A 57,671-nucleotide genomic window follows, 5' to 3' on the forward strand; every position below is an offset into this window, starting at 1 on the left:
CCCGTAGCGAACGGATGATAAGCCGGGTTGGACAGCTATTAGGGGAGGGTCCGCCTGTTTGCCATTTTCATTCCAAACTGATGCAAAAGGAGCCTAAAGTTGGCGGCGCCTGGGAATGGCACCAAGATTACGGTTATTGGTATAAAAATCAATTTATGTTCCCAGATCAACTGATGAGTGTAATGGTAGCTCTGACCGCGGCAAATGAGGAAAACGGATGCCTGCAAGTGATAAAAGGCTCGCATAAACTGGGCCGGGTAAACCACGGTTTTAGTGGCGAACAGGTAGGCGCGGATATGACTATGGTGAACAATGCTTTACAAACAATGGAACTCATCTATTGCGAAATTGAAGCAGGCGATGCACTGTTCTTTCATAGCAACCTGCTGCACCGGTCAGAGGCTAATTTGTCAGATCATCCCCGCTGGTCTATCATTAGCTGTTACTCGCTGCAAAGTAACCTGGCTTATAATGAAACATCAACCTCATGGAAAACACCGGTAGATATTGTGCCTGATGAAGCCATATTGAATTGGGATGCCGGTTCATTATCAAATAACGATTTCCTGGCTAAAGAAAATGATCCTGCATTAAAGGAAACGGGCTGGGAGAAGTAACCTCAGTTGCACTGATCTATACTTTCGTACCTGGTACCAATGTCATTAAGTTAAAAGAAAACCCCAGCGGGGTTAAAGCTTTGTAGAAAAACAGTTGAGTAGTAATACCGTGCCATCGGTACGGAACCTCGACATGTTGCGTACCGATGGCACGCTAAAATGTTTAAATATCATTTACTACAAAGCTTTAGCACCTAACGGCGCTTTTTATAAAACATATTACTTAATGATATTGACCTGTGGTGCTAAATAGAACTTATTACTATTCTGCTTGCATTTTACTTCGGTGGAGCGCTTAAATGAACGGAAAATCTATTTCTTCTTTTTTGATGACTTTGCGGTTTTGTTATATTCCAACGATCTGTCAATCCAGTAATCAAAATCTTTCTTGTTTGTGATGGCATCTGCTTCTACAAAAACATAACCGTGCATGGTTTTACCGCCATGTATCATGGGGCGGGCGCCGCTCTTTTCTAAAGCGGTTTCATATTCACCGGGCCCAACACGGCACATTATTTCATCTTGTTTTACACAAATGCACATCTTATCATCTACCATAAAACATACACCGCCGAACATTGATTTTTCGTCAACATTGGCAACATCAACCAATGCTTCGCGTATGCGGTTTAACAGAGTTTCATTGTAAGCCATTTTTTAAGTTGAAAGTTTTAAGTTAAAAGTTGAAAGCCATTCCTCCAAATTCACTAATTATACTTACTCTACCGTTATTTCATCCGCAAAGATGTACGATTGGCTGCCCTTGCTTTCATGCCAATCGGGCAGGGGGCCGTATTGTTTGGCCACTACCTTTATATAACGGGCACGGGCATTTAAAGGCGCTGTAAATTCCTGGGTCTGCATATTCAGGTCCTTCACGTCTACTTTACTCTCAACGGTTGCAGCCAATTTGTAATTCTTTCCATCGTCAGATAGCCAGTACTGCACATTTTTAGGGAACACTATCCATGACCGGGTATCCTGCAGTGTACCAATGCTAACCTGCTTTACGGGCTTTATTTGTCCCATATCAATAATTGCTTCCAGATCTTTATTCTGGTAACCCTGCCAGTTACCTAAACGCCAGTTTGCTGTGCCGTGAATACCATTTACCAGTGTTTCATCGCCCTGTGCAGCATAGTTAGGCAGGTATTTATTGGTTAATGATAACTTCAGGTCGCCACGGATCTTTATGAAATTACCCTCATCAACAAAGCTGCTTTTGCCGTTATTGATGGCAATGGCCTTCACCGTTGTATTGGCCGAAATTATTAAGGCTTTGCTGTAAAGCGCCGAATTTGCATCGGGTGTGCTGCCATCTAAAGTGTAATAGATCTTAGCCAAGCTGTCGGCACATTTAATGGTAAGGCTTATGGCTTGTTTAAACGTTTTTGAGGCAGATTCTATGTAAGGGTTAGGCACTATCAGTTCATCCGTGATCTTAGAGGTAGGTTTCTCCAAATCCTGTACAAATAGCTTGTTAGCCAGCCTGCCGGTAAATACCTCAAACTCGCCGCCTTTAATAATGGTCTCATAATCAAGGTAGAGTTTGTTATAGCTCTTTTTATCCAGATTCATACCCTGCAGGTACACATTAGAGCGACTAACTGTAGCGCCCGGATTACTCACCGTGAATCTTTTGCCATTTTCCAGGCTGATGATCATTGTTTCGAACTGCGGAATCCCTATCTGGAACTGCTGCTGCCCCGGTGCTATATTGTAAAAACCTAAACAACTCATTACATACCAGGCCGACATTTGCCCGCAGTCCTCATTGCCAGATAAGCCATCGGTTGCGGCGGTATATTGTTCGTTTATAATTTTATTAAGGTAGTACTGCGTTTTATCCGGCGAATCTGTAAAGTTGTACAAATAGGCAATGTGATGGCTTGGCTCGTTGCCATGGGCGTATTGCCCAACCAGGCCGGTAACATCATCCTGCTGGCGGCCGCTTAGTTTAGCTGTGGTGCTAAACAGTTCATCCAGTTTTATTTCAAAGCTCAGTTTGCCGCCCATCGCTTTTATCAGCCCTTCAATATCCTGCGGCACTAAAAAAGAATATTGCCATGCATTACCTTCGGTGTAGTTATTATTGATCTCGGTAGGCTCAAACGGTGTAAACCATGCACCGTTATCACGTGCCTGCATAAAACCGTTCTGGTTGTTATAAACGTTCTTCCAGTATTGGGCACGCTTAATGAATTCGGCATAATCCTGTGGTTTGCTAAGCATTTTGGCCATTTGGGCAATGCACCAGTCATCATACGCATACTCCAATGTTTTTGAAACCGACTCATGCTCCACATCGGCATTAACGGCGCCTGTTTTACGGTAATTATCTAAGCCAAACTGGTTACGGTTTACTGCCGCTTTCATGGCAACAAATGCTTTTTCGGCATCAAAGTCCCTTATCCCTTTAGCGTACGCATCAACAATAACCGGGATGGAGTGGTTCCCTATCATGCAAAAAGTTTCGTTTGATGCCAGCGGCCATATGGGTAACAGGCCGCCTTGCTCATACATTGCCATAAAGCTTTTAATGAAATCAAGCGTGCGCTTACGGTCAATAAGTGTAAGCAGCGGGTTCTCCGCACGAAAGGTATCCCATAAAGAGAAAACCGTGTAATAGTTAAACCCATTGGCGGTGTGTATCTGTTTATCCATACCGCGGTACTGGCCATCAACATCATTGTAAACATTGGGGGCAAGCATACAATGGTACAATGCCGAGTAAAATATGATCTGCTTGATCTTAGCATGATCGGGTATTGCTACCTTTTTTTGTGGTTTAGGACTGGGGTAACCAAACGGATTATAGCTATTATTCTCTGCCTGCTGTTGCGGAACCGGTGGTGCGCCGCCCTCAACCTGTATTTTGTTAAGTTCGGTGTTCCAGGCAAGCTTTGCTGCTTTGGCAACCTTTTTAAAATCAAAATCAGGGACTTCGGCATCAAGGTTCTTTAAAGCGCCTTCGGCACTTACTGATGAGATCCCAACCTTTGATACCACATCACCGGGGTTATCAAATTGCACGTACATTTTTACATTTTTACCCTGAACTTTATTTTGGCCTTGCTGCAGCTTATCATCTAATGCTATGCCATAGGTTTTAAACGGTTTAGAGAATTTGGCGTAAAAATAAACGTATTGGTCTGTAGCCCATGATTTTGACCTGCGGAAACCGCGGATCTCATGGTCATTAACCACCTCTATCCAGGAGTCAAGCACTTCATCACGATGCTGAAGGTCAATTATGATATTGGCCTGCGGGGTGCTTGGGTAATCATAATGGTGTACGCCCACTCGGGTAGTTGCCGTTAGCTCAACCCCGATGTTATATTTATCAAGCCTGGTTTTGTAATAACCCGGCGAGGCATCCTCGTTTTTCTTTTTAAAACCCGATCGGTAATCTTTATTGCTCAATTGTGGAGTGCCGGTAGTAGGCATAAAAAGCACGTCGCAATAATCGGCTATGCCGGTACCACTAAGGTGGGTATGTGAAAAACCGTAAGCAGTAGTATCGGTATAATGATAGCCTGATGAACCATCCCAGCCTTCTAGTCGTGTATCCGGACTAAGCTGAACCATCCCAAACGGTACCACCGCGCCGGGATAGGTGTGGCCATGGCCGCCTGTGCCAATAAACGGATCAACATATTGGGTGAGTTCTTTAATTTTAAGTGGTTTTTCTTTTTCCTTTTTTTGTGCCGATGCGCAAAAAGCAGATAACAAGGCAAACACTGCTACAGTGGTACGTAAAATCAATCTCATCTACAAAATCCGGTTAATAATTTTTACTAACGCAAAATACTAAGTTTAGTATGTAAATGAAAGTTTAATTAGGTGGAAAGATGATAATGCATGGTGTAGTGCCGCTCCGGCGATTGTCGGGATGCTTAGGTATGATTTGACAGTGCAGACGTGTTTGAATAATAACCGGATAAATTTAGCCGATCAACTCATCCTGACTTTTCAACACCTGGCAACCGTCAAATATAAATTATAGTCCCCGGCAGTTTAATTCTCGATAGTAAACACATCCGCATCCTTTAAGAAAGGCAGTGCACGGCGGGCTTTTTTAACCTCATCGCCAATAACAGAAAAGGTGTATACATCTTCCTCATCGCGTTTATAGTAAACCACATTGCCGTTAGGGTCAATACAGGTTGAATCGCCTGAGTGGTAAACTTCGTTACCATCATGCCCAACACGGTTAACGCCAATTACATAGCTTTGATTTTCAACAGCACGGGCGGGGATAAGGGTGCGCCAATGCAACGCGCGCTTTTCGGGCCAGTTGGCTACTATCATCAGCAGGTCGTAATCTTCGTCAACGTTACGCAGCCATACCGGGAAACGCAGGTCATAGCATATCATCGGGCAAATTTTCCAGCCGTTTAATTCCACTATCAGTTTTTTGGTGCCTGCAGTATAAGTTTGGTTTTCTTTACCCAAAGCAAACAGGTGCCGCTTATCATAATGCTCATGTGTACCATCGGGGCGTACCCAAAGCAGGCGGTTGTAATATTTGCCGCCTTCTTTAATAATAATACTGCCGGTTACTACACAATCAAACTTTTGCGCGGTTTTTTGCATCCATTGCATGGTTTTGCCATCCATAGTTTCACCCAGTGCTTCGGCATTCATGGTAAAGCCTGTATTAAACATTTCTGGCAAAATAATGAGGTTTGTTTTTTCGCGGATACCTGATAACCGTAAAGAAATATTTTGCAGGTTCTTATCTATATTTTCCCAAAATAAGTATCCCTGGTATATTGTAATTTTAAGATTATCCATAAGCGTGTAAGTAGTTCGGCAGCAATTAAGTTATACGTAAACGTTTTCTGTAAGGTTAAACCTTTATCAATCTATCAACGGCTTTATCAATAGTTTCTTGCCTTTTTGCAAAACAAAAACGCAAAATATGCCTGTCAATACCCGTACGATAAAACGCTGAAACAGGTATAGAAGCCACCCCGGCCTCCTTTGTTAAGCGGATGGCAAAGTCGGTGTCCTTTTCATCAGTAATGGTATCATAAGCAACCGATTGGAAGTATGAACCTGAACAGGACAGCAGCTTAAACCGTGTTTGTTCCAGGCCTTTACGAAAGTAATCGCGCTTTTCCTGGAAAAAATCAGGCAGGCTTAAATAGGTATTTTCATCCTTTAAATATTCGGCAATGGCATATTGCATGGGCGAGTTAACGCTGAATACCAAAAACTGGTGTATCTTCCTGAATTCCTGCATCAAATAAGCAGGGGCAAGGCAGTAACCCATTTTCCAGCCGGTGGCGTGGAATGTTTTGCCGAAAGAGGAAATGATAAAGCTACGTTGCTGCAATTCCGGATAGCGGGCCATGCTGTGATGCACCTGTCCGTCATATATCAGGTGCTCGTAAACTTCGTCGCTTAAAATTAAAATATCCTGGTTCTTTACCAGGGCGCTTAACTCGTCAATATCCTCTTTACTTAGTATGGTGGCGGTTGGGTTATGCGGCGAATTAAGGATGATCATTTTTGTTTTATTATTGATCAGCCTTTTAACCATATCCCACGCAATGCGGTAATCAGGTGGTTCTAATTCAAGGGATTTTACAACGCCGCCCATCAGTTTAATAGCAGGGGCATAACAGTCATACGCCGGCTCAAAAATTATTACCTCATCATTTGGATGGATAACCGCGCTAATTGCCGTGAATACAGCCTGCGTGCCACCGGCGGTAACAGTTATCTCGTTTTCGGGATCGTAAACAGCACCGTAAAGCTTTTCGGTTTTAATGGCAATTTGTTCGCGCAGGGCCATAAGACCGGCCATTGGGGCATATTGATTATGCCCGTTCTGCATGGCCTTATTCACCAGTTCAATCAGTTCAGGCGAAGTGGAATAATCCGGAAACCCCTGTGATAAATTTATCGCACCGGTTTCATTAGCCAACGCCGACATGGTGGTGAATATAGTAGTTCCGGTTTGTGGTAATTTAGAAATAACAGATATCATCAGGGCTAAATTAACCAAAAAAAGGCACACCACATTTGTATGTGGAAAAATGAGATAGAAATTGTGCAGCTTAATTAGCTTTACTCACCTGCCAAAAACACCGGCAATATTGGTGTAATAGTACTTAATAGTGAGCTTGGTATTTTTACCGATATAAGCCAGGTTCCTTAATTAAAGCCCTAAAAGTTTTTTCTTTTGGGCATCATATTCTGCCTGTGTAAGGGTGCCGGAATCTAAAAGTTTTTTAAGCTTTGCTATTTCATCGGCCACACTCGTTACTGTATTTGCTACAGGGGCTGCTGCCTGGCCTTTACAAGGTATTACTTCACAGGTTTGTATAGCATCATCAATTGCCAGGTTAAAGTTTACGGGGCCGTTGCCATCTACAACAAAGGTTACTTTTTGAACGCCATTTATTTGCGCCGATTTCATTTTTCTGATAACGGTTGCAGTGTTTGAAAAACTTTTATCAATATTTAATTGATCGCTACGCTGTTGTTTGTGGGCCAAAAATGCGCCAAAACCACCCATCTGCATATAGTTAAATGAGCCATTAGGTGCCGACCCCCTGCCTAATTTTACCGTATCACCAATTTTATAGGTTAAACCGTTAATTGCTTTATAAGAGGTGAGCTTTTGCGCGTAGCATTGAATTGATGCACTAAGAATAATTAATAGTAAAATATTTTTCATATAGCGGGGGCTTAGGTTTAATCAATAAATGTTAAATATAACAATTATGCCATATTTCTCTTTCGGTTTTTAAATTTTTTTGTGTGAGTTTCTGCTTTCAGCCCGATTAGCTAACTTAGTAAAATGAAATTTTTCAAGCTGATATCCGTCGCTTTAATTATCACCGCTGCTTTTTCCTGTACACCGTCTAAAAAATCAAATTTACCGGTTGTTGGTTTTGTTGATGCCTTTGAGGATGCTACCATAGCACAAGCTAAAACGGGTTTTGTTGATGCGTTAAAGAAAGAAGGCTTTAGCGAAGAGAAAAATAATATCAAAATAGAATATCGCAATGCGCAGGGCAGTATCCCAACGCTAACACAGATAGTGAATTACTTTGTATCAGAAAAGGTTGACCTGCTGGCTACTTCAACCACGCTATCAACAGTGGCTGCTATTCAAAAAACAAAAACTATCCCAATCTTTCAAATGGTATCGCCAACGCCCGAGCGGATGAAGGTGACAGATGCCGCGGGCAAAGCCCCAACAAACCTTTTTGGTACAATGGAAGAACTGAATTATATAGATACATCTTTTAGTATTATACCCAAGCTGCTAAAACCCAAAGCCGGTCAGTTAACTATAGGGATGATATTTAATCAATCTGAGCCACAGTCTGCAGATGCTTTAAACAGGATAAAAGGCCTGGCTGCAAAATTAAATGTAAAGATCATTGCCCTGCCGCTCAATTCATCTGCCGATGCGCAGCTGGTTACACAGGCCTTGTTAAATAAGAATATTGACGCGTTTTTCGCCAACCCGGATAACACCGTGTTTGCCGCTTTTGAGACCATTTTGAAAAGTTGTAACGAAAAAAACATTCCCATATTTACCAGCGAGGCAGGTTTAGTGCAGCGTGGTGCTGTAGCCGCCTTTGGCGCTGATATTTATCAGTGGGGATATCAATCGGGCTTGCAGGCTGCTCAATATTTAAAAACACATAAAACCAGCGGACTAAAGCTGGAGATGGTAAAAATAAGGAAGCGGGTGTACAATGCGGCGGCAGCCAAAAAGTATAACATTGCCATACCTGCAGATTTTGAAGCAGTAAAATAATGGATTTTTACCTAACCGCTTTAATACAAGGGCTTTGCTTCGCGGGTATCGCATTCGGGATCTATATCTCTATGAAGATCTTTAACATTCCTGATATTACTACCGATGGCAGCTACACCCTTGGCGGGGTAGTTACAGGCGCTATGCTTACCCATAATCAGCCCGGTTATATTATTTTGCCGGCAGTGCTAATTGCGGGTGCATTGGCCGGTGCCCTTACCGGGATCATCCACACTAAGCTAAAGATAAATGCACTGTTAGCAGGCATATTAGTGATGACGGCGCTATACTCTATCAACCTAACCATTTTGGGCCGGTCAAACATGCCATTGTTGAGTATGCCTAATTTGTTTACCATAATAAACCTGATAGATAACGTTAATCAAAACTCGCTTTTGATCTTATTGGTATTTGTAGTTGGGATAACGCTGATCATCGGCTACCTGCTTAAAACAGATTTTGGTATTGCTATGCGTGCCACAGGTAACAGCGAACCCATGATACGGGCTTTAGGCGTTAATACCGACCGGATGAAGATAATTGGCCTGGCTATAGCAAACGCTTTAACCGCTTTAAGTGGTTACCTTATTGCCCAGCAGCAGGGCTTTGCCGATATAAGCATGGGGATTGGTATTGTGATAGTAGGTTTAGGTTCTGTTATTATTGCCGAAACCATAATTAACTGGCTGCAGATAACATCGGTATGGCTAAGTTTAATTTTAGTACTTGCAGGCGCTATTATATTCCAGTTTGTATTGGCCCTTACGCTAAACATTGGGGTTGATGCCAACCTGCTGAAATTGGTAACAGCAGTGTTTGTTTTATTGATAGTGGGCCTTCCGCGCTTAACATCCCGTAAAGCATGATAGAGATAGCCAATATCAGCAAAACGTTCAACACCGGTAAGCCTAACCAGGTAAATGCTATCAGTAAGGTAAGCCTGAATATTAAAGCGGGAGAATTTGTAGTAATTATAGGTTCAAACGGATCTGGCAAAACAACACTTTTAAATTTAGTTGCCGGTAATATTTTGCCCGACAACGGTACCATTACTATTGATGGCAATAACGTAACCCGCTTACCCGAATACAAGCGCAGCAAATGGATAGCCCGTATTTTTCAAAATCCATTGTTAGGTACTGCCGCAGATCTGAGCATTGTTGACAACTTCCGGCTGGCGGCAATTCGTACACAGTATAAGGGGCTGTCCATCGGCAAAAACGAAAGCTTTAAAAAACTGGTAAAGGATAAGATTGCCACCCTGGGAATGGGGCTAGAAGACAAGATAGAGCAACCTATAGGTACTTTATCCGGCGGACAAAGGCAGGCACTTACATTACTCATGAGCGTAATGGATACCTGTAAAATATTGCTGCTTGATGAACCTACCGCCGCGCTCGACCCGCGATCGGCTGAGAATGTGATGCGAATAGCAGACAACTTGATTAAAGAATACAGCCTTACCGCCATACTGGTTACCCATAACCTTAAAGATGCCGGTAATTATGGGTCGCGTATTATACAAATGGGCGAAGGGGAAATATTAAAAGATGTTTCAGCGATAGAAAAGTCAAAATTAAAGCAAAATGATCTGTTCGACTGGTTTGGGTAAATAATGGCAAAATAATTGTGTAGCCATTGGTACTATGAAGAACAACACATTTCAAACTATATCAGACGCTTACCAGTTAGTAAGCGGCGCAAAAATCAAAGGAAAAAATTACGACGAAGTATTTGAACTGGGTGCATATGACGGCAACAAGCGTGGCTACACACTGTATGCTTTTGAGGATGGCGTTAAGTTTACAGATTTTAGCGTTATCATCTCCGAAAAGGAACTGATGAACAATTACCTGATAGAGAAAGTGAAGGCTGCGCAAAAAATGGCAGCATAATTAAGGTTTTGACAACCCCTTAAGAGCGTCAAAACCTTAATTTTATACTGAACTTATTGATTACCTAAGCGGGTTGAAAAATCAGAAATAACATTCTGGTATTTTCTTAATACACGGTCCCAGTCATGAAATTGCTCATCGGCTTTCACACTTGTAAGTGGCCCTCCCGAATATTCGCTTACCAACTTAACTTTATAAGTTAAGGGGTCGCTTTTAGAAAGCTTAATGATCAACCGCGTTCTGATCGTGTTTTGCTGAAAACTTTGAATGCTCCATGCTGTTCGTAAATAAGAGGTCTCTTTATCTGCAACCTCTATCGCATCAAAATAATCTGTTACAACTTGATTGGCACGTTTCCAAACTTCATTTACATCCTGCTTTTTACTCACTTCGATAGAAAAATCAATGTTGGCCTGGTCTGTTTTTATTGAAGCTTCTTCCGCATCGTCTTTTTTCATATCAAAAAACTGCTTTTTGGGAGGTTCTGTCATCCCTTTTTTGTTACAATACGTTTGCTCGTATTTTAAATAACCTGCTTTTTGTATTTTAACATTAACACATGAGTTTTTAGGGACTTTGATTTTTAAATTGCCTGTTCCTAAGCTTTGGCCATCAACAATAATTTTTGCATCGGGTTCAGATGCTGAGATCTCAACCGTTTGAGCTTTAATTGCAAATGGAGCAACTAACAGAATTGATGTAATAATTGTAATAAGTAATTTTATTTTCATATTAGGTTAGGTTGTTAGTATATTAATTATATATAAAATGTTTATGCATAGATACATATAAATAAAAATATAATATTATAATTAATTAATAATAGTATTAAATAATATAAAATATATTTTAATGTGCAATATATAGGCGTGCTGCTTTATGCCACAAAAGGATTGATGATATAATTATATGTGGGTGCCAAATGACTTCCTGGTTTTCAATATATTCGGATATGACTTTAATTTGTGAGCGTGAATAAGAAAATGCAGCATAACCTTCTTGCCATCTAAATATTGCCGGACACAAATTTTCTTTATTTATCCATTCTGATGATTCGCCTTTTACTATTCTCATCAAATCTCTGCCCTTGTTGGTGCCAGCACCAACAAGGGCGGGGCACCTGCCGCCCGTTGATCAGATTCTTCGATACCATCCAGTATTACAGGGCGTTACTTGTATGTATTTTGAAATCCTCTTTCTATTCCGTACTTTTACAGCAAATAATTACAACGATGCTATTTAATAACTCTATCTGTAACACTTATAAGCGGCCCATGGGCACGCTGCAGAAGAGCTTTGCATCAAGGATCCAACTCTTCTCCTAGCACACCTGTTAACACAGGGAACACAATTTATTTTTTATTGAACAAATACTGAGGCTAATGCCACGGGTTTACACATTTGAATTTTTATGGACACATATTATACTATTGAAGAGAAGTATTTACAGGCTGTTGACGAGCTGACTTACGGCGAAACACCAAAAGCACTGAATTTGCTTAATGAGTTGATCACAAACGACCCGCTGTACGCGCGTGCGCATTTCCAGATCGGCAAAATATACTATTACGATTTAAAGGACTATCAAACCGCAGGTTACCACTTTAAAACCTGTATGGAAATAGATCCGTTATTCTCAGATAACTATAGCCATTACCTGAGCCTGGTTGTATTTTTAAAAATGGATAAACAGGTTAAACACGTTGCAACAGCAGCGCTGGATACGCCGGGTGTTAACCCATCATCTATTTATGAATTGCTGGGCTTATATGCCGAGAAAAACAAAGATTGGAATAAAGCTTTGAAGGCATACCGCAATGCATACATGGAAGCAACCACAAAAGAACAACTCGAAAGCACCGAAGAAAGCATTGACCGCGTAAAACTTAAAATGCGGCAGGGTATTGTATATCAATACACGCTTACCGGTTAAACAAAAAAAGGCCTCCTGATGGAGGCCTTTCTGATTATCTGTCTTTTTTATTTCTTGTAACTGATCTTATAAACGGTACCTTTTGAATCGTCGGTAACATATAATGAACCATCAGGGCCTTGTGATAAACCGCACGGACGATGTTCTGCACGGCCGCTTGCAGTGTTTGCGGCAGAGCCGGAAAAGCCATCGGCAAATACTTCCCATTGGCCATCAGGCTTGCCATTTTTAAACGGCTGAAAAACTACAAAGTAACCTGCCTGTGGCTCAGGCGCACGGTTCCATGAACCATGGAAAGCAATAAAAGCACCATTTTTATATTTTGCCGGAAACTGATCGCCGGTATAAAATAACAAACCATTAGGGGCAAGGTGGCCCGGGAAAGCAACAATAGGATCAATGAATTTACTATCGCCTTCTTTTTTACCATCACCACCGTATTCTGGCGCTAAAATATTTTTCTTTTGCTCCTGGTCGTAATAAATATAAGGCCAGCCTGCATTATCGCCTTTATTTATAACGTACAAACATTCGGCTGGTAAAACAGCTTGTTGTTTGGTGGTGTACATTTCAGGAAAAAGGTCATGCAAGCCATCGCGGCCATGCTGCATTACATATAGCTTATTATCTTGCTTATTCCAATCTAAACCCATAACATTTCTTAAGCCTGTTGCATAGCGGATACCATCTTTATAAGTCTGGTTTAATTTATCGGCTTTAAACTGCCAGATACCCCCTGCCGAATCCAATATAGGGCAGCCCGGCTGGCCCAATGAACCTTTTTGGCGGTCTTTTACCTGGCATGAGTTAGAGTAAGCACCAATATTTACATATAGGTTACCTGCATCATCCAGTGTGAACGATTTGGCCTCGTGCTGACGGCGGTTAATTAAGCCGGTAACAATAGTTTCGGGCTTAGCGGGGTCAATCACTTCGTTATTAGCATTCAGCTTATAGCGGTATACATCTTCGTTTGATGAAGTGTACAGATAACCATTTTTTACTTTTATCCCCGAACCGCGATATGTGCCAAAGCTGGCTTTAATTTCGGCCTTGCCATCGGCTTCATGTAAAAGTAAAACGCTTTTGCCATTGTTAGGCCGTTCCAGCTTTACGTAGATCTCGCCTTGAGGGGTTATAGATATATGGCGTGCGCCCCCTAAATTTTCGGCAACTGCTGTTGCGGTAAAGCCGGTTGGCAGGGTTAAACCTGCAGACGTTTCAGTGGTTTGAGTGGCCGCGTGTTTATCAGCGGTTTTTTTGCCCGGGTCTGATGTGCAGGCATTAAATACAATTAAACCGGCAACTGCAAATGCAGGCAAGCCGAATGCAAATGATTTGGTGTTCTTCATGGGTGATGATTATTGGTATCCAAATTTAACCTTTTATGCCCTAAATACCCAAATATGTTTGGGGCTATTGGGTAACAAGGCTGTGTCATGGTGTAAATATTTTATGGATTAATTATTATAATATATTGCCGGTATTTGGAATATGGATATTTTTTAATATATAATTCCGACAAGTCTATGTTTTAAAGAATTATATTCCGATATGTTTAAGTGTTGTGATATTGTTGCTGATTGCGGTTAAACTATTGCCGCTGGCGGGTGTCATAGATGCATAAATTTTAAAGATTATGAAAAAGTCAGTTATACTATCAGCAATATTATTTAGTGGATTGGTTTATAATACCGCTAAAGCCCAGATATCAATTCATGTTGGTTTAAATATTCCAACCCGCCATGTATATGTACCCGCACCGCAACCGGTAGAAACTGTCTATGATGATGACTTTGATAACAGCGACGATTATTATTATTTACCTGAGGTTGAAGCTTATTATAGCATACCATTGAACCGTTATTTTTATTATAACGATAACAGATGGGTATCAGCAGCTTACCTGCCGGGCGCTTATCGTAACTACGACTGGCGTACTGCCCGCAGGTTTGAAGTAAGGGGCCGTCGCCCATATATGAACCATAATGTTTACCGTAACAAATGGGGTGGTAATGGCAATCGTGATTGGAACCGTGGCAACAATAACTACGCGGGCCGTAATAATGATTATAACAATCGTAATGATCGTAACAAAGGTAACTGGGGTGGTAACCAGCCATCAAGAAACAATGGCTACAATCAACCAAACCGCGATGATAACCATGGCAGAGGTAATTGGGGAGGTGGCCGCCCATCGCAACCAAACCGCAACGATAATAGCGGTAGGGGCAACTGGGGCGGTAACCAGCCATCAAGAAACAATGGTAACAATCAGCCAAACCGCGATGATAATCATGGTAGGGGCAGCTGGGGCGGTGGTAAATCACAGCCTTCACAACCAGGCCAAAACGGTGGGCAAAATCAGAACGGCCGTGGCAGGGATAGAGGCCAGTCACAACCGTCAAACAACAACGGTGGTGGCCGCGACAGGGATAATAATAGAGGCGGTGGCCAGGTTGCTCAAAACCAAAACCCAAGACAAAGCGGCTTTGCACGCCCAAGGTTATAAAAAAAGTTCCCCTAATATATATAATGGTAAAGCCCCCCGGGAAACCGGGGGGCTTTTACTTTTTAGTAGTTGCTTGCTGTGGTAAGCAGTGTGATACTTTCGCCGCTTAGTTTAATTCCGGCAGCTTTAATAAGCTCTTTTAATTGATGCACACTGGTAGCGCTGGCTATTGGAGCGGTAATTCCCGGCCTTGCCATAACCCATGCTAATGCAATGGTTGCCGGTGTAGCATTATATTCGCCGGCTACTTTATCAAGCGCGGCCAAAATTCTATAACCACGGCCATTAAGGTACTTTTTAATTCCTCCGCCACGGGGGCTTTTATTCAAATCGCTTTCAGAACGGTATTTACCTGTTAAAAAACCGCTGGCTAAAGAGTAGTAGGTAATAACACCCAGGTTATTTTCACGGGCCAACGATTCATATTGCTTTTCATAATTCTCCCTATCATATAAATTATATTCGGGTTGCAGGCATTCATAACGTGCAAAGCCGTTGTTCTTACTTACCTGTAAGGATTCGCGGACCCTGCCCGCACTAAAATTTGATGCACCAATCGCCCTTACTTTTCCCTGTTGTATGAGGTCGGTATAGGTTTCTAATGTTTCTGTTAAAGGAGTGTCCTTATCATCATCATGCGATTGGTAAAGATCTATATGATCGGTTTTCAACCGCGTTAATGAATCTTCAACGGCTTTTGTGAGGTAAGCTTTTGATAATCCCTTTTTATCTTCGCCCATTGGCTTACCAACTTTGGTGGCTAAAACTATTTTATCGCGTTTGCCGCTTTGCTTTAACCAGTTACCAATAATAGTTTCAGATTCACCACCTTTATTGCCTGGTACCCAGCGGGAATAAACATCGGCAGTATCAATGAAATTAAAACCATGATCTACAAAAGCGTCCAGTAAACCAAATGATGTTTTTTCATCAGCGGTCCAACCAAAAACATTACCACCGAAAACAAACGGTAGCACACTTATTCCTGATCTTCCTAATGCACGCTTTTCCATTCCCTTTAAATATTTGCAGCTATGTTAAATATTAAATATTTGTAGCTAATTGTATCTGCTCCGCCAGCTCATCAACCCAGCCAGACAGGTAAGGCTCGCTGCCCGTAATCCTTGTCCAATGGCCATTGGCATCCCTGCTTATGGTAAGTTGTAAACTTTCGTCGAGTGAGTTAAACTCATAAATCCCGTTATTAATTTCAGTTACTATTCCGTTAACAGGCGTATCCGAACCGGTAAGTACAGCATCAAATTGTTGTTTCATTATTATGGCGTTTTAAAAATAACAAATTGCGATGTATTTATGTTTGAGTGGACAGTGTTTTGACACTAAATTGATGGAGCGATTGTATGTCTTACATGCTTCGCTGCTGCAAGGAAAAATCACCGGTCTGTAGGCTGAGACCTTAAACTAACTTTTCATAATCCTCAATGGTGTCAATATCAACACCCCCTAATGGGAAGGGTACGGACCGCACATCATCAGCATGCTGCAAAATTAGCTTTTTAGCACCTTCCTGACCCTTCAGGGCAAGCAGGTAAGGGAAATATTTAGCTTTAAATAGTACCGGGGCGCCCAAAGTATCATTGTACGCGCTTGCAATAATACCACTTTCATTTTCTGCAGCGGCAGCTATCAATTGCTGTAAAATGGCTTTATCTGCATAGGGTTGGTCGCATAACATAAGCAGTGCAGATGTGATCTGGAGGTAATCGCTTTGTAATTTATCAGCTGCAAGCCTTATGGATGATGCCATGCCTTCTGTCCAGTCGCTGTTATATAAAATATCTACAGGTTGATCTTTGATAGAATGCTCAATAAATTCGCGGTTGGCGCCTAATATTACCAATACGGTTTCGCTAACGGCTAAAGCATTTTTTATAGCTAATTGCAAAAGCGTTTCGCCTTTATAATTTACATTTTGCTTTGGCGAACCAAACCGGCTTGATGAGCCTGCGGCAAGGATAACTATAGCTGTCATAATATTAAAAGTTATCTGTGGGCAGCATTTGCTGTGCTATCTGCTCGTTATTACGATTATGGATAACGGTTTTATCACGTAATGATGAACCGTTCCTGTTTTTTAATACCGCCTGAATCTCTGCAATAATAGACAGGGCAATTTCCTCTGAATTTTCAGAACCAACGTCTAATCCCGCGGGGCCGTAAATGCGGCTTAATTGATCGGCGGTAATATCAATCCCTTGTTCAAGCAATTCTTCCAGTATACGGCTCAATCGCTTTTTGGGACCCAGCGCCCCAATATAGGGGAGCTGCAATGGTAATAGCTGTTTTAAAATGGCCATATCATAATTGTAGTTATGGGTCATTAAAACAAAAGCAGTACGGTTGTCAAAATAAATTTTAGACAGCGCTGTATCCGGCTTGGCTGCTATTAATTTATTGGCGTTAGGGAACCTGTCTGCTGTTATATAATTTGCCCGGCCATCAATTACCGTTATCTGCCATCCTAACACCGATGCCAGGTTGGTAAGAGGTATAGCATCATTCCCGGCACCTACTAATACAAGCGAAACAGCAGGCTGCAGCAATTCAATAAAACAGGTGAATTTATCCTGATAGATATATGTTTTGGTAACCGAATTGCCGTTCTTTAAAACGAATTTGGCATCTGTAAGCAAAGCTTCTTCAATGGTAGCATCAGGGAAGCTGCCGGTTATTTGCTCTTCCTGGTTAAGTAAAACACAGGTGCCGGGTTGTGGGCCCAGCTTATTGTTTAATGAAAATATGGTAATGAGTACAACAGGTTCCCGTTTGCTTAAAAATTGCTTGAATAAAGCTATCGGGTTGTTTGCCGCATCAGCATATATAGGTTCTATTAATATATGGATAATACCGTTACAACCCAGCCCCACACCTAATTTGGCATCGTCATCGTCGGTGGTGTCATAGGTAACCAGCATTGGTTTTTGCTGCGCCATAACCAATCGCGCCTTACGCAGGGCATCACCTTCTAAGCACCCGCCGCTAATTGCGCCGGTAAGCTGCCCATCGTCGGTAACCAGCATCCGTGCGCCTGCACGCCTGTAAGATGAACCTTCTACGTGTACCACAGTGGCTAAAGCGGTTTGCTTGCCGGCCTTTTGCGCTTTATCAAACGCCTTTATTATGTCTTTTAATTCTTTCAACGTATAAAAAAGTTTTGATCACTAAATTAACAGCAACTAATACTTTAAGTTGTAGTAAGTAACTAATATATTCTTTTTATGCTATAAAAACGACAATTAATCAACATAGTTATTGCTAACTTTACATGCATGCCGTAAAACTTTGCTTTATGGCCATTTGTTAACAAATCAAATATCCGACAATTGCTTTTAGATAATCACGGCAGAAAGATCAATTACCTGCGCCTGGCCGTTACCGACCGGTGCAACCTTCGCTGCTTTTATTGCATGCCCGAAGAGGGACTGGACTGGCTGTCACGAAAGGAATTGATGACTTACGAGGAAATGCTGCAGGCTTGTTCATTACTGGTAAAAATGGGTATCGAAAAGATCCGCATAACCGGTGGCGAACCTTTTGTGCGGAAGGATATTATGAAGCTGCTTACAGCTTTATCAAAACTTGACGGATTAAAGGAGTTAAGCATTACTACAAACGGTGTTTTAACAGCTCCGCATGTTGCCGAATTAAAAGAAATAGGGGTACGGTCTGTAAACCTTAGCCTGGATACACTGGATGCCAACCGCTTTTTCGCTATTACCCGCCGTGATGAATTTGCTAATGTAATGGAAACCATGCATGAGCTTTTAAAGCACGATATAGAAGTAAAGATAAATACCGTGGTTATGGCCGGTAAAAACACGCAGGATATTATCCCGCTGGTTGAATTGACCAAAGAGCTGCCGGTGAGCGTCCGTTTTATTGAAGAAATGCCTTTTAATGGCGATGGGCACAGCTACAGCGGGATTGTTTGGGATTATGTGAAGATCTTTGATGAGATACGGCATACATTCCCGGATATTCAGAAAGTGCCTGATCCACTATACTCTACATCTTACAATTATCAAATCCCGGATCATAAAGGGAGCATAGGTATTATAGCAGCCTATTCGCGCACGTTTTGCGGTACCTGTAACCGGATCCGTATAACCCCGCAGGGCACATTAAAAAACTGTTTGTATGATGATGGGGTGCTTAACATAAAAGACCTGATGCGTGCCGGAGTAAATACCATTGAACTGGAAGAAACTTTAAGAGCAGCCTTTAACAGCCGTGAAAAAGATGGCTGGCAAGCAGAACAGAAACGGAAGGAAAATCCAAATTTTCATGAATCTATGGCCACCATTGGGGGCTAATAAAATTATAACATGACAACGGTAGAAGAAGCCGAAAAAATTATCCTTGCCCAGCTAAAAGACTATGGTACTGAAGCCGTGCCTTTTGAGTTGTCCCTGGGCCGGGTACTGGCCGAAGACATAAAAGCCGACCGTGATCTGCCGCCCTTTAACAGGGTAACTATGGATGGCATCGCGATAGCATACAAAGTTATTGAGCAAGGTATTACCACATTTAAAATAAAAGCCACCCAGGCCGCGGGTGATGAACCCGTATCTATTGATACTGCTGATGAATGTATTGAGATAATGACGGGTGCTGCATTATCGCCAACGATTGATACTATTATCCGTTATGAGGACCTGGAAATTATAAACGGAGAAGCAAAACTGATTGTTCCCGAGATAAAAAAAGGGCAGAACATCCACCTGAAAGGGAAGGATAAAACTAAAGGCGATATTGTAGCTGCTAAAGATCAGTTGGTGACACTGGCAATTATAAGTTTAGCTGCATCGGTAGGTAAGGCACAGCTATTGGTTAAAAAACTGCCAAGGGTGATGATCATCTCATCAGGAGATGAATTAGTAGATGTTGCCGATATACCGACGGATTATCAAATAAGGCGATCAAATAATTACACTATTAAAGCCGTTTTAACGCAACATAGCTTAAATGCGGATATGCTGCACATCCCGGATGATGTGGAAGTAACCCGTCAGCAAATCCAAAGCTGCCTGCAAAATTATGATGTGATATTGTTAAGCGGGGGAATCTCGATGGGTAAGTTTGACTATATCCCGCAGGCATTGGAAGACTCGCAGGTGCAAAAACTGTTTCACAAAGTGGAGCAGCGACCCGGTAAGCCCTTTTGGTTTGGCAGGCATAATAATGGTGTGTTGGTATTCGCCTTCCCCGGTAACCCCGTGGCAACGTTTATGTGCCTGCACAGATACTTTTTGTTGTGGTTAAATGCCACGCTTGGCTTACCCCCAAAACAGCCCGTTTATGCTATGCTGGATAAAGATTTTACGTTTATGCCACAGTTAAAGTATTTTTTGCAGGTAAAGCTTAACTTTAATGAAAAAGGCAGCTTAATGGCAACTCCAATAGAAGGAAATGGCTCGGGTGATTTTGCTAATTTAGCAGATACCGATGCCTTTATAGAACTGCCTGCCGAACGGAATGAGTTTAAACAAGGCGAGGCACATAAAGTAATCCAATTTTAAACCGGGATTTATAGGATTTGATAGATTAATGGATTTTGATTTGCAAGGTTATCAGGTCAATCAAAATCAATGTAATAAAAAATATAATCAGTGGAATCACAAAAATTAACTCATTTAGATAAACAGGATAACCCCACTATGGTTGATGTATCTGCCAAGCAGATCACACACCGTACGGCTACGGCGCGCAGTGTTGTAGTATTGCCAGATGAGGTTTTACAACTCCTGGTGGATGGTGAGTTACAGACAAAAAAAGGAGCGGTGTTTCAAACGGCTATTATTGCAGGTATTATGGCCGCTAAAAAAACCGGCGACCTGATTCCGCTTTGTCATCCGTTGGGGATGGATAATTGCAAGGTCACTATTGAATTATCTGCAGAAAATGAAGTGGTGATTGAATGTACCGCCAGTATAAGTGCTAAAACAGGGATAGAAATGGAGGCATTGGTAGGGGCATCAATAGCGGCGCTTACTGTATATGATATGTGCAAGGCCATGAGCCATGATATAGTTATAAAAGAAACAAAACTGATAGCTAAAACAGGAGGTAAACGTGACTTTAAACGAGCATAAAAAGCATACCGCCATTGCCCGCCCGGCAAATGGCAATTTTGGCCGTAACGAGTGGGCTATTTTAGGTGCGTCATGTACGGTCATTAAATTACTGGCAGATCAGGTAATTACTGGCTTGTCTCATCAATATAAATGCGCGTATGCAGATACCTCGCATAACGATGATATGATCCAACTACCGGGCAGGTTGGCTAACGGTGCGGTTTTAGAATATACAGATCAGTTAAATTACAGTCAGCTGAATTATGAGGCCCCGCTTGATCCGTTTAAGCAACGGGAATTGTTTTCGGCGATGGATCTGGTGTTGATAAACGGCAACCATCAGCAAGCAAAGGCGCAGGTGGCAATTATTGATACTAATAAGCGGGCATCACTGCAAAAGCGGATAGCCCAGTTAACCAATGTGCAGTTATTTTTATTGGCCGATAATGCCAGTGAACTATTTGATTTTGTAAAAGAAGCCATACCCAATTGGCAGGAAATCCCTGTATTACGGTTAAATAACGATACACTGCAAATTATTGAGTTTTTTAAAGATAAACTAAAGCAAACTAAACCCATTTTAAACGGATTAGTGCTGGCCGGTGGTAAAAGTGCCCGTATGGGTTTTGATAAAGGTACGGTAAACTGGTATGGTAAAGAGCAGCGTTATTACATGGCCGATCTGCTGAAAGAACATTGCGACCAGGTTTATATTTCCTGCCGGGATGTGGAGCAGCAGAAAGAGATTGCCCCCGAATACATAAGCCTGCCGGATACTTTTACAGGCTTAGGGCCTTATGGCGCTATCCTATCAGCGTTTCGTGAAAACCCGGATAGGGCATGGCTGGTTATTGCCTGCGACCTGCCTTTGGTAGATGCCGGTGTAATACAGCATTTGGTTGATAACCGTAACACGGCAACCATTGCAACTGCCTATCAAAGTCCGCAGAATGAATTCCCTGAACCACTGATAACAATTTATGAACCCAAAAGTTACCCTGTTATGCTTCAATTTTTAGCACAAGGGTATTCTTGTCCGCGTAAGGTGTTGATCAATAGTGATATTACTTCACTGCAATCGCCAAAAGACGATGCCTTAGCCAATGTGAACACACCCGACGAACTGGACAGGATCAAACGGATACTTCATACTAAAGTAGCTTCTACAAATGCATCCTGATTGGTTAAGATATAGCTGCCAGATTGCATTGCCCGGTTTTAGCGAAGCGGCACAACAGCAATTACAGCAAGCCAAAGTGTTAATAGTAGGTGCAGGCGGCTTAGGCTGCCCATCGGCTCAGTACCTTGCAGCAAGTGGGATTGGCACTTTAGGTATTGCCGATTTTGACACGGTATCTATCAGCAACCTGCACAGGCAGGTATTATATAACCCCGATGAGGTAGGCCTGTTAAAGGCTGAGGTAGCGTGTACCCGTTTACAAAAACAAAACCCCGGTATAAAGTTAGTGCCGCATACGATAAAGATCACATCGGCCAATGTGATGCAAATTATTGAGAGGTATGACATTATTGTTGATGGTACCGATAATTTCGAGACCCGTTATTTGCTAAATGATGCAGCTGTTTTAACCGGTAAGCCTGTTGTTTATGGCGCTATTTATCAGTATGAAGGGCAGGTAGCTGTGTGGAATGTGTTAAATACCGACGGCTCCCGTTCCCCAAACTACCGTGATCTTTTTCCGCAGGTTGATGCTACCCAGATCCCCAATTGCGCGGAGGGTGGAGTGATACCTACGCTGGCCGGTATTATTGGTTGTATGCAGGCTAACGAGGTGATTAAATACATAGCCAAAGCTGATGAATTGTTGGCTGGTAAGGTATTGGTATTTGATGCACAAACTATGCAGAGCCGTGTTATTAAGATAGGCAAAGTCACTAAAGTAAATATTACTACGATCCAACAATCCACAGATATACCAACAATTACAGCTGTTGATTTGCAAAAAGGGTTGGTAAATAATACTATAGAGTTGATTGATGTACGCACCGGGCAGGAGCGTGATGTGTACGACATTGGCGGCAAGCATATTCCGCTTGATGAATTAATGGAGCACCTTTATGAATTTCATGATGATAAAACCTACGTGTTTTATTGCGCGACAGGCAAAAGGAGTGGAGAAGCTGTCAAATTAGTTCAAAAGCAGCTGCCAGCAGCTACATTGTTCTCCTTGCAAGGCGGACTAAAGGACATGTAAACTATGTCGTTGCCACGTCGCTGCGCTCCAATGACATGGTTTATAATTGCTGCGGCTGGAGGCCTTATAATAGTCATCACTCGGCTGGAGCCGAGCGATTGTTAGATAAAATATTCTGTTAATTCTTAAATCCTGAAAATTCTGATTCAGACATCAAGGGTGCGCTGCTACCCAAACTTCGCCATCATCAAAGAATTCTTTTTTCCAGATAGGCACGCTTTGTTTTAGGGTATCAATGATATACCTGCATGCATCAAAAGCAGCGTCGCGATGCGCGGCAGATACGGCAATAACCACCGGTACTTCACCAACCTGCAGTGCCCCGGTACGGTGATGGATCAATACTTTTTGCACCGGCCACTTGTCTGATGCCTGCTGCGCTATCTTTTTCATCTCGTTGATAGCCATTTGGTTATAAGCTTCAAATTCAAGTTTTAATACGGTTTTACCTTTGGTAGCATTACGCACAGTGCCAATAAAAACATCTATCCCGCCAGATTCGGGCGACATGATCCAGTCAATACATGATTGAATGTTTAATGGTTCGGTATGTATCTCTATTTGAGTTTGCATTGGTAAACTATCTTTTAGGTGTTGATGAGAATGTAAAAATTAAATTCTGCGTCGATGAAGATATTATTCTGCAGCGGTGAAGACACCGCCGCTTGTGGATAATTTTGCGGCGGTGAAGACACCGTCGCTTAGGATTATGCCTCCCACCATTTCGGTGTCCCCACCGAAATTAATCCAACGTCCGCACCGAAATTAATCTAACGTCCCCACCGAAAATTAATACAATGTCCTCACCAAAATTAATACAATGTCCTCACCGAATTAATCTCTATCCGCCGCTTACCGGTGGGATTATTGCCACTTCGTCCCGTTCTGTTATAGCCCCGTTATCTTCGGCGTATTCGTTATTTACAGCCACCATGTAGCTGGCTAATTGTTTTAGCCTGGGGTATTTTGCTTCCAGCACGGTTTTTAAATCGGCTGTTGTAGCTTCTTTATCCAGTTGGATATTTACCGATATTGCCCCAAATATATCTTTTGCAATGCCGAATGCAAGTATGCTGATCTCCATAATTGATAATGTTGCAAATATGCAACAATCTTATTCATAACGTAAAAAATACCGTTTGCTTATTTATTATAAGCCTTTAGCAGATCATCAACCAAAATGCCATTTATGGTCATACCGGCAGTATTGCAATTGCTTAAAGTAACATTACTTAAATCGCAATTAATTATTTCACTGCCGTTTAGGTCGCAATTCTCAAATTTTAACGGACGTTGCCTGGCATTAGGGTCATAAAACGGATGCCCTTCGGGCGGCATGCCTATGTTGTGGATATAGGCTCCGCCTAACTGTGCGCCTTCTATTTCCAGGTTACTTAAATTTGCATCGCTTATCTTAACATTTGTTGCGGCAATATCTTTCATTTGCGTTCTGTTAAGGCATACCATAGTGAATTTAGAATCTTCCAGCATTGATTCACTTGCAATTATTTGCTTGTTGTCCTTCTTTATTTCAATGGTTTCCATTGTGTTTTAATTTGGTTAACCAAATTTCAGAAATATTAAACAATTGGCAAGGTGCAATCACGACAATTCAAATGGCTATTCGCGACAATCCTTCGACAAAGGATGACATGAATGTAAACGATTATTCGCCCCATGCAGTAATTACCAGGCTTCGGCCGCCGCCGTAATTACGGTGCTCACATAAATAAATACCTTGCCATGTCCCCAAAGCTAATCGTCCGTTACGGATAGGAATAGTAACCGAACTGCCCAGCATGGCGGCTTTAAGATGTGCAGGCATATCGTCAGGTCCTTCATCGTCATGGCGGTAATCAGGGTCGTTCTCGGGCACTGTTTTATTAAAATACATTTCAAAGTCCTGCCTTACGGTTGGGTCGGCATTTTCGTTAATAGACAATGATGCTGATGTATGCTGGATAAATACCTGGCAAATCCCGGTTTTAAATTCGCTTATCTGCGGCAGCGCGTTAATCACTTCAGTTGTAATAATATGAAAACCACGCCTTCGCTGGTTAAGTTCTATTGTTTGCTGATGTATTTTCATTATCTGTTTATAGTTATATCGACATGGAGGTATTTAAACCCGGAAAATTTTGTGCGCAGAGATGCCGCTTTAATTGTATGAGTGAACGTGGCTTTTTGGTTGCGCAGAAAGTATTATGCCTCTGCAGCCTGATTTACCGCGTCTAAAATATATTGCTGTAAAGTAGTTTTGCCGGTTAATGTAGTTACACCCGTAGTTTCATTCTTTAATTTACCTTCAACTACAGCTGTGGTCATATCTATAAAGTTGTTTATAGCATCTTCAGAAAAGCCCGCTCCCCGCAGGGCCGTTCCCCATTCATCGCGCGGTGTTTGTACTGCTGTAACCTCTTTGCCTAATGCCACGGCAAAAGCGCTGGCCACATCTTTTGAGCTGTAAAGAATAGGCCCCTTTAGTTCATAGATCTTACCGGCAGTACCTTCCATTGTAATTATATCGGCTGCATTTTTGCCTGTATCAAGCGGTGATATCATCGGTATAGCTAAATCAACAGGGAAAAAAGTGGGTAGGATGCCTTTTTGTTTAGCAACATCAAGGTACATCATCCAGTTACTGAAATAGTAAGCTGGTCTAATGAAAGTGGTTTTTACGTCCATTCCTTCAAAGGCATGCTCCAGCATATATGACATGAGCAGGTTGCCCGTACCTTCACTGTATTGCGCGCCCATTGATGATAAGCCAATTACCTTTTTTATGGGCGATGCTTCAACGGCTTTACGATAGTTTTCCAATATTTTTTTTGTGTCGCCTAACACATCCTTACTTTCGCCGCTTTCAGGTGTTAATACAAACAGGGTGGTGCCATCTTTAAAAGCTTCAGTTAATGCGGGCAGATCAAAGGCATCTGCAACGGCCACAGTTGCACCTTGTTTTTCAATATCAGCGGCTTTTTTGCTATCACGGATAACAACTTTTACGGGTTCGCCTTTTTCAATAAGATTAGCCACAACAGCCCCTCCAACTTGTCCGGATGCTCCAAGGATGATATTCATAAGCTTGTTTTACTATTTACAGCAAAAACTAAACCATTTCTTTGGTCAATGTATTGAGTAACAGAATGATGATGCAACTAATAAGATAAATTAGCTATTGACGGTTTTGCGTAGCCGTATCTCTTCTGTTTTATCAGATATTTCTCTAACAATACCATCCAGTTCATTGGCTGATATCAGGATATTATCCAACAGGTTACGCTTATCCATATCGGCATTTTTGTAATGCTTAAACAACTCTATCAGGCCCATTATCCTGGCCAGCGGCGCCCTTACTACGTGTGACTGGATCCAGGCAATATCCTGTAAGCATTTGTTTTGTTTTTCAATGGCATCAATATGATCCTGTCTCTCGGTAACGTCATTTGCCAACACCAGCCTTGTGTTTCTGCCATTAAAATGGATATAATTACTCTGTACCTCAACCTTAATAATTTGTCCGTTCTTTTTTTTGTGATCAAATACGCCGAAATTATTAAACCCTTTTAATTTACGGGCCAGCTCAATTGCAATATCAACTTTAGAACTTTCTCCTTCCGGCCTTATATCCTTAATGGTCATGCTTAAAAACTCCTGCTCGGTATAGCCGTAATGCTTAATGGCGGCGTTATTTACACTTAAAAACTCCAGGCTATCAACATCATATACCCACATTGGCAGCGGGCTCAAATGAAACAGGTTGCTATATTTTTTCTCAGATTCCTCCAATACCTGTAAGTGGGCTTCCCGTTCCTGGTGCAGTTCTTTTAGTTTGGTTTCGGCTAATTTAGTTTCGGTTATATCTAAACACGCGCCTATCATTTTTACAGCATTACCTTTTTCATCTGTTTGCAGCCGTCCCCATGATCGCAGATACCTTATTTCACCATTAGGGCGAATGATCCTTTCTTCAAATACAATATCTTTTTTCTCAATCAGTACTTTTTGGATATGATCATAAACTACTGCCCGGTCATCCGGATGCAGCAATTCCTGGTAACCCTCAAAAGTTGCTTTAAAGGTAGATGGGCTTAGGCCATAAATAGTATAAAGCGAATCAGACCAGCTTACTATATTATGCTGAATATCCCAGCGCCAGTTACCAAAATTGGCTAATTCTTGTCCCTGTGCCATTAACATGGAGTTTTCATGTATAATGTCTGAACTTTGCCGGTTCTCTAAAATAACTTTTAATATAGCCGCAGCGCGTTCTATAACTTTAAGCTCTTCATCCTGCGGTAACTTTTCTTCGTGGTAATAAACACCTAATACCGCTATTAACTCCCCCTCCGCATTTAAAATAGGGTATGACCAGCAGGCATGTAAGCCATGCAGTAGTGCAAGTTGCTTATAATCAGCCCATCTTTTGTCTGTAGCAATATCGCTCACAATAACCTGTTCCTTTAAAAACGCGGCGGTTCCGCATGAGCCTGCATTTTCACCGATAGGTACATTTTCAACAGATTTTAAATAGGTTTCTGGTAACGATGGTGACGCCCAGTTTTGCAGGTACATATTTTTTACCTGCATAATGGAACATTGTATCTGCGGATACAGCTCTTCAATCCCTTGTAGGTACGCGAGTAAAATATTTTTAGTCGGCTCGTCTTTTTGAGCGTTTAAAGCCAGTATTGTTTTCTCTAAATGGTCAAGGCCTGCTAATCGCTGGGCTAAGGTAATATCTACCATAATTCCGCGCAGCCATCTTGGTTTACCCTTTTCAGATATTACTGATACCAAATCTTTTATCCAAACTAAACTACCGTCGGCTTTTATCATACGGTAATCAAAAGTATGGTTGCGGTTTTGCTGCGTTTCAAGGTGACAGTAATTTATGGCATGTTCACGGTCATTCGGATGGATATGGTCTTCCCAAAAAATAGGTGTATTTAACCACTCTTCCGGCGTGTATCCCAATATGTTTTTTACATGATCGCTCACAAAGGTAAACTGCATGTTTTGCATATCAACTTCCCAAACAATACCCTCAACAGTTTGCACCAGTGATTGAAATTGGTTGCGGGATGCTATCAGGTCAATTTCAGTGGTTTCAAAAGCGGTAACATCTGTTATAGAACGGATAATGCACTCAACCTCGTTATCATCATTCAGCACCGGGGTATTTAAGACTTTAAAATATTTCACCTCATAACCGGGCATGCCGGGTACAGGCAGCTCATACCGTTGGGTTGGTGTTTGATAGGGCAATAGTTCACTGATGACCTTTTGTAAGGATGGTACGCCATGCGAAGCAATTTCAGGAAATACTTCAAAATATCCCCTGCCTTTAAGTTCTTCGTTAGTACGGTTGGCAAGTTCCAGGTAAGCCTTATTGGCTTGCACCACTGTAAACTTTGGCGCATCAGCCAGAAGCACCACACTTGGCGTTGGCAGGGCCTCAAAAATTTTGTATAAGCATTTATTGCTAATCATGCCTGTATCAAGGTAGTATATTAATATCGGTTATGTCGCCTCACACTTCACTTATAAAGATATACTTATTAAAATGATTTTGATTGTGTTTTTAACAAATAAGTAGTATTAAAAAGAGAAAAGAACCTTACAATTAAAATGTATAACCACGGTTTAATTATTAATAAGTGCTGTTGTTTAATTAATTACAGAAATAATTTGCGTTACGATGTAATTTTTTACGGATATTGATATCTAATAAATAGAATCATAAACCACACTAACATGACAACTAAAGAAACTTTTTCACTGCATGGCGAAAACCTGCTGAAAACTATAAAAGAACTCATTGCCGAAGGCAATGTAACCCGTGTTACAATAAATGATAAAACAGGTAAAGAGCTGATATCGTTTCCATTAACCATTGGTGTAGTGGCTGCTGTTTTTGCACCGGTATTTGCTGCTGTTGGCGCATTGGCCGCATTTGTTGGCGAATGCACTGTTACTGTTGAGCGCGAAGTAAAAGCAACCGGAGAGGAATAATATTACGGTAATAGCGTATAACGGTAAAACAAGATAAACCATAGCTTGTTTTACTGTTATAAACTTTACACACTATGGTTATCTTAAAAGTTAACTCAGGCACAGATGCTGAACGCGAAGTAGAAATAGTTACCGAAAGGGGACTATGGGAAAGTGGTATCTATAAAATATTCAACGCGCGTTTTTTAACTAAATCTGCCCGTGAGCCTGTTGAGCCCGGAGATAAAAACGACCCTAACTTTTTAGGTGAGATAAATGTAAATAAAGAAAACGCCCGCTGGGAATACCGTGGTAAACTGCTATTGCCCGATGAGCAAAAAGAAGTAGCAGAATTTATCCTGGATTACCAGGCACCAGATTCTGTTTATTAAATTTGGGCCGTTTACTATATCTGCTTTATTATTTTGCGTAAGCACAAGTGTGGCCGGGCATCCTGTCTTGTCAACCTTGCAGCATTGCCGCTTAACTGTGCAGAAACAAACATCAATGCTTTTATTTTTTTAAATAACTCTTAATTAACCCGGTTTTAACTGGTGCTTATTATGCTATAATTTTTTAGTTTTGTCCTGAATATTATGAATAAAAAAATTCTGATTACCGGTTCTTCCGGCTTAATTGGTTCTGAAGTATGTAAGCACTTTTCGGCATTAGGCTGGCAAATACACGGAGCAGACAATAATCAGCGGGCAGTTTTTTTTGGGCCACAGGGCGATACCCGATGGAACCAGGCCCGCCTGCAGGAAACAATACCTTCTTATACCCATCATGAAGTTGATATAAGGGATAGGGAAAATATCATTAAGTTGATAGCCGGGATCAGGCCTGATGCTATTGTACATACTGCTGCACAACCCAGCCATGACAGGGCCGCTGCTATTCCGTTTGATGATTTTGATACCAATGCAGTTGGTACATTTAATTTACTGGAAGCCACCCGCAGATACAGCACGGCCATTCCGTTTGTACATCTTTCAACCAATAAGGTATATGGCGATGCACCAAATGAAATTAAAATGGTTGAGTTGGATAAAAGATTTGATTATGACGATGATAACTATGAAAATGGCATAGCCGAATCTTTTAGAATAGACCAAACCAAACACTCACTATTTGGATCATCAAAAGTATCTGCAGATATTTCTGTACAGGAGTATGGCAGATATTTTAATATGCCAACCGCTTGTTTAAGGGGAGGGTGTTTAACAGGCCCTAACCATACAGGGGTTGAATTGCATGGCTTTTTAAGCTATCTTATTAAATGTAACCTCGAAGAAAAAGAGTATACTATTTTTGGCTACAAGGGTAAACAGGTTAGGGATAATATACATTCTTACGATGTAGCGCGTTTTATTGAGGAATTTATAGCTGCCCCGCGCGTAGCCGAAGTGTATAATATAGGGGGCGGTAAAAATAACTCCTGCTCTATTTTAGAAGCGTTTGACATGATATCTGCTATAAGTGGCAAGCCAATGAAATATAAATATGATGAAACTAACAGAATTGGTGATCATATATGCTATTATAGCGATTTGCGTAAAATGAAGGAACATTATCCTGATTGGGACATAACAAAATCACTACAGGAGACTGTAGAAGAAATATATCAAAGCTGGGTTAACAGAATTAAATAAGCATTAAATTATAAGCCAACCCGCGCTACTTTCTTAAACCAACCAGTAAAAACCCTGCGACTAAGCCGGCTGCAAGGCCCGCTGCAATATATTTGCGGTGTGCTTTTGGTTTCCCGGGGATTCCCCAGCCGCCGTTAGTGCTCATGCCATAATCTACCGTGTTAAACAAATTGCCGCTGGTTGGTACAATTGTTTTTGCAGTTTTAAAGTATTTGCGAATTACAGTTCCTGTGATCTTAGTGGTCAGTTCAGGGAACAAGGCATGCGATAACTTAAGCAGGAGCGAAGCGCTGCCTACGTAAGTGTTTGATTTTGGGTTGCCGGCAATTTGTACCATAGCCTGGGCAAGGCGTTTAGGGTCATAAACAGGCGGGGATGGTATTAATACCTTGCCGGTATAGTTGCCTGCATGCTGTATCCCTGGTGTATCTAAAAAAGCAGGGAATAAATCGCATACATAAATTTCAGGCCAGGGAGTAAGCTCGGCCTTAAGCGCTTCAGAGAAGCCTCTTAACCCAAATTTACTTGCTGTATACCCAGCGCCATATGGCACCGGCAAAAAGCCGCCTATTGATATATTGTTGATAATAATACCTGCTTGCTGTGCTTTAAAAAACGGCAGTACGGCATGGGTGCCATTCATGTAACCTAACAGGTTGGTTTCTATTACCCTTGTATGCACTTCCATTGGCGTACTTTCAAAGCTGCCCGCGGCAAGCACCCCTGCGTTGTTTATCCAAATATCTATCCTGTTTTTCCAGATGTTAGCTTCATTGGCCAGGTTTATCATGGCTTTAGGGTCTGTTACATCCGTGATAACGGTTAGTACCTGCGCGCCCAGTTCGCGGCATTCGGCGGCTACTTCTTCCAGTACGCTTTCGTTTCTTGCCGCCAATACCAGGTTAGTTCCGTAAGGTGCAAATTCAAAAGCTGCCGAGCGCCCTGCACCGCTTGATGCCCCTGTAATTACTATGGTTTTATCTTTTAGCCTTATCTCTTTCATCGCCACATTTTTATTAATTAACCTTATTTATCCGTAACTGTTTTTAAAGGCGCAAAAACGTATATAACGCTAAAAAGTATCGGCTTTATATTAAAATAAATGCTTTTTGAAGTGATGTGCCACATTTCCATAATTTAAAAACTGGGAAATTTCATTTAATTTTCATTTTTCGGGCAAACATTTTAACTAAGGAGCTGTTTATTTAACTATAACAACTAAATATGAAACGGTTTAACGAAAACGAAACAGTGATCTATACAGATCAAAATGGGCGGCTAATTGATACTTTTGTTGTGTTTGAAACAGACATAACCACTGGCCTTACTCACATTAACCATATGGATTTAGTAGTGCATGCTGATCAATTGCAATTGCATCCAAATTCAATTGAAAAATACAACTTACCTATGAATGATGCTTTTAGCTTTGAGATCTTCAAAAAACTAAAAGAAAAATATGGTGAAAAGGATATACCATCGGTAAGCCGCGAACTCCAAAAAGGAAAAAATCATTTACACGTGTTGGCCAGGGCATCTTAAAGAGTGGAGTATTAATTCAAATACTCCCATGCGCTTTGGTAACCGCCAACCTGTTCCGCATAGCCAACCATATCGGCGTAAAAGAGCAAGCGGGTAATGGTTGAACTATCACCTATTATTACTAATTTTTTACGCGCCCTTGTCATGGCCACATTCATGCGGCGGATGTCTGACAGAAAACCTATTTCTCCTTCAGAATTACTCCTGGTCATACTTATATAAACCACATCCCGTTCCTGTCCCTGGAAACTATCAATGGTGTTAACAGATATTTTATCTGCATGCTCCTTTAAGTCAGATTCCTCAAACAGCTCTTTCAATATCCTTATTTGCCCCTTATATGGCGATATTATAGCTACCGAAGGGAAAGCTTCCGTGGATGCTTTTAAACCTTCTGCCAATTGCGCAAAATGTTTAAAGAGAAATACCGCTTCCTCCGGGTTGGTTGAGCTGGTGCCATCCGGTTTTTCATCAAACCCGCAACCGGCGGTATCTACAAAGCTCATAGGTGTATCCGCTGCAAAAAGTAAACGATTGGCCACAGCCCCATTGGCTTTTAACCTGTTGCCATAAAACTCTTTTGATGAGAAACCCATAATAGCCTCATTCATGCGATACTGCTCTTCCAGCAATGTTACTGCTTGCGGATGCAGGGCGGCACATTTTTCTAACAGTGTGGTGTTTAAACCATTTTGTGCTGCTTTAACAGATTTTATGGTTGGCGGCAATTGTAAATGATCACCTGCCATAATTACTTTTTCGGCTTTTAATATGGGGATCCAGCAGGCTGGTTCAAGCGCTTGTCCGGCCTCGTCAATTACAACCGTATTAAATTTTACATCGCGGATAGTATAATGATTGGAGCCAACCAGCGTAGCCGTAACTATCTGCGCTTTTGCCACCAGGTCATCTATAATGAATTGCTCTATTTTAGCCACATCTTTCATAATGCGATGCGCCTCATCAAAAAGTGCTTTGCGCTGGTCGCGTTCTGCCTTGCCGAAGCTGCGCTTGTATTGGTGCGCCATGTTCTTGTAACCCGCCGACTGCTTTTTTAGCTGCTTCACATCCTTCATATAACTATGGGCGGTCATTTTACTATCCAGCGTTAAGGCGGTTAGCTTTTCAGATACACGGGCAGGGTTACCAATGCGTAATACGTTCAATCCTTCGGCTGCCAATTTTTCACTTAACAGATCAACCGCTGTGTTGCTTGGCGCAACAACCAATATCTGCTTGCCATTTTGCTTGATAAGGCCTTTAATAGCTTGCACTATCGTTGTAGTTTTACCCGTTCCCGGCGGCCCATGAACAATAGCCAGCTCATTAGCTGCCAATATTTGCCGCGCAGCAAACTGTTGCGATTCATTCAGCCCGTTTAAAATAATAGGCTCGGCCGGTTCAAAAAATGTTGGTTCGGTTTCACCGGTTAAAATTCTTATTAACCTGCCATCAGGTTTATCACGTAATGCTGATGCTTTTTTTAGCGCATCCTGCATCTCGTCGTAGCTGTTGTTGTCAAATAAAAGTTCAATGCCCAGTTTGCCGTCGCGGGCCCAGTCGGGTAGTTCTTCGGTGAACAGGGTTATCTTGAGGCGGTCGCCGCCCTGGTAGGCTATGGTGCCCTCCACACGGTCTGTGCCCGCATTGTGGTTAGAGAAAAGTACTGCAGGCACACCAAAACGAAACTGGTGAGAAAGGTCTTTATGAGTGGTACGTTCAACCTCAACGGTTAAATAATCGCCTCTGCTGGGTTCGCTTCCACGGATAGCTATTGGGTACCAGGTTATTCCCGCTGCCCTGCGGTCGGCAACCGATGTGCTTTGAGTTAGTTTTAAATAAGCGTTGCGGTCTTCATCGCGTTCGGTCTTCAGCAGTTCCAGCAGATTCTTGAAATAATCCATTGCCGCAAAGGTAATAAAGTAGGAGGGATAAGGCGACCGGAGAGTATGAAAAGCTTCGGTGTCCTATGAAAAGCTTCGGTGGGGACACTGAAGCCCGGGTTGGGTTAATTGAAGCTTGGTTTGCTGCGGTGAGGACACCGCAGCCTGGAATTATCTCAGCCTGGGCTTTATTTAAGCCTATACCCCCTGCTGCGGTGTCCTCACCGCAGCCTTTAAGCTTGGACGTTGTTTAGGTGATAAGAACGAAGCCCGGGTTGGGTTAATTGAAGCTTGGTTTGCTGCGGTGAGGACACCGCAGCCTGGGTTACCGCAGCCTGGAATTATCTCAGCCTTGGCTTTATTTAAGCCTATACCCGCGCTGCGGTGTCCTCACCGCAGCCTTTAGGCCCGCACCCCCGCTTAGATGCCCCACCGAAAGCTTTAGACCTTAATTTAAAAATCATGATATTTGAGTATTATTCCTATTCATGAAGAAGTTATTCCTGTTTATTTTTATCTGCATCAGCCTAAATGTAACTGCTCAGTCGAAAAAAGCCAACTTTAAAGTACTGGCGTTGTACGAGAACGGAGGGCATCATATTGAATATTCTAAACGTGCCAAAATATGGCTGGATAAGTTGGCAGCGCAGAAAGGTTTTACTGTCGACTACATCCAAAATACCGATAAAATAAACGAGGCATTTTTAAGCCAATACCAGCTTTTTATTCAGCTGGATTATGCGCCGTATGCATGGACAAAAGAGGCGGTATCGGCCTTTCAAAATTATATTGAACAGGGTAAGGGGGGATGGATTGGTTTTCATCATGCTACACTTTTGGGCGAGTTTGATGGGTACCCAAAATGGGAGTGGTTTTCGCAGTTTATGGGCGGCATTACTTATAAAAATTACATTGCCACATTTGTACAGGGCAAAGTAAATGTTGCCGATAAACAGCACCCGGTAATGCAGGGCGTGCCCGCATCATTTATAGTAAAGCAGGAGGAATGGTACACTTACGATAAAAGCCCGAGGCCAAACGTACATGTATTGGCCAGTGTTGATGAAAAAACGTATGAGCCCAATACCGATATTAAAATGGGCGACCACCCGGTTGTGTGGACTAACCAGCATGTTAAAGCCCGCAACGTTTATATTTTTATGGGGCATTCACCAAACCTGTTTGATAACCCGGCTTATACACGGCTATTTAGCAATGCGATATTTTGGGCGGCAAGGAAGTGATGACAAGTTTTTTGGCGGGTCACCCTTCGACATGCTCTATGACCGGCTTTAAACAAAAAAGCCGCCCCCTGATTTAACAGGAGACGGCTTTGGTGGGGTGGTGCTAACCACTAATCACAAACTCACAAAGAATTAGTTCCAACCCCCGCCTAAGGACCTGTACAGATCAGACACGGCACTTAACTGCGCGCGTTTGATAGAAACAAGTTCCAGTTCGCTTTGTAATACATTGCTTTGCGCTGTTATTACTTCTAAATAATTGGCCAGGCCATTCCTGAATAACAGGTTGGCATTGCCGGTAGCCTGTTGCAGGGTGCTTACACGATTAGCTGCTATAGCTTGCTGATCTTTCAGCTTATCAATTCTTACTAACGCGTCAGACACTTCGCCAACGGCATTTAAAACCGATTGCCTAAACTGCAAAACGTTTTTCTCACGCTCAACCTGGGCAACTTTATAAGTTGTGCTCAACCGTTTACGATCAAGCAATGGTTGTATAACACTACCCGATACCACACCAAATAAAGATGCAGGGATATTAAACCAGTTGCTTGCTCTAAAAGAGTTTACGCCTCCGCTTGCCGAGATCCTTAACGCCGGGTACATATCTGCCTTGCTTATGCCTACTTTACTGTTGGCAATAACTAAAGCCAGTTCGGCGGTCTTTACATCGGGCCTGCGGCTTACTATAGCTGATGGCATACCTGCCGAAAGATTTTCAGGTACGGTTAACTGATCAAGGGTTGCGCTGCGTTCAATTTTATCTGGCAATTGGCCGGCTAAAATACGCAGTGCGTTTTCCTGTATGGTAATGTTCTGCTCAAATTGCGGCACTAACTGTGCTGCTGCTAAACGCTGTGCCTCGGCTTGTTGCACAGCCAGTGAAGTAACCTGGCCGGCTGTATATTGCAGGCGGATTATCCTCAGGGTACTATCGTTCAGTTTTACGTTCTTTTGGGCTATCTGCAATTGTGCATCCAGCATCAGCAGGTTATAATAACCTTGTGATACGCCGGCCACAATATTGGTTTGGATAAGCTTTTTAGCTTCGTTAGTTTGCAGGTAAGTTGCTAAAGCGCTTTTGCTTTGATTGCGGATCTTACCCCAAATATCAGCTTCCCATGATAAGGACAGATTAGCGTTATAGTCCTCTATATGCTTACTACCGATGAACTGGTTAAGGCTTAAACCGTTCAGGCTATTGTCTGAAGGGCGGTTGGTGTTAGCCGTAACATTGCCGGTCACAGTTGGTACATAGTTCCATTTTACTTGTTTAAAAAGTAACTGTGCCGACTCGATATTTTTCACAGCTATCTGCATATCGTAGTTTTTTTCGATAGCGCTGTCAATCAGCTTTTGCAGGGTGGCTTCGGTAAAAAAGCTTTTCCATTTAATATCAGCAATACTTGTAGTATCGCTTGTTGCCGCTGCATTCCTGAAAGCCACAGGCAAGGCAGGTTTGGGTGTTTCAATATCTTTTGAAACTTTACAAGCGCTTAATGCCAGTAGCAGCATAAATGCGAATGTGTTTATATATTTTTTCATTGTTTTGTCTTTGTTATATGTTGTTTAACTAATCGGTGATTTACTCACCCCGGTTACGCTCCGCTGGCCGACCCTCTCTGCTTCGCAAAGAGGGTGAAGAGCCAGTTTTTGAACCCTCTTTCCGCAAAGCGGAGAGAGGGTGGTCGGGCGAAGCAACGACCGGGTGAGTTAATACTTTTAGTTTACTTCTATTTGTTCAACGGGTTTAGCATCCGGGTTGTAATTTTTATCAAGGTGCCTTGAAAGCGGCACGCCTGTAATTTTTTCCTGCAGATGCTGGAAGATCACAAAAAGAACCGGGATGATCAATAAACCCAATATTACACCAGACACCATACCACCTGCAGCACCAATACTAATAGAGTGGTTACCCTGCGCAGACGGGCCTGTGGCAATACTCATTGGGAATAAACCAAATACGAAGGCCAGCGATGTCATCACAATAGGGCGTATCCTTAATCTTGCCGCCTCAACGGCTGCGTCAACCAGGGTTAGTCCTGCCCTTCGTTTCTGTACCGCAAACTCTACGATAAGGATGGCGTTTTTAGCCAGCAAACCGATGAGCATAATAAGCGCTACCTGCACATAGATGTTGTTTTCGATGCCGGTTATGCCCAATACGGCAAACACACCAAATATACCTGTAGGAATTGAAAGGATAACCGCCAATGGCAGGATGTAACTCTCGTACTGTGCCGCTAACAGGAAGTACACAAACACTAAACATAACAGGAACACAACGGTAGACTGACCGCCTGACGAGATCTCCTCGCGGGTTTGACCAGAGAACTCGTATGCAAAACCTTGTGGCAGCTCTTCTTTTGCTGTTTCTTGTATAGCCTTGATAGCATCACCTGAGCTGTAACCCGGTTTCGGGATGGCATTCACCTCGATAGAGTTGAACAGGTTATAACGTGACGCCGTTTCTGAACCATACACACGGGTCAGTTTAACCAGCGTGTTGATAGGAACGGTTTCGCCTGCTCTGTTTTTTACAAACACGCGGTCAATGGTTGTTGGGTCGGTACGGTCGGCAATATCAGCCTGTACCACCACCCGGTAATATTTACCGAAGCGGTTAAAGTCCGAAGCCTGTGCGGTACCAAAATAAGCCTGCATGGTCGATAAGATATCCTTAACATTCACACCAAGCTGATTGGCCTTCTCGTCGTCAATTTCCAATTGTAATTGTGGGTAGTCGGCTTTGTATGATGTAAAGGCATAAGCAACTGCCGGTTTCTGCATCAGTTTGGCAATAAAGTTATTGGCAATGCCGCTAAACTTATCCAGTTTGCCATTAGTTCTATCCTGCAGCATCACATTCAGCGCTTCCACGTTACTAAATCCCGGAACGGTTGGGAAACTGAATACGAAGAATGTACCACCCGGTACGGCACCTAATTTCCCCCTTACGATGTTTTGGATCTCATCAATGTTTTTAACCTTGCCGCGCTCGTCAGTAGGCTTTAACAATAGGAAGATAACCCCCGCAGACGGACTGCTTGACTGCGTTAAGAAGTTGAAACCGGATAATGCAGTAACGAATCTGGCTGATGGTAAAGTTTTCAACTGATCTTCGGCTTGTTTGAAGATCTTATTAGTACCGCTTAACGAAGTTCCGGATGGCGTTGAAACCGCTATGGCCACAAAGCCCTGGTCTTCGGTAGGGATAAATCCGGTTTTTGTCCTATTCACCATAAACACGGTAACAGCAATTAATACTGCAAGGCCGGCCATGCTCACCCATTTATTTTTGATAAGCACTTTTATACCGCCAACATACCTGTTAGTGATGTAGTTAAAGCTACCGTTAAAACCGGCATAAAACTTATCTACAAAGCCTTTTTTAGGCGCAACATGGCCATCAGCCGTATGCTTGTTCTTTAAAAACAGTGCAGCCAGCGCCGGGCTTAATGTTAAGGCATTAACAGCCGATATGATGATAGCTATAGCCATGGTCAATGCAAACTGCTTGTAAAATATGCCCGTAGAACCTGTCATGAAGCTTACAGGTAAAAATACGGCAGCCATAACCAGGGTAATAGATATAATAGCACCGGTTATCTCGTGCATTGCTTCGGTTGTTGCCTTTTTAGGGGTGAGGCTTGGGTCGTGCTCCATTTTGGCGTGTACCGCCTCGACGACCACAATGGCATCATCCACCACAATACCGATGGCGAGCACCAGTGCAAACAGGGTTAACAAATTGATGGAGAACCCCAACACACTCATGAAGAAGAACGTACCAATGATAGCCACCGGAACCGCTATGGCCGGGATCAATGTCGACCTGAAATCCTGCAAGAATATAAATACAACGATGAATACCAGCACGAAAGCCTCTATCAGCGTATGCTCAACCTGGGTTATAGACTCATCCAGGTCTGTTTTGGTACGATAGAACTGATTGTATTTGATGCCGACAGGGAAATCTTTTGATGCTTTTAACATCAATTTGTCAATAGCTATCTGGATCTCGTTAGCATTTGATCCTGACAGTTGTATAATACCGATAATAACACCGTCCTTACCGTTAAGGTTGCTGTAGCTGTTGTAAGAATAAGCACCCAGCTCAACACGGGCTACATCTTTTAAATGCAGTACAGAGCCGTCGGCATTAGAACGGATGGCAATATTCTGATATTCCTCAGGTTTGGTTAACTTACCTTTATATTTAATTACGTATTCAAATGACTGATCGCTGCGCTCGCCAAAACGGCCCGGAGCTGCTTCAATATTTTTGTCCTGTATGGCAGCCATCACCTCAGCAGGTGTAATTTTATAAGTAGCCATTTGCGCCGGATTTAACCAAACGCGCATTGAATAATCTTTAACACCACCAAATACACTGGCAGAACCTACACCAGGGATACGTTTGATCTCTGGTATGATGTTGATCTGCGCATAGTTAGCCACAAATGTCTGATCGTATTTTTTAGGGTCTTCTGTATAAATCGCCATCGCACCTATAAAGCTGTTTTGCTGCTTGGTGGTGGTGATACCATATTGCACAACCTCGGCGGGCAACTGGCTTGTAGCTTGCGAAACGCGGTTTTGCACGTTCACAGCAGCCTGGTCAGGATCGGTGCCTTGTTTAAAATAAACAGTAATACCAAGTGTACCATCGTTACTGGCGGTTGAGGTCATGTAGGTCATGTTCTCTACCCCGTTAATTGCTTCTTCTAAAGAAGGTGTTACCGAACGCAATATGGTTTCGGCATTGGCACCCGGGTAAACAGCAGATACCAATACTGCCGGTGGGGCAATATTAGGGAAGCGTTCCAGGGGCAGTTTGGTAAGGCCCAACACACCCACTATCACCAATAGGATGGAGATAACAGTTGAGAGTACCGGCCTTTCTATAAATTTCTTAAACATGATGTTTTATTTTTTGATGTGAGTTATCCAGGCTCCACTATTTTACAGCGGGGCAGGGAGTGTTTTCATTAAAGCCCTCTCCTTTAGGAGAGGGGTGATTGAGTTTTTTAGTTTTTAGCTACGGCGGCAGCTTTATCAACCGCTTTTTGCGGAGATATAACGGCACCTTCCTGCAGGCGGTCCATACCGCTTAGTACAATTTGGTCGCCGACTTTTACACCATCTTTAACCAGGTAGTTCTCGCCGCTTGTACCAACGATAGTAATAGGTAATTTTTTAACCTTGTTGCTATCGGCAAGAGCGTAAACAAATACCTTGTCCTGCATTTCAACAGTGGCTGATTGCGGGATAATTAAAGCATTGGTGTGTTGCAGGCTTAAGCGTACTTTACCCGTGTTACCAGAACGTAGCAAACCATTAGGGTTTGAAAAGCTTGCCCTTATAGTGATAGCGCCGGTATTTTTATCAAACTGACCGTCAATTACATCTATTTTACCTTGTTTGGCATACTCGCTGCCATCGGCTAACAATAAAGCTACAGATGGTAAGTGTTTAAGCTTATCCTTTAAGGTTTCGCCCGGGTATTGTTCTTTAAAGCTTACGAAGTCTTTTTCACCTAATGAAAAGTAAACGTGTACATCGTGCACATCAGATAGTTGGGTTAATGCCTCAACATCCTGCGGTGATACTAAACTTCCTTGTTTTTTAAGTAAACGGCCAATGTAACCGCTAACAGGAGCTTTAATAAGGGTATAACCTACATTGATCTGCGCGGTAGATACATTTGCTTTTGCCGATTCTATATTGGCTTTAGCAACCTGGTATGAAGCTTTCGCTGTTTTTAACTGATAGTCTGATACTACTTTGTTGGCTACAAGCGGGGTTAATTTATCAACTTCAAGTTGTGCGTTGCCTAAAGCAGCTTCGGCAGCGTGTAAGCTGGCTAAAGCGTTGTTTAAAGCAGCGCGGTAAGGTTGTTCGTTTATTTTAAATATAGGCTGGCCTGCATTTACAAAAGCGCCTTCGTCTACAAAAACTTTGTCTAAAGCACCGCTAACCTGCGGGCGAACTTCTACGTTAACTGTTCCTTCAATACTTGCAGGATATTCCTGGTAAGTAGTTTGTGTACCTGACGTTACAGCGGCCACCGGTAATGCTGGTGGGGGAGGTGCCTGTGGTGTTTGCGGCTTTGGTGAGCAGCTGAATAATGATATGGCGATAATCGCTATTAAGATGATTTTCATGATAATTAATTTTGAGTTTGTTGTTGTGATTGCAGCTCTTATGCTGTTTAGATATATTGTTGAGTTGGTAGTTTTCATTAATAGTATTCTTTATGGGTATTAAATATTTAAAGATTGATATTAAAGTGTATTGCCTGAGGCTTGCTAAATGTTACAACATTTAATGTTGTTAACATATTTAACACTGTTAAGTTGCGGAGTGTGGGGTTGTGTTTTCATGGTATATAGAATTATTTGTGAGTATTAGTTATTTATTTGGGGTTATAGACCGGATGATACCGGTAATAGCATCTCTTAATACCTGGCGATTGATCTCGTCTGATGAGCCACGGCTTAATATATTTATTGATATAAGACCATGCACTACCGACCAAAAAGTATAGTACTTGGTGCAGATCACATCCGAGTCCATATCTTTAATTTGCATCAATTCACCTATTGAGGTGCTAAAGTGTTTCCAGGGTATTGAAGCTTCTTCAAGGTTATTGACCATGTCGCAGCAACAGCTGGTAGATACACCAAACATAACCTGATATAATTCCTTATTAGCGAAAGCAAAGTTCCAGTAAGCAAGCCACATTGCCTCCAGCTGATCAGCCGGTGAGGTATATTTGCTTTTAGCTTCCTGCAGATCTTTTGATAGTATCAAAAAGCCTTTGCGGGTTAACTCTAATAAGATTGCCTCTTTATTGGCAAAGTATTCATATATAATAGGGGCTGTGTATTCAATAACATCAGCTATTTTACGCATACTTAAGGCCTGCCATCCTTCTTCCTTAACAATTTGCAGAGCAGCCTCAAGGATATTTATCCTGGTCTCCTCTTTCAATCGTAATATCCTGTCTTTACTGGCCATTTTATTTAGTGCTATTAGATTATTTAACAGTGTTAAGCAAATATACATTACAATGCGAAGCACCGTTTCATCTGATTGTCATTTACTCAATTAATTTCTTTATCCGTTGCCGAATCGGCACTGCAGTTATAAGTTTCATGAAATTTTACAAGCTTTAGCATTACATCTATTGCTATTTCATAATTTTTGGAGCCAACTTCTTTTCTGTATTGGGTTTCCAGCTCGGTAACCTGCCTTTTTAAGTAGTTATAAAACTTAGTGCCTTCTTCGGTTAGGTGCAGCATAACTACACGTGCATCATCTGGGCTTTTTTCGCTTTTAACCATGTTGAGGGCTTCCAGTTCTTTAACTATTTTGCTGGTGGCCTGCTTGGTAACGCTAAGCTTTGCAGCAAGGGCGTTATTTGAAATGCCTGTAGTACCAATACTCATAAACAGGGGCAGGTGCGCGCTGTTAAAACCAGGATGATGTACAACACACAGCTTTTTGCTGCTCCACTCATCAATAAAGCGCTTTAACAGGTAAACCAACTTTGGGGCTACTCTTTTTGGATCTTCTGATACTGGACGAATCTCTGCCATGATACTATACTAACAAATAAAGGTCAACTTGGTTTACGAATATAACCATTAAAAGTCAAACTTAACTAACGTTCTGATACCCCATTCAGGTGCACCCGGATGATCCAGGTAAGTAAAACGTTTAACCAAATCAACACGTAATAATTTAAATATGTTACCAACGCCTACACTACCCTCCATATAAGGTTTTGAACCTAATGAATAAGTTGCGCCACTTGTGCCATTGGCACCCGGGAAACGCAGTAATGATGGGTCATTAGCAGGGTTGTTTTCGCTTCTTACACCGCCCCATAAAGCTTTAAAATCAATAATCTCGCGCAGCTTTAATTTTTTAAGTAACGGAACGCGGTTAAATAAAAAGCCGTTAAAGTTGTGGTCAATTGTTACACTGGCATAGTGGTCACTCACAAACTCCTGAAAGTTCATTAAGTTATATGACTGTAGCTGAAACGCATAAGTTTGGTTGGCGTGGTGAATATCCAATAAAGGGAAAGGCACTTTGCCAAACAGGTATCCGCCTTCTGTGCTTACATCGGTAAAACCTAATTGCGACAGGTAAAAGCGTTTGGTAATGTTAGCGGTTATGTTCTGGTAGTTATAGTCGCCGCCTAATAAGCCTTTAACACCCTGCTGATAGTTTAAGGTAAAAATAGGGTACTTATCAGGTATTGGTGTGCGGTATAATTTACCCTGGTAAAATTTTTCATGCGGGGCCCAGCGTATTTGTGCTGATAGCTCTGTAGTATGAATCTGGTTAACATCGTTTATAGCACCGCTTGGCAACAGGTTCTGGAACTGTAATGCGCCTGCCGGGCTCTGGTTCCATTTTTTAAAGCCTAACGAGTATGATAAGTGGTTAGTAAACTCATGCACATAATCCAAACGGAAGATGTCATTATATAACCAGATGTCGTTATTACCACGTTTAAATGATAACAGGAAGTTGCTTTCCTGAACAAACTGCAGTTCCTGGCCCGGTATTTTGGTATCGTGCTGGAAACTTGCCCTTACATAGTTTTGCGGGAACGAATAAATAGATTTATTGTTAAGCGAGTAAGTGCTGCTTAAAAAATATTTGAATTTTTCATCCTTGGTACCATAGGCGCCATAGGTTTCAAAATAATACCGTTTGCTCAGTGCCGGAGTTGAACGGCCACCAATACGCGGGCGGAAACCTTCTACCGGGTTAAAGCTGTAAAATGTATTTGCAGGGCCAACCTCAAATTTGCCATAATTTTTATACCCGGCTAAAACCAGTGTGGCAATATCCATTGTCTTTTTAAACGATGGGATGGTTTGCAGGCTATCGATATTTTTGTAGATACTGGCTGCTTCCGCGTCTAAAGTATCCGGGCGGCTTTGTGTCCAGTAACGGTCGTCTTTTGTAGCAGAGTTTGATGCAAACACCTGTGCGGGGCCATCATAAGTTTCTTTACCGCGTGGTTTGTTTATCTCAAAGTTATTGATGGTAACCAGGCGTTCGCCATAAACACCGCCGCCTTTGTTCTTATTAATACCAAATTCAATCTTCAGGTCGCTTTGGCTCAGGTGATATTTGCCGTCGTTGTTTTTTTCATAAGAAAGGGTAGCCTGCATCTGCCTTACAAAATTAAGGTTGATGTTTTTGTTAACCGTAAGCTCTGCATTTTGAACAGCATAGTTGCCATCCATAGTAATGTAAATGCGGCCTTCAAACAATAAACCGTTTGTATTGCGTGGCGTAAAGCTCAGCTCAATTAAGTTTGGCTGCTGATCTTTCAGTGTATCGGTAATAAAGAACTTATAAAAATCAGGAGAGTGATCAGCAATAGGGCTAAGCAACTGGTTACTTAATAACGATACATTGTTATCATAGATATTAATATCCTGATACATGCGGTTAAAGTAAGCGGTAAGGCCCTGGTTATCTACAAAGTTTTCATCGTATTTAACCTGTTTGTTAGCCTCAATTACCTGTTTTTTAGCATAAGGCGCTTTGCGGTAATAATTGTCAGACAGTTTTTCTTCTAAATACAAAGGCAATAAGGTTTTACCACCTATAGCGGTTGAATCCTGCTCACGAAATAAAAACTTGTAGTTTTTGAATATGCGTTTGTTTTTAAACTTGTCTGATAAGTTGCTCAACGAGAATATCATGCGCTCGTACTGTTTGTACTCGGCATAGCTGTAATTCTCTAATTGGTTTTGTTTTTTATGAGCAATAACCTGGTGTATCAATTCAACAGCAGGGTTATTTTTGTTAGAATATTTTTTCTTTTTGGCCGATTTTACAACTACCTCGTTAAGGGAATGGTTATCCTCTACCAGGTTAACGTTAATGGTTTGATCTTTTCCCGGCTCAATATCACGAATAACAGTTTTGTAACCAATGAAAGTTACTTTTATCTGTTTGTAGTTACCATTGTTTGTTAAGCTGTATTCGCCCTTAGTATTGGTACTCATGCCTATAGTAGTACCCGCAAATGATACGGTTACAAATGGCATTACTTCTTTTCTTTTTGCATCGGTAACAACACCCTTAATTACGGGGCTTTGTGCAAATGCAGCAAGTGAAAAGGGCAGTAGCAGTATTAATATGATGCTTTTTTTATAAAGCGTATGGAGTAGGGTTTTCATTATGTAATTGTGAGATTTAGAAACAAGGTTGATTGAGTTGGTGACAAGGTGTAACCATTGACTGCTTTTTAGTTAATGGTTTTACAAATTGCTGTATTGCTTTTGCTGATGATGATGCAAAGCTGCGAACGCTTAGTGTTAAAAATTCCATGTCAATATTAGGGCCTAAAAAATTTTGTTTTAAGCCTTCTCCCACAACATCAACAATTGTTTTAAACAGGCGGGGCTGGGTAGTTGCGGTTGATGTAACCGGCATCCCTGCCTTATCTGCAAAAGGGTTTTGAGTGATGGTAAATTGTGAAATATTATCATCAGCCACTCCTGTTGAGAATGCGGTTGAATTTTGCTGAGATAAGTATATTGTTTCCATGTCTTTTTTAAATAACACTGCAAATGTAAACCGAGTTGACGATATTAGTCAACTAAATTTACTATTTAACTTATTTATGACATAAAAATGAAACTACTGATAGTTGAAAAGATTGCCATGACAATTGAGGCCCTAAAACCGCTTGTTTATAGCTGATTTGCGATAAAATTGCAAAGTGTAATAAATACACTGAAAAGCAAATTTTTTGATAAAAAAATTAACTTGAACGGAATTTTTAAAACAAGTATTTAATTTTTTTTTGTTGCCAAAATGTTTTATACCGGGGTTGAATAGCGGTCATTTTTACCGGCTTTATCTGAAAATATGAATAGGACTATTGGGGCAAAAGTCCAAAAGCAAAATTTTATTACGCCATGTGTTAAATTGCCGGGGTAATGATTTGCTAAGGTATGTTTGAACAGAATTGTTAGTTCTTGTTGTTTTCAACAAGTGTGCGAATATCTAAAGGCATGGCGGCTTATTGGTGACAACACCAACAAGGGCGAAGTGTGCGAATATCTAAAGGCATGGCGGCTTGCTGGTGACAACACCAACAAGGGCGCGAAAGGTGTTCGGAAGATTTGATTTACGCCAAGACTCCTTCCTTGGGGAAGGGTGCGGCTGCCTGTGAAGTGGCGGGTAGGGGTTATTTACGCCAATATCTATCTCACAAACCCCTCCCTGCACCCTCCCGTTGGGAGGGAATCGCACAATCCGCCGCTTCTTTTTAATCTTCAGAACACCTATATTGTTGTCACCAACAAGCCGTAGGACTCCCTCGCCGGTTCAAATGCCGACACTTATGCCAATTATTCTCCAGGACGCCTGAAGGGGCGGCAGATCAATAAAAAACTCTATTAAACCATCAAATTCTGAAGTTGAGTGATATGTATGGATACCAGCCTTCGTTGGAGTGGCCGGCCAGCACTTGTAAAATGGTTAGGCTGGCTGGCGAAAAATAGAATCCACCGCCTACTCCCTGGTGCCAGGTGCTGGAGGTTTCGCCATCGGCCCAAACACGGCCGGCATCATAAAACCCGCTTAAACCCAATTGGCCCGGAATAATATAACTTGCAATATTAAACAGTTTTACCCTGCCTTGCAGGTTGTTATATACCATATGCTTACCCGCGAAACGGTTTTGCAGGTAGCCCAGCAAATTGCCTTGCCCGCCTAAAAACATTGATTGATAGAATGCTTGTTTACCTATGGTTATACCACCGCCCACACGATCTGATAATACAATGGTGCCGCTTGAATTAAGTTTCTGGTAAAAGGTAAACTCCGGCCTTAGCTGCATAAATGATTTAGAGTAGCCATTTAAACCGTTATAACCCTCTAAACTAACGTTTATATAATAACCGCCTACAGGCAGTAATTGCCCTTTGCGCTGGTTGCTATTAAAGTTAACCACAAAACCCAGGTGGGCTTTATCTTTATCAACCGTTAGGCTATCATATGAACCAATTTGCGAGGTGTTGTTAATGAACCGGCCAACGTTATCTTTCAGGTCAAGGTGATAGAACTGTAATGACGGGCCCGCGCTTATGGTGCTGCTTGTGCCGGTATGCCAGCGCAGGGCCGGGTCAAACTCATAGGTATCAAACCGGGTACGATAAAACCTGCGATAGTTGGATTGCTGCTTGTTGATAGGTGTTTCGTCTCCTAAACCAAAAAAGTTGAGCGTATTATCAGGCGCCTGTATAAAAACCTGCAACAGGAAATCGGCCTTGCCTATGGCTTGTATCCACTCACCATTATACTTTATGCGGAATGCATCAGTGCCAAAAGAATGGGTTACAAGCACCTGTTGTGTGCTGGAGTATGGCAGCTTACGGAAACCGTCCTTTTTGGTATATTTAAAACCCAGTCCCAATAAAAAGCCGTCATCCGCATTAATAGCAGCGGTTGCCAGTGGCATCCATATGTTGTATGGGTTGGTTTGTACAAAGCGTGTGTTTAAGGTATCAGCAGAAATATGCGTGTTCAGCTTGTCTGTTTTCCCTTCAAATTTGGTATCCTTTGTATCGTAAACCCGCACCTTGTTCTTTGAATCAACAACATTATAAACGTTGCTTCCGTCGCCGCCAATTACCCTTAATTTAATAGGGGAAGCGGGAGTGTTAATTACGATATGGTCATCTCCGCCGGAGGAGTATAATCTTATTTCTTTAGTGATATCGGGGTTATAGGTCATGGAGAACACGGTGTCTCCGGGCTTTTCATTTTTATACTTATTTACTAAAACATGCATGCCGCCGTTTGGCGCATCTGATAGGGTTATATACTCATCTTTATCAGTAGTACGTATATCTGTCAGCCTGTAAATAAAACGATAAAAATCGCCCATAACTTTGGGGATCTGATTGCGGCGCTGTTTTAATTTATTCAGCAGCTCGGTATGCCGGGTTGCATAAACTTCTTTAGGTAACTGGCGCAGGCCTTCTTCTAATACCGCATCGGTTTCGGCGGCTACAAATTCATTGGCAATTTTCATCCATTGGTCATAGCTCATCTGCGCATCAGGCAGGGCATTAACAAAACGGGTTTTAGCCAGCCAATACTTAGCATCAGGGATATCTGCCCTAAAATCGCCCAGTAAGGGGTTTATAAAAGGCAGGGCGGCAATGTCAGGAAATATGCCTTCTTCCAAATGGAAGGCCTGGTCGCGGTCACGTGGTACGGCGGTGTACAACTTGTTATCTTTACCCAGTTTTTTTTCGGCCCAGCGCCATTGGTCCTCGTGGCGGTCCCAGTCGCCAATCAGCAAGTCCAGCATCCGGGCACGTAAAAAAGCCTTCCCATCAAACCGGTTATCGTAACTTTTTACAACACTGCCTAATACTTTAAAGGTATTATCAGATTCGCCTATGGGTTCGCGTTCTTCCAGCAGGCATACAGTGCCTGCAAATATTTTTCTGTATTCGCCCAGCGCTTCATCATCAGCAACCACCCCAATTACCGGGTGGGCGTGGGGTACGCCAGCGGCATCTGCCAAAGGCGGCACAACCAATGCCGAATAGGGGTGCTGGCCGCTTAGTGCATCATTGATCCAATCAACCGCGAAGGTGCCCTGCAGGTTCTCGGGCAATAACTTATCAGGTGTTTTTTCAACGCTGCGCAGTACCCATTCCTTGCCGCTTTTATCGGCCAGGCGCAGTGATTTTGATTGCATACCACCGCCTTCCTTTACAGGGATTAGGCCGCCGTAAAGCGCGGATATTTTTATGATAGGCAACTTAACCGCCGTGGCCCATTCCTTACGATAGTTTTCGCCAAAGAGCCAGCGGTGGATCCCGCTAACATTATTATATGATGGGTGTACTTTAATTATAGTACTATCAGGCAGGTTGGCTTTAACAAAAGGTTTCTCCTGTGCAAAAGCCGACAGACCCGCACAAACAACTAATAAGGTGGTAGGTAGATTTTTAAGCATTGTATAAGGGGTTTAACAAATTTCCGTTTTAAAAACCATTTGGTGGCTTAATGCGATACACAAACAGCGCACAAATTGCAATTATTATGACATTATTATAAGTGTAAAGATAAATGTTTAGTTGCTAAATGCCTGATAGTTTAAAAATCAATTGTTTGTTAAGGGATTTTTATAAATTACAGCGGTAAAGCGCATATCCCCAGCTTACTCCAATATTTGCCATATAAATTATTAATATTATGAAAGGATTTTTCTGCACGTTATTATTGTTAACTGTTTGTACTTATATACCTGCAAGGGCGCAGCAAAACGGCAAACTGCCACAACTGCTTTTAAGGCTTGATGATATAGGGATGAACCATTCTGTTAATATGGCTGCCGAACAAGTGGCAAAAACGGGGATACCTTTTTCGGCTTCGGTACAGTTTGCAACGCCATGGTACCAGGAAGCGGTTGAAATATTGAAAAAATATCCGCAGGTGAGCGTAGGTGTGCATTTAACCCTCACATCAGAGTGGAAAAATTACCGATGGGGGCCGGTAACCGGCCGTAGCGCTGTACCCAGTTTAGTAGATAGTGTTGGTTATTTTCGCCAGTCTACCGGTGCTTTTGCCAAAGGCGGATATAAGATGGAGGAAGTAGAAACAGAACTCTCGGCACAGATAGAGCGGGCTTTAAGATCCGGGTTAAAAATCACTTACATTGATCCGCATATGGGCGTGGCCTTATCAACCCCGGCAATGCGCGCCCTTACAGAAAAGCTTGCCCGCAAATATAAACTCGCCATATCCACATTAAGTGAGGTTACCTACTATGGCGAAACTTATATGGAAATGTGGGGTGAACCCGTTGCTACCAAAAAATCGGCGTTTTTAGCATATGTAAGCAATAAGCTAAGTACAACCCGGCCAAACATGGTAGTGATACATGTTGCGCAAATGGGGCCCGAAATGGATGCCCTGTTTGATATGAACAGCAGCATGATGAACACCAAAGAAGGCAAACCGTTAACCAGCCTGCACCGCCAAACCGAACTGAACATGCTGCTATCGCCGGAGTTTAAGGCTTTGGTGGGGAAAAAGTTCCGGCTGATCAATTATGATCAATTACTGGCAGGGAAAGATATAAGTATTTTAAAGGCGTCTGATAATAAATAAGGTAGGGCAGAACGTCTGCCTGAAACCTCCCCGGAGGTTGATCCACCAGGTTATGCCGGATTTATTCCGGCATTTTTTATGCTGTAAGGTTAATATCTGTGTCATTTTATTACATAAATACCTGCCATTTTCTCATAATGCCGCCAATTTTTGATCTTTTTTCGTATCATTTCATATTTTTTTTCATTTGAAATAGTTTGAATTATATAACTTTGAATTATGGCAACTGTAGAAACACTTGAAGAATTTTATAAGCAAAAGCTAAACTGGCTACCAGATAACCTTGGGCAGGACATTGGTCATTTCAACGTTTTCAGGCTGGAGGATTGTTATCAGCCTAATGCTACTCCGGTAAAATATAGCCGCCGTGATTTTTATAAGATCAGCCTTACCCATGGTAAGAATATAGTTCATTATGCCGATAAAAGTTTAGAGACCGATGGCCCTACGCTTATATTTTATAACCCAAATGTGCCGTATACTGTTCAGCATCAAGATGATAATCACCAGGGGTTCTTCTGTATCTATAAGGAATCGTTTTTTACAGATATGCTTAGGAATAATATTCATAACCTGCCTATGTTTGCACCGGGTGGCAAGCCATCATACATATTAACCGGCGAACAGGATGTATATGTAAGCCAGGTTTTTGAAAAAATGCTGGGTGAGATCAACTCCGAGTACAGGTTTAAGTATGACCTGCTGCGCAACTACGTTACCGAACTGATCCACTATGCTTTAAAGATCCAGCCATCAGAAATACTATACCAGCACCCCGATGCCAATTCGCGCATCACCTCTATATTTACCGAATTGCTGGAGCGCCAGTTCCCTATAGAAACGCCCGCGCAACGGTTCAGCCTCCGCTCGGCTAAAGACTTTGCCGATCAGTTATCGGTACACGTAAACCACCTGAACAGGGCTATACGCCAAACCACCGGTAAAACTACCACTACTCATATTTTTGAAAGATTAACCAGCGAAGCTAAGGCCCTCCTCAGGCATACCAACTGGAACGTTGCCGAAATTAGCTACAGCCTGGGCTTTGAAGAACCCGCGCATTTCAACAACTTTTTCAAAAAACAAACCAGTACAACACCATCTGCATACCGGGTTGTTTGAATTTTGCAATAATTGGTTTGAATGATGTAAACCTAAAATCCAATAGCCGCCGTAATTTTGTTTTATCAAAACAACAAGATTATGGAAAAGAAAACATGGTTTATAACAGGTGCTTCAAAAGGGTTTGGGCTTAGCCTGGTAAAGCAATTATTAGCTGCCGGGCAAAATGTTGCTGCTACCTCACGCAACTTAGCCGAACTTGTAAAGGCAGTAGGCTCAGTAGCTGATAACTTTTTACCCATAGAAGTTGAACTTGGAAATGAAGATAGCGTAGGCTGTGCCCTCCACAAAACATACAATGCTTTTAAACAAATAGATGTTGTAATAAATAACGCAGGCTACGGTATTGGCGGCAGCATTGAGGAACTTACCGATAAAGAAACCCGCGACAATTTTGAAGTAAATGTATTTGGTACATTAAACGTTATCCGTATGGTAATGCCTTACCTGCGTGCACAGCAATCGGGTCATATTATTAATATTTCATCAATCGCCGGTATTGCGCCTGCAACAGGATGGGCCATATATGCCGCCACAAAATTTTCGGTTGTTGGCCTTTCTGAGGTTTTGGCCGAGGATGTAAAAGCTTTTGGTGTAAAGGTTACCGTTGTAGCCCCGGGCGCTTTCCGCACTAATTTTTTAACCCCCGAATCATTAACTATTGCCAAACATCCTATTAATGCTTACCAGGATGTAAGGTCGTCTCATGCCAGGTTTTTGAAAATGGACGGGCATCAGGCGGGTGATCCTGAAAAAGCAGCGGCAGCTATTATTGAAGTTGCAGGCGAAGAAAACCCACCATTATACCTGTTACTGGGTGATGATGCTTATGACAGGGCAATGCAAAAGCTTGACAAGTTGGAAAGGGAATTTCAACTAAGTGAGGAACTATCCCGCTCAATGGCTTATAGCGCATAATTTATTTTTTAATCTACTTAAAAACACAATAAAAAATGGACACTCAAAAAGTATGGTTTGTAACCGGTGCATCTAAGGGTTTAGGGCTTACACTGGTTAAACAATTATTAAGCAAAGGCTATAAAGTAGCCGCCACATCACGCAATATAAATGATCTGACAGACGCCGCAGGCACATCAGATAACCTTTTACCGCTTGCTGTAAATATTAAAGATGAAGGCAGCGTTAAAGATGCCATTAACAAAACAGTAAGCCACTTTGGCCATATTGATGTTGTGGTTAATAACGCGGGTTACGGTTTAACCGGCAGCCTTGAAGAATTAAGCGACCAGGAAGCACGTGATAACTTTGATATTAACGTGTTTGGGTCATTAAATGTAATACGTGCAGCAATGCCATATTTGCGCGAACAAAGATCAGGGCATATATTTAATATCTCATCAATAGGTGGTTTTACAGGTAGTTTTCCTGGCTTTGGTATTTATTGCGCTACTAAATTTGCGGTACAGGGCTTAACCGAATCATTAGCTGCGGAAATTAAAGCGTTTGGTGTAAAAGCAACCGTTGTTTCGCCCGGTTATTTCCGCACCAATTTCCTGGCACCCGATTCATTGAATGTACCTAAGAACGAAATTCAGGATTACAAAGATGTACGCGAAGTGCAGGCTGCCCACCAGAATGAGATTAATGGTAACCAGGCCGGCGACCCTGAAAAAGGAGTTGCAGCGATTATTCAAGTTGCTGAATCGGCAGAAGCACCCCTGCATTTATTTTTAGGTCAGGATGCATATGACCTGGCTTATCAGAAAATGGATGCTGTAAAACAAGATCTGGAAAACTGGAAAGAATTAATTACTTCAACAGGTTTTTAATAACCTCATATCACCTGCCTGATCAGCCCCGCGTTTCTTTTGAAATTAACCGGGAATTGATAGATGCAGATTGAGGCTATTTTTTTAATTAGTAAAACACCGATGTAAAACGGGGGTTTTATGAATGTATATTTGTTTAAACGAAAACAACTCAAAACAATTAATATGATACAAGCTAAAGGATACGCGGCACAGGATGCCCAAACAGATCTTGCACCATGGGATTTTCAACGCAGGGAAGTTGGGCCGCATGATGTGCAATTTGATATTCAATTTTGCGGTGTTTGCCACTCTGATCTTCACCAGATCAAGAATGATTGGTTCCCCGGAATATTCCCGATGGTACCCGGCCATGAAATTGTTGGCCGTGTAATTAAAGTGGGCGATCATGTAACTAAATTTAAAGTGGGCGACCTTGCCGGAACAGGCTGTATGGTTGATTCATGCCAGGTTTGCGAAAACTGTAAACAGGATCTGGAGCAATACTGCTTAGAAGGCAGCACACAAACCTATAATAGCATGGAGCGTGACGGATCGTCACCTACGTACGGCGGTTACAGTAATACTATTGTGGTTAGGGAAGAATTTGTGCTGCACATATCAGACAAATTAAACCTTGCAGCCGTTGCGCCTTTATTATGCGCAGGTATTACCACTTATTCGCCTTTAAGGCATTGGAAAGTAGGCAAGGGACATAAGCTGGCTGTATTAGGCTTAGGCGGATTAGGCCACATGGGCGTTAAATTTGGAGTAGCTTTTGGTGCCGAAGTTACTGTATTAAGTACTTCACCTAAAAAGGAAGAGGATGCTAAAAAACTGGGTGCCCATCATTTTGTGGTAACTACAGACGAAGCACAGGTAAAAGCCGCGATGGGTACCTTTGATTTTATTTTAGATACCGTATCTGCCGAGCACGATTTTAATATGTATCTAAGCCTGTTAAGAACCAACGGAACAATGATTTGCGTAGGCGTACCGCCTAAACCGGCAGAAGTAGCCGCATTTAGTTTACTTGCAGGCCGTAAAAGTTTAGCAGGATCGGGCATTGGCGGTATTGCCGAAACTCAGGAAATGCTTGATTTTTGTGCCGAAAATAACATTGTTTCAGATATTGAAATGATTGATATTAAGGATATTACCGCCGCTTACAAGCGTATGGAAAAAGGCGATGTACGTTACCGGTTTGTAATTGATATGGCTACATTGTAAGTATATCAATTTAATTCATAGAAACTAATCTCTGTGACCTTTGTGGCTTCTTAGTGTTCTTTGTGGTTAATTTACCACATGTCATAAAGAGGGAAACTCAAAGAGGCACAGAGATTTTTTATTTACCGCCAGTACTCATTGGTTAATAATTAAAATGAATGTTATTTCCTAACAATTATGCATATTTACATAACCTAAACTGTAAGTAATGCCCGGAAGAAAACCTGCCAATCCTTTAGTTGTTATTTTAATCGCATCACTTATTGCCGGCACATTAGATGGTTTGGCGGCAATATTTATATTAGCTAAAGGGGAGGCTGCCCTTGTATTTAAATACATAGCCAGTGCAATCTATGGAAAAGCAGCTTTTGCCGGGGGAGTAGGCATGGTTTATACAGGTATTGTTTTTCATTATTTAATAGCCACCTGCTTTACTATCCTGTTTTTTATAATGTATGGCTTTATACCCCTTGTAAGAAAAAGTCTTTACTTAGTTACTGTACTTTACGGCGTGTTTATTTGGGTGGTTATGAATTTACTGGTACTCCCAATAACACAGATCAAGAATATAATAACGTTAGAAGGAGCGTTGAAAAATATTTTGATACTGATAATTTGCGTTGCCTTACCAATTGTTTTAATCAGTTATAGGTATGAACGGTTGAAAGTAAAATAATACCGGTATTAACACACCTTTACCAGTTGGCTACTCGTTAAATGCAACAGACATTCCGTCTTCTGCTACATCACAAAAACTTAAAACTGAATAAGATGTAGTGTTATATATGCGCTATGTTCCCGTAATTTTAGTTTTAGCCGGTATCTTAATTTCATGTACCGATTCCCGTAAACCTGCTTATGTTATCACCAGGACAGGTGATACCATTATAGTAGCAAAGCAAGATACCTTGCCGCCACCGGCACCAGACAGCGCCGGCTATTTTACCAAAATTTCTACAGGGAGCACCACCCCGGAGGAACTGGTCGCGTTTGCTAACACCTTGAAAGGCATCCCTTACAAATACGCATCTGCCGACCCTTTCGAAGGCTTTGATTGCTCGGGCTTTATCACATTTGTATTTAATCATTTTGGGATAGCCGTACCGAGGCGTTCTGTAGACTTTACTTACATGAACAAGCAGATAAACCTGCCCGATGCCGAAACCGGCGACCTGATACTATTTACCGGGACTGACAGTACAGAAAGAGTTGTAGGCCACATGGGGATTATCATAGCTTCGCCCGGTAAGCCATTATCATTTATCCATTCCACATCCGGCAAAGCGGCCGGTGTAACCGAAACCCCTTTTAATAATTATTACAAAGGGCGGTACATGAAAACGATCAGGATATTCCGGCAAAATGGTAGATAGAGGTAACAGCATGAGCGGGTAACTAAGCTTATAGTCACAAATTCGTTACACTGCGCCAAATCAATTTTAAAGACTATCAACTAAACCTGTAAAATTCTTAATATTATGTTTTCCTATCTATGAATTCATAGAGGAGCCTTATTACTTAAACTAATATTAAAATAAATGATTAAATCTTTAAAAAGTGCATTACTGGTACCTTCAGTAGTGTTTATGGCGCTAACTGCCACTGCCCAAACGGCTGTACAGCCTAAATTGGTAGAGAAGGTTACCCGCAAAGGTACAGAGCTTGTAATCCCGTATGAGAAGTATGTGCTTCCAAACGGCTTAACCGTTATCCTGGCAGAAGACCATTCAGACCCGTTGGTTCATGTGGATGTTACTTATCACGTAGGTTCTGCCCGTGAAGAAATTGGCAAATCGGGTTTTGCCCACTTTTTTGAGCACATGATGTTCCAGGGATCTGACCATGTTGCCAATGGCGATCACTTTAAAATTATTACAGAAGCAGGTGGTACCCTAAACGGATCAACCAATCGCGACCGTACCAACTATTATGAAACTGTACCGGCTAATCAGCTCGAAAAAATGCTTTGGCTGGAGTCTGACAGGATGGGCTTTTTGCTTGATGCCGTTACACAACAAAAATTTGAAGTGCAGCGTGCAACCGTTAAGAACGAACGCGGGCAGAACTACGATAACAGGCCTTACGGCTTAGCCGGCGAATACACTTCTAAAAATTTATATCCCTATGGCCACCCTTACTCATGGTTAACCATTGGTTATATTGAGGAGTTGAACAAGGTAGGTGTTAATGATCTTAAAAACTTTTTCCTGAGATGGTATGGCCCTAACAATGCTACCATAACCATTGGCGGCGACCTAAATGCTAAACAAACTCTGGCATGGGTGCAAAAATATTTTGGCAGCATACCACGCGGCCCGGTTGTTAAAAACATGACTTTACCGGCACCTGTTTTAACTGCAGACCGTTATGTTTCTTATACTGATAACTACGCTAAATTGCCATTGTTATCCATCACCTACCCGGGTGTGAAAATTTACGACAAAGATATGTCGCCGTTAGATGCATTGTCAGAGATTATTGGGCAGGGCAGAAACTCTATCTTCTACAAAAACTTTGTTAAAACCCGTAAAGCTGCACAAGCTTCAATGAGTTCGTCAAATGCAGAACTGGCAGGTGAGATCAGCATCCGTGTGGTTCCTTTCCCTGGTCAAACAGTGGCCGATGCAAAGAAACTGGTAGATGAATCATTTGCTGAATTTGAAAAAACAGGTATCAGCGATGACGCATTGGTACGCTTTAAAGCAAGTGCCGAAGCAAATTATATTAATGGCTTATCAAGCGTAAGCGGTAAAGTGTCTGCACTGGCCCAGGCGCAGTATATGACAGGTAACCCAAATCAGATAGGCCGCGAACTGGCAGACATCCGTGCGGTAACCAAGGCTGATATTATGCGTGTGTACAACCAGTATATTAAAGGTAAGCCGGCTGTTATATTAAGCGTATTACCTAAAGGCGGCACTTTACAACCGGTTGCTGCCGATAACTATACCGTAAACACAACTGGTTATAAAGCACCTGATTATGGTTATAACGGACT

Annotated in this window: 53 protein-coding genes (2 of these 53 running past the window's edge); 25 read left to right on the top strand and 28 right to left on the bottom strand. The window is 42.1% G+C overall.

What is annotated here, in order from left to right; genetic code table 11:
- On the top strand, positions 1 to 617 hold the 3' portion of the coding sequence (locus WC743_RS02100) for a phytanoyl-CoA dioxygenase family protein (RefSeq protein WP_373010085.1). The gene continues 229 nt to the left of window position 1, outside the view; only the last 617 of its 846 coding nucleotides appear in the window; its start codon lies off the left edge, out of view; it ends in the stop codon at positions 615 to 617.
- Between the two features lie 312 nt (positions 618 to 929).
- On the opposite strand, the gene WC743_RS02105 is transcribed toward WC743_RS02100, so the two are convergent.
- From WC743_RS02105 to WC743_RS02125, 5 genes are all read right to left on the bottom strand, one after another.
- A complete protein-coding gene (locus WC743_RS02105) occupies positions 930 to 1,271 on the bottom strand; it encodes a TfoX/Sxy family protein (RefSeq protein ID WP_373010086.1) in 342 nt (113 codons plus the stop codon).
- Positions 1,272 to 1,334: 63 nt separating this feature from the next.
- Positions 1,335 to 4,388, bottom strand: coding sequence for a GH92 family glycosyl hydrolase (locus tag WC743_RS02110; protein WP_373010087.1), 3,054 nt, complete (start codon positions 4,386 to 4,388; stop codon positions 1,335 to 1,337).
- A 246-nt stretch (positions 4,389 to 4,634) separates the two neighbouring features.
- Complete coding sequence (locus WC743_RS02115; RefSeq protein ID WP_373010088.1) at positions 4,635 to 5,414, bottom strand: amidohydrolase; 780 nt, start codon at positions 5,412 to 5,414, stop codon at positions 4,635 to 4,637.
- A 55-nt stretch (positions 5,415 to 5,469) separates the two neighbouring features.
- A complete protein-coding gene (locus tag WC743_RS02120; RefSeq protein ID WP_373010089.1) occupies positions 5,470 to 6,615 on the bottom strand; it encodes a methionine aminotransferase in 1,146 nt (381 codons plus the stop codon).
- 171 nt (positions 6,616 to 6,786) lie between these two features.
- Positions 6,787 to 7,308 (bottom strand): SHOCT domain-containing protein, encoded by a 522-nt coding sequence (locus WC743_RS02125; RefSeq protein WP_373010090.1) that lies wholly within the window; start codon positions 7,306 to 7,308, stop codon positions 6,787 to 6,789.
- A gap of 123 nt (positions 7,309 to 7,431) precedes the next feature.
- On the opposite strand from WC743_RS02125, the gene WC743_RS02130 reads away from it, so the two are divergent.
- The 4 genes from WC743_RS02130 to WC743_RS02145 are packed head-to-tail and all read left to right on the top strand — an operon-like array spanning position 7,432 to position 10,298.
- Positions 7,432 to 8,403 carry an ABC transporter substrate-binding protein gene (locus WC743_RS02130; protein ID WP_373010091.1) on the top strand — a complete coding sequence of 324 codons (972 nt, stop codon included), beginning with the start codon at positions 7,432 to 7,434 and terminating at the stop codon, positions 8,401 to 8,403.
- On the top strand, positions 8,403 to 9,269 hold the full coding sequence (locus tag WC743_RS02135) for an ABC transporter permease (RefSeq protein ID WP_373010092.1): 867 nt from the start codon (positions 8,403 to 8,405) through the stop codon (positions 9,267 to 9,269). Before WC743_RS02130 ends, WC743_RS02135 begins: the two co-directional genes overlap by 1 nt.
- Positions 9,266 to 10,015 carry an ABC transporter ATP-binding protein gene (locus WC743_RS02140; protein WP_373010093.1) on the top strand — a complete coding sequence of 250 codons (750 nt, stop codon included), beginning with the start codon at positions 9,266 to 9,268 and terminating at the stop codon, positions 10,013 to 10,015. The genes WC743_RS02135 and WC743_RS02140 overlap by 4 nt, the downstream gene beginning before the upstream one ends.
- A 34-nt stretch (positions 10,016 to 10,049) precedes the next feature.
- A complete protein-coding gene (locus WC743_RS02145) occupies positions 10,050 to 10,298 on the top strand; it encodes a hypothetical protein (protein ID WP_373010094.1) in 249 nt (82 codons plus the stop codon).
- A 53-nt stretch (positions 10,299 to 10,351) separates the two neighbouring features.
- On the opposite strand, the gene WC743_RS02150 is transcribed toward WC743_RS02145, so the two are convergent.
- Together WC743_RS02150 and WC743_RS02155 are read right to left on the bottom strand one after the other, a co-directional pair.
- A complete protein-coding gene (locus WC743_RS02150; RefSeq protein ID WP_373010096.1) occupies positions 10,352 to 11,029 on the bottom strand; it encodes a hypothetical protein in 678 nt (225 codons plus the stop codon).
- Positions 11,030 to 11,147: 118 nt separating this feature from the next.
- Positions 11,148 to 11,372: a transposase gene (locus tag WC743_RS02155; RefSeq protein ID WP_373010097.1), complete on the bottom strand. Its 225-nt coding sequence runs from the start codon at positions 11,370 to 11,372 to the stop codon at positions 11,148 to 11,150.
- A gap of 337 nt (positions 11,373 to 11,709) precedes the next feature.
- On the opposite strand from WC743_RS02155, the gene WC743_RS02160 reads away from it, so the two are divergent.
- Positions 11,710 to 12,231 carry a tetratricopeptide repeat protein gene (locus WC743_RS02160; protein ID WP_373010098.1) on the top strand — a complete coding sequence of 174 codons (522 nt, stop codon included), beginning with the start codon at positions 11,710 to 11,712 and terminating at the stop codon, positions 12,229 to 12,231.
- Positions 12,232 to 12,278: 47 nt separating this feature from the next.
- Here the strand turns inward: WC743_RS02160 and WC743_RS02165 are convergent, their stop codons facing one another.
- A complete protein-coding gene (locus WC743_RS02165) occupies positions 12,279 to 13,583 on the bottom strand; it encodes a sorbosone dehydrogenase family protein (RefSeq protein WP_373010099.1) in 1,305 nt (434 codons plus the stop codon).
- Positions 13,584 to 13,870: 287 nt separating this feature from the next.
- On the opposite strand from WC743_RS02165, the gene WC743_RS02170 reads away from it, so the two are divergent.
- Positions 13,871 to 14,743 carry a hypothetical protein gene (locus WC743_RS02170; RefSeq protein ID WP_373010100.1) on the top strand — a complete coding sequence of 291 codons (873 nt, stop codon included), beginning with the start codon at positions 13,871 to 13,873 and terminating at the stop codon, positions 14,741 to 14,743.
- 62 nt (positions 14,744 to 14,805) lie between these two features.
- On the opposite strand, the gene WC743_RS02175 is transcribed toward WC743_RS02170, so the two are convergent.
- From WC743_RS02175 to WC743_RS02190, 4 genes are all read right to left on the bottom strand, one after another.
- Complete coding sequence (locus tag WC743_RS02175) at positions 14,806 to 15,756, bottom strand: aldo/keto reductase (protein ID WP_373010101.1); 951 nt, start codon at positions 15,754 to 15,756, stop codon at positions 14,806 to 14,808.
- 31 nt (positions 15,757 to 15,787) lie between these two features.
- The gene (locus WC743_RS02180) at positions 15,788 to 16,018 is read right to left on the bottom strand and encodes a hypothetical protein (protein WP_373010102.1); all 231 of its coding nucleotides are present in this window, start codon (positions 16,016 to 16,018) and stop codon (positions 15,788 to 15,790) included.
- Between the two features lie 142 nt (positions 16,019 to 16,160).
- Complete coding sequence (locus WC743_RS02185) at positions 16,161 to 16,736, bottom strand: NTP transferase domain-containing protein (protein ID WP_373010103.1); 576 nt, start codon at positions 16,734 to 16,736, stop codon at positions 16,161 to 16,163.
- Between the two features lie 4 nt (positions 16,737 to 16,740).
- A complete protein-coding gene (locus WC743_RS02190; RefSeq protein WP_373010104.1) occupies positions 16,741 to 17,904 on the bottom strand; it encodes an XdhC family protein in 1,164 nt (387 codons plus the stop codon).
- 183 nt (positions 17,905 to 18,087) lie between these two features.
- On the opposite strand from WC743_RS02190, the gene moaA reads away from it, so the two are divergent.
- From moaA to WC743_RS02215, 5 genes are all read left to right on the top strand, one after another.
- Positions 18,088 to 19,077 (top strand): GTP 3',8-cyclase MoaA, encoded by a 990-nt coding sequence (gene moaA / locus WC743_RS02195; protein ID WP_373010105.1) that lies wholly within the window; start codon positions 18,088 to 18,090, stop codon positions 19,075 to 19,077.
- A gap of 12 nt (positions 19,078 to 19,089) precedes the next feature.
- Positions 19,090 to 20,283, top strand: a complete 1,194-nt coding sequence (locus WC743_RS02200; protein ID WP_373010106.1) for a molybdopterin molybdotransferase MoeA — start codon at positions 19,090 to 19,092, stop codon at positions 20,281 to 20,283.
- Between the two features lie 90 nt (positions 20,284 to 20,373).
- Positions 20,374 to 20,856, top strand: coding sequence for a cyclic pyranopterin monophosphate synthase MoaC (gene moaC, locus WC743_RS02205; protein ID WP_373010107.1), 483 nt, complete (start codon positions 20,374 to 20,376; stop codon positions 20,854 to 20,856).
- A complete protein-coding gene (locus WC743_RS02210; RefSeq protein ID WP_373010108.1) occupies positions 20,837 to 22,018 on the top strand; it encodes an NTP transferase domain-containing protein in 1,182 nt (393 codons plus the stop codon). Before moaC ends, WC743_RS02210 begins: the two co-directional genes overlap by 20 nt.
- The gene (locus WC743_RS02215) at positions 22,008 to 23,054 is read left to right on the top strand and encodes a ThiF family adenylyltransferase (protein WP_373010109.1); all 1,047 of its coding nucleotides are present in this window, start codon (positions 22,008 to 22,010) and stop codon (positions 23,052 to 23,054) included. Before WC743_RS02210 ends, WC743_RS02215 begins: the two co-directional genes overlap by 11 nt.
- Positions 23,055 to 23,207: 153 nt before the next feature.
- On the opposite strand, the gene WC743_RS02220 is transcribed toward WC743_RS02215, so the two are convergent.
- From WC743_RS02220 to WC743_RS02245, 6 genes are all read right to left on the bottom strand, one after another.
- Positions 23,208 to 23,627, bottom strand: coding sequence for a molybdenum cofactor biosynthesis protein MoaE (locus tag WC743_RS02220; RefSeq protein WP_373010110.1), 420 nt, complete (start codon positions 23,625 to 23,627; stop codon positions 23,208 to 23,210).
- A gap of 268 nt (positions 23,628 to 23,895) precedes the next feature.
- On the bottom strand, positions 23,896 to 24,138 hold the full coding sequence (locus WC743_RS02225; RefSeq protein WP_373010111.1) for a MoaD/ThiS family protein: 243 nt from the start codon (positions 24,136 to 24,138) through the stop codon (positions 23,896 to 23,898).
- Positions 24,139 to 24,197: 59 nt separating this feature from the next.
- Positions 24,198 to 24,599, bottom strand: coding sequence for a pentapeptide repeat-containing protein (locus tag WC743_RS02230; protein ID WP_373010112.1), 402 nt, complete (start codon positions 24,597 to 24,599; stop codon positions 24,198 to 24,200).
- Positions 24,600 to 24,720: 121 nt separating this feature from the next.
- A complete protein-coding gene (locus tag WC743_RS02235; protein ID WP_373010113.1) occupies positions 24,721 to 25,143 on the bottom strand; it encodes a secondary thiamine-phosphate synthase enzyme YjbQ in 423 nt (140 codons plus the stop codon).
- 113 nt (positions 25,144 to 25,256) lie between these two features.
- Positions 25,257 to 26,135 carry an NAD(P)H-binding protein gene (locus tag WC743_RS02240; protein ID WP_373010114.1) on the bottom strand — a complete coding sequence of 293 codons (879 nt, stop codon included), beginning with the start codon at positions 26,133 to 26,135 and terminating at the stop codon, positions 25,257 to 25,259.
- A 90-nt stretch (positions 26,136 to 26,225) separates the two neighbouring features.
- The gene (locus WC743_RS02245; protein WP_373010115.1) at positions 26,226 to 28,547 is read right to left on the bottom strand and encodes a PAS domain-containing protein; all 2,322 of its coding nucleotides are present in this window, start codon (positions 28,545 to 28,547) and stop codon (positions 26,226 to 26,228) included.
- Positions 28,548 to 28,811: 264 nt separating this feature from the next.
- Here WC743_RS02245 and WC743_RS02250 point away from each other — a divergent pair, with 264 nt between their 5' ends.
- The 3 genes from WC743_RS02250 (at position 28,812) to WC743_RS02260 (ending at position 30,700) form a co-directional block, all read left to right on the top strand.
- Positions 28,812 to 29,069 (top strand): DUF4342 domain-containing protein, encoded by a 258-nt coding sequence (locus WC743_RS02250; protein WP_373010116.1) that lies wholly within the window; start codon positions 28,812 to 28,814, stop codon positions 29,067 to 29,069.
- A 74-nt stretch (positions 29,070 to 29,143) separates the two neighbouring features.
- Positions 29,144 to 29,440: a hypothetical protein gene (locus WC743_RS02255; RefSeq protein WP_373010117.1), complete on the top strand. Its 297-nt coding sequence runs from the start codon at positions 29,144 to 29,146 to the stop codon at positions 29,438 to 29,440.
- Positions 29,441 to 29,644: 204 nt separating this feature from the next.
- Positions 29,645 to 30,700: an NAD-dependent epimerase/dehydratase family protein gene (locus WC743_RS02260; RefSeq protein WP_373010118.1), complete on the top strand. Its 1,056-nt coding sequence runs from the start codon at positions 29,645 to 29,647 to the stop codon at positions 30,698 to 30,700.
- 25 nt (positions 30,701 to 30,725) lie between these two features.
- Here WC743_RS02260 and WC743_RS02265 read toward each other — a convergent pair whose 3' ends face one another.
- Positions 30,726 to 31,703, bottom strand: a complete 978-nt coding sequence (locus tag WC743_RS02265; RefSeq protein WP_373010119.1) for an SDR family oxidoreductase — start codon at positions 31,701 to 31,703, stop codon at positions 30,726 to 30,728.
- Between the two features lie 221 nt (positions 31,704 to 31,924).
- On the opposite strand from WC743_RS02265, the gene WC743_RS02270 reads away from it, so the two are divergent.
- A complete protein-coding gene (locus WC743_RS02270; RefSeq protein ID WP_373010120.1) occupies positions 31,925 to 32,242 on the top strand; it encodes a hypothetical protein in 318 nt (105 codons plus the stop codon).
- An 11-nt stretch (positions 32,243 to 32,253) separates the two neighbouring features.
- On the opposite strand, the gene WC743_RS02275 is transcribed toward WC743_RS02270, so the two are convergent.
- Positions 32,254 to 34,146, bottom strand: coding sequence for an AAA domain-containing protein (locus tag WC743_RS02275; RefSeq protein ID WP_373010121.1), 1,893 nt, complete (start codon positions 34,144 to 34,146; stop codon positions 32,254 to 32,256).
- A 467-nt stretch (positions 34,147 to 34,613) separates the two neighbouring features.
- Here WC743_RS02275 and WC743_RS02280 point away from each other — a divergent pair, with 467 nt between their 5' ends.
- Entirely contained in the window at positions 34,614 to 35,369 is a 756-nt protein-coding gene (locus WC743_RS02280; RefSeq protein WP_373010122.1) for a ThuA domain-containing protein, read from the top strand.
- A gap of 132 nt (positions 35,370 to 35,501) precedes the next feature.
- Here WC743_RS02280 and WC743_RS02285 read toward each other — a convergent pair whose 3' ends face one another.
- The 8 genes from WC743_RS02285 to WC743_RS02320 all read right to left on the bottom strand — a co-directional run bounded on the left by WC743_RS02285 (position 35,502) and on the right by WC743_RS02320 (position 49,395).
- Positions 35,502 to 36,914, bottom strand: coding sequence for a TolC family protein (locus WC743_RS02285; protein WP_373010123.1), 1,413 nt, complete (start codon positions 36,912 to 36,914; stop codon positions 35,502 to 35,504).
- A gap of 177 nt (positions 36,915 to 37,091) precedes the next feature.
- Positions 37,092 to 40,292: an efflux RND transporter permease subunit gene (locus WC743_RS02290; RefSeq protein WP_373010124.1), complete on the bottom strand. Its 3,201-nt coding sequence runs from the start codon at positions 40,290 to 40,292 to the stop codon at positions 37,092 to 37,094.
- 107 nt (positions 40,293 to 40,399) lie between these two features.
- Positions 40,400 to 41,536, bottom strand: coding sequence for an efflux RND transporter periplasmic adaptor subunit (locus WC743_RS02295; protein WP_373010125.1), 1,137 nt, complete (start codon positions 41,534 to 41,536; stop codon positions 40,400 to 40,402).
- Between the two features lie 247 nt (positions 41,537 to 41,783).
- Positions 41,784 to 42,392, bottom strand: coding sequence for a TetR/AcrR family transcriptional regulator (locus WC743_RS02300; RefSeq protein ID WP_373010126.1), 609 nt, complete (start codon positions 42,390 to 42,392; stop codon positions 41,784 to 41,786).
- 86 nt (positions 42,393 to 42,478) lie between these two features.
- On the bottom strand, positions 42,479 to 42,973 hold the full coding sequence (locus tag WC743_RS02305) for a MarR family winged helix-turn-helix transcriptional regulator (protein ID WP_373010127.1): 495 nt from the start codon (positions 42,971 to 42,973) through the stop codon (positions 42,479 to 42,481).
- Positions 42,974 to 43,021: 48 nt separating this feature from the next.
- Positions 43,022 to 45,589 (bottom strand): DUF5686 family protein, encoded by a 2,568-nt coding sequence (locus WC743_RS02310; protein ID WP_373010128.1) that lies wholly within the window; start codon positions 45,587 to 45,589, stop codon positions 43,022 to 43,024.
- A gap of 16 nt (positions 45,590 to 45,605) precedes the next feature.
- The gene (locus WC743_RS02315) at positions 45,606 to 45,959 is read right to left on the bottom strand and encodes a hypothetical protein (RefSeq protein WP_373010129.1); all 354 of its coding nucleotides are present in this window, start codon (positions 45,957 to 45,959) and stop codon (positions 45,606 to 45,608) included.
- An 865-nt stretch (positions 45,960 to 46,824) separates the two neighbouring features.
- Complete coding sequence (locus tag WC743_RS02320) at positions 46,825 to 49,395, bottom strand: BamA/TamA family outer membrane protein (protein ID WP_373010130.1); 2,571 nt, start codon at positions 49,393 to 49,395, stop codon at positions 46,825 to 46,827.
- A 239-nt stretch (positions 49,396 to 49,634) separates the two neighbouring features.
- On the opposite strand from WC743_RS02320, the gene WC743_RS02325 reads away from it, so the two are divergent.
- The 8 genes from WC743_RS02325 to WC743_RS02360 all read left to right on the top strand — a co-directional run.
- Positions 49,635 to 50,552, top strand: a complete 918-nt coding sequence (locus WC743_RS02325) for a ChbG/HpnK family deacetylase (RefSeq protein ID WP_373010131.1) — start codon at positions 49,635 to 49,637, stop codon at positions 50,550 to 50,552.
- A 219-nt stretch (positions 50,553 to 50,771) separates the two neighbouring features.
- A complete protein-coding gene (locus WC743_RS02330) occupies positions 50,772 to 51,674 on the top strand; it encodes a helix-turn-helix domain-containing protein (protein WP_373010132.1) in 903 nt (300 codons plus the stop codon).
- 81 nt (positions 51,675 to 51,755) lie between these two features.
- Entirely contained in the window at positions 51,756 to 52,592 is an 837-nt protein-coding gene (locus tag WC743_RS02335; RefSeq protein WP_373010134.1) for an SDR family NAD(P)-dependent oxidoreductase, read from the top strand.
- A 35-nt stretch (positions 52,593 to 52,627) separates the two neighbouring features.
- Entirely contained in the window at positions 52,628 to 53,464 is an 837-nt protein-coding gene (locus WC743_RS02340) for an oxidoreductase (RefSeq protein ID WP_373010135.1), read from the top strand.
- A 165-nt stretch (positions 53,465 to 53,629) separates the two neighbouring features.
- On the top strand, positions 53,630 to 54,673 hold the full coding sequence (locus tag WC743_RS02345) for an NAD(P)-dependent alcohol dehydrogenase (RefSeq protein WP_373010136.1): 1,044 nt from the start codon (positions 53,630 to 53,632) through the stop codon (positions 54,671 to 54,673).
- Positions 54,674 to 54,881: 208 nt separating this feature from the next.
- The gene (locus WC743_RS02350) at positions 54,882 to 55,349 is read left to right on the top strand and encodes a hypothetical protein (RefSeq protein ID WP_373010137.1); all 468 of its coding nucleotides are present in this window, start codon (positions 54,882 to 54,884) and stop codon (positions 55,347 to 55,349) included.
- Between the two features lie 109 nt (positions 55,350 to 55,458).
- Positions 55,459 to 56,046: a C40 family peptidase gene (locus WC743_RS02355; protein WP_373010138.1), complete on the top strand. Its 588-nt coding sequence runs from the start codon at positions 55,459 to 55,461 to the stop codon at positions 56,044 to 56,046.
- Between the two features lie 165 nt (positions 56,047 to 56,211).
- Positions 56,212 to 57,671 carry the 5' portion of a M16 family metallopeptidase gene (locus tag WC743_RS02360; protein ID WP_373010139.1) on the top strand. Its footprint extends 1,396 nt past the window's final position, so 1,460 of the gene's 2,856 nt are visible here — the first part of the coding sequence; the start codon lies at positions 56,212 to 56,214; its stop codon lies off the right edge, out of view.

Origin of the sequence: Mucilaginibacter sp. (assembly GCF_041660805.1) — a bacterium.
In the GTDB taxonomy this organism is placed as follows: Bacteria; Bacteroidota; Bacteroidia; order Sphingobacteriales; family Sphingobacteriaceae; genus Mucilaginibacter.

What these genes read in the sequence shown, in the direction of transcription:
- WC743_RS02105 (WP_373010086.1), bottom strand. Translation starts at nt 1,271, where the DNA reads ATGGCTTACAATGAAACTCTGTTAAACCGCATACGCGAAGCATTGGTT.
- WC743_RS02155 (WP_373010097.1), bottom strand. Translation starts at nt 11,372, where the DNA reads ATGAGAATAGTAAAAGGCGAATCATCAGAATGGATAAATAAAGAAAAT.
- WC743_RS02320 (WP_373010130.1), bottom strand. Translation starts at nt 49,395, where the DNA reads ATGCTTAAAAATCTACCTACCACCTTATTAGTTGTTTGTGCGGGTCTG.
- WC743_RS02275 (WP_373010121.1), bottom strand. Translation starts at nt 34,146, where the DNA reads ATGGATTATTTCAAGAATCTGCTGGAACTGCTGAAGACCGAACGCGAT.
- WC743_RS02325 (WP_373010131.1), top strand. Translation starts at nt 49,635, where the DNA reads ATGAAAGGATTTTTCTGCACGTTATTATTGTTAACTGTTTGTACTTAT.
- WC743_RS02330 (WP_373010132.1), top strand. Translation starts at nt 50,772, where the DNA reads ATGGCAACTGTAGAAACACTTGAAGAATTTTATAAGCAAAAGCTAAAC.
- WC743_RS02350 (WP_373010137.1), top strand. Translation starts at nt 54,882, where the DNA reads ATGCCCGGAAGAAAACCTGCCAATCCTTTAGTTGTTATTTTAATCGCA.
- WC743_RS02250 (WP_373010116.1), top strand. Translation starts at nt 28,812, where the DNA reads ATGACAACTAAAGAAACTTTTTCACTGCATGGCGAAAACCTGCTGAAA.
- WC743_RS02280 (WP_373010122.1), top strand. Translation starts at nt 34,614, where the DNA reads ATGAAGAAGTTATTCCTGTTTATTTTTATCTGCATCAGCCTAAATGTA.
- WC743_RS02340 (WP_373010135.1), top strand. Translation starts at nt 52,628, where the DNA reads ATGGACACTCAAAAAGTATGGTTTGTAACCGGTGCATCTAAGGGTTTA.
- WC743_RS02130 (WP_373010091.1), top strand. Translation starts at nt 7,432, where the DNA reads ATGAAATTTTTCAAGCTGATATCCGTCGCTTTAATTATCACCGCTGCT.
- WC743_RS02315 (WP_373010129.1), bottom strand. Translation starts at nt 45,959, where the DNA reads ATGGAAACAATATACTTATCTCAGCAAAATTCAACCGCATTCTCAACA.
- WC743_RS02290 (WP_373010124.1), bottom strand. Translation starts at nt 40,292, where the DNA reads ATGTTTAAGAAATTTATAGAAAGGCCGGTACTCTCAACTGTTATCTCC.
- WC743_RS02140 (WP_373010093.1), top strand. Translation starts at nt 9,266, where the DNA reads ATGATAGAGATAGCCAATATCAGCAAAACGTTCAACACCGGTAAGCCT.
- WC743_RS02255 (WP_373010117.1), top strand. Translation starts at nt 29,144, where the DNA reads ATGGTTATCTTAAAAGTTAACTCAGGCACAGATGCTGAACGCGAAGTA.
- WC743_RS02310 (WP_373010128.1), bottom strand. Translation starts at nt 45,589, where the DNA reads ATGAAAACCCTACTCCATACGCTTTATAAAAAAAGCATCATATTAATA.
- WC743_RS02110 (WP_373010087.1), bottom strand. Translation starts at nt 4,388, where the DNA reads ATGAGATTGATTTTACGTACCACTGTAGCAGTGTTTGCCTTGTTATCT.
- WC743_RS02135 (WP_373010092.1), top strand. Translation starts at nt 8,403, where the DNA reads ATGGATTTTTACCTAACCGCTTTAATACAAGGGCTTTGCTTCGCGGGT.
- WC743_RS02220 (WP_373010110.1), bottom strand. Translation starts at nt 23,627, where the DNA reads ATGCAAACTCAAATAGAGATACATACCGAACCATTAAACATTCAATCA.
- WC743_RS02240 (WP_373010114.1), bottom strand. Translation starts at nt 26,135, where the DNA reads ATGAATATCATCCTTGGAGCATCCGGACAAGTTGGAGGGGCTGTTGTG.
- WC743_RS02335 (WP_373010134.1), top strand. Translation starts at nt 51,756, where the DNA reads ATGGAAAAGAAAACATGGTTTATAACAGGTGCTTCAAAAGGGTTTGGG.
- WC743_RS02270 (WP_373010120.1), top strand. Translation starts at nt 31,925, where the DNA reads ATGAAACGGTTTAACGAAAACGAAACAGTGATCTATACAGATCAAAAT.
- WC743_RS02215 (WP_373010109.1), top strand. Translation starts at nt 22,008, where the DNA reads ATGCATCCTGATTGGTTAAGATATAGCTGCCAGATTGCATTGCCCGGT.
- WC743_RS02185 (WP_373010103.1), bottom strand. Translation starts at nt 16,736, where the DNA reads ATGACAGCTATAGTTATCCTTGCCGCAGGCTCATCAAGCCGGTTTGGT.
- WC743_RS02200 (WP_373010106.1), top strand. Translation starts at nt 19,090, where the DNA reads ATGACAACGGTAGAAGAAGCCGAAAAAATTATCCTTGCCCAGCTAAAA.
- WC743_RS02345 (WP_373010136.1), top strand. Translation starts at nt 53,630, where the DNA reads ATGATACAAGCTAAAGGATACGCGGCACAGGATGCCCAAACAGATCTT.
- WC743_RS02170 (WP_373010100.1), top strand. Translation starts at nt 13,871, where the DNA reads ATGAAAAAGTCAGTTATACTATCAGCAATATTATTTAGTGGATTGGTT.
- WC743_RS02245 (WP_373010115.1), bottom strand. Translation starts at nt 28,547, where the DNA reads ATGATTAGCAATAAATGCTTATACAAAATTTTTGAGGCCCTGCCAACG.
- WC743_RS02175 (WP_373010101.1), bottom strand. Translation starts at nt 15,756, where the DNA reads ATGGAAAAGCGTGCATTAGGAAGATCAGGAATAAGTGTGCTACCGTTT.
- WC743_RS02285 (WP_373010123.1), bottom strand. Translation starts at nt 36,914, where the DNA reads ATGAAAAAATATATAAACACATTCGCATTTATGCTGCTACTGGCATTA.
- WC743_RS02265 (WP_373010119.1), bottom strand. Translation starts at nt 31,703, where the DNA reads ATGAAAGAGATAAGGCTAAAAGATAAAACCATAGTAATTACAGGGGCA.
- WC743_RS02180 (WP_373010102.1), bottom strand. Translation starts at nt 16,018, where the DNA reads ATGAAACAACAATTTGATGCTGTACTTACCGGTTCGGATACGCCTGTT.
- WC743_RS02145 (WP_373010094.1), top strand. Translation starts at nt 10,050, where the DNA reads ATGAAGAACAACACATTTCAAACTATATCAGACGCTTACCAGTTAGTA.
- WC743_RS02115 (WP_373010088.1), bottom strand. Translation starts at nt 5,414, where the DNA reads ATGGATAATCTTAAAATTACAATATACCAGGGATACTTATTTTGGGAA.
- WC743_RS02305 (WP_373010127.1), bottom strand. Translation starts at nt 42,973, where the DNA reads ATGGCAGAGATTCGTCCAGTATCAGAAGATCCAAAAAGAGTAGCCCCA.
- WC743_RS02295 (WP_373010125.1), bottom strand. Translation starts at nt 41,536, where the DNA reads ATGAAAATCATCTTAATAGCGATTATCGCCATATCATTATTCAGCTGC.
- WC743_RS02235 (WP_373010113.1), bottom strand. Translation starts at nt 25,143, where the DNA reads ATGAAAATACATCAGCAAACAATAGAACTTAACCAGCGAAGGCGTGGT.
- WC743_RS02260 (WP_373010118.1), top strand. Translation starts at nt 29,645, where the DNA reads ATGAATAAAAAAATTCTGATTACCGGTTCTTCCGGCTTAATTGGTTCT.
- WC743_RS02355 (WP_373010138.1), top strand. Translation starts at nt 55,459, where the DNA reads ATGCGCTATGTTCCCGTAATTTTAGTTTTAGCCGGTATCTTAATTTCA.
- WC743_RS02300 (WP_373010126.1), bottom strand. Translation starts at nt 42,392, where the DNA reads ATGGCCAGTAAAGACAGGATATTACGATTGAAAGAGGAGACCAGGATA.
- WC743_RS02165 (WP_373010099.1), bottom strand. Translation starts at nt 13,583, where the DNA reads ATGAAGAACACCAAATCATTTGCATTCGGCTTGCCTGCATTTGCAGTT.
- WC743_RS02125 (WP_373010090.1), bottom strand. Translation starts at nt 7,308, where the DNA reads ATGAAAAATATTTTACTATTAATTATTCTTAGTGCATCAATTCAATGC.
- WC743_RS02160 (WP_373010098.1), top strand. Translation starts at nt 11,710, where the DNA reads ATGGACACATATTATACTATTGAAGAGAAGTATTTACAGGCTGTTGAC.
- WC743_RS02120 (WP_373010089.1), bottom strand. Translation starts at nt 6,615, where the DNA reads ATGATATCTGTTATTTCTAAATTACCACAAACCGGAACTACTATATTC.
- WC743_RS02150 (WP_373010096.1), bottom strand. Translation starts at nt 11,029, where the DNA reads ATGAAAATAAAATTACTTATTACAATTATTACATCAATTCTGTTAGTT.
- WC743_RS02230 (WP_373010112.1), bottom strand. Translation starts at nt 24,599, where the DNA reads ATGGAAACCATTGAAATAAAGAAGGACAACAAGCAAATAATTGCAAGT.
- WC743_RS02225 (WP_373010111.1), bottom strand. Translation starts at nt 24,138, where the DNA reads ATGGAGATCAGCATACTTGCATTCGGCATTGCAAAAGATATATTTGGG.